Below are 57,671 nucleotides of genomic sequence, written 5' to 3'. Positions count from 1 at the left end.
GACCGTGTTCTGGAACGGCCCGATGGGCGTCTTCGAGTTCGAGGCGTTCTCCGGCGGAACCCGCGCGGTCGCCGAGGCGTTGATCGGCTCGGAGGCCTTCACGGTCGTCGGCGGGGGAGACTCGGCCGCCGCCGTGCGCAGACTCGGCCTGCCCGAGGACGGGTTCTCGCACATCTCCACCGGTGGCGGGGCCAGCCTGGAATACCTGGAGGGCAAGACCCTCCCCGGACTTGTGGCGCTGGAGAGGTAGAGGTCAAATGAGCACCGCTCGCAAGCCGCTCATAGCCGGCAACTGGAAGATGAACCTCAACCACCTTGAGGCCATCGCCCACACCCAGAAGCTCGCCTTCGCGCTGGGCGACAAGGACTTCGACCGGGCCGACGTGGCCGTGCTGCCGCCCTTCACCGATCTGCGCAGCGTGCAGACCCTGGTGGACGGCGACAAGTTGCGGATCCTCTACGGTGCCCAGGACCTGTCGCAGCACGACGGCGGCGCCTACACCGGTGAGATCTCCGGGGCCATGCTCGCCAAGCTCGGCTGCACCTTCGCCACGATCGGGCACTCCGAGCGCCGCCAGTACCACCACGAGGACGACGACGTCGTCAACGCCAAGGTGCAGGCGGCCTACCGGCACTCGCTCACCCCCATCCTGTGTGTGGGGGAGGGGCTGCCGGTGCGCCAGGCGGGCGGCCAGGTGGCCTACAGCCTCGCGCAGCTCGAAGGGGCGCTTCGCAAGGTCACCGCCGAGCAGGTCGCCTCAATCGTGCTCGCCTACGAGCCCGTTTGGGCGATCGGCACCGGCGAGGTGGCCACCCCCGACGACGCGCAGGAGGTCTGCGGGGCCCTCCGGGAGCGACTCGCCGAGCTGTACGACACCGATGTGGCCGCGGGTGTCCGTATCCTTTACGGTGGGTCGGTCAAGTCTGACAACATCGCGGGCATCATGGCACAGCCCGATGTCGACGGTGCCCTGGTCGGTGGCGCGAGCCTCGACGCCGGGGAATTCGTCAAAATTTGCCGTCTTGGCGAATTGTCGAGTTGACTGGTCCATTTGGGGGGTGTGATTTGACAGCACGTCATACCCTCTTAGAGCAGGTTTGAATCGTCACGCCTCTGGCGTACACAAGGGTCGTGCCCGGACGCGGGACACGCGCACATAGGGAACAGGTCAACGGTGACAATCGGAATCTCCATCGCCCTCATCCTGTCGAGCTTGCTGATGATGCTGCTCGTCCTGCTCCACAAGGGCAAGGGCGGTGGTCTCTCGGATCTGTTCGGTGGCGGTTTCTCGTCGTCGTTCGGAGGCTCCTCCGTGGTGGAGCGCAACCTTGACAGGCTCACCGTCATCACCGGTGTGGTCTGGTTCGTCTGCATCATCGCGCTGGGCCTGCTCCTGAGGCCCTGACCCGGCTTCGACAGGCGTGACAGTGGTTCAGTCCCCGCATCCCCAAGCGGCGGGGCCATCGAGCAAGGAGTTCATCCGTGGGTAGTGGCAACGCGATCCGTGGCAGCCGTGTCGGTGCCGGCCCGATGGGGGAGGCGGAGCGTGGCGAGGCGGCCCCCCGTGTGCGGGTCCCTTTCTGGTGCGCGAACATGCATGAGACGCGCCCCAGTTTCGCCAGCGACGCGGCCGTTCCCGAGTTCTGGGACTGCCCCCGGTGTGGTCTCCCCGCAGGTCAGGACGAGGCCAACCCGCCCGCGCCGCCGCGTAACGAGCCTTACAAGACGCACCTCGCGTATGTGAAGGAACGTCGCAGCGACAAGGACGGCGCACAGATCCTGGCCGAGGCCCTGGAGCGGCTGCGCTCCTCCTCGCGCCCGATCTACTAGCCGGACCCCTTGCACGTGGTCTGCTGGTAAGTACGCCCTGGAGACCCCCGTGGGATCACCCACGGGGGTCTTTCGCGTCTCACGGGCTCGGGTGCCGCGACCGGGTGAGGGGGTGATGCCCGACGCCGACGGTGATCTCCTCGTGTACCACTATTACGCCGACGACGGCTCCGCCCGTCTCGGCGTCAACCTGCTCGGCTGGGACGCCGCCGGCTGGCCGCACGTCTACTGAAGCTCGTCAGCGGACTCGAAGAACAGGGCGACCGCGACGGCTCCGGGGTCGGGTGCTCCCAGGGCGGCCTCGCCGACATAGCTGGCCCGGCCCCGGCGGGCGGTGATCGAGGAGGTGGAGTCGGCTCCGGCACGGGCCGCCTCCGCCGCCGACCGCAGTGCCTCCACCGCGGGGACGTCGTTCCCCGCGGCCTCGGCCAGGGAGTCCGCCGCCGGGGCCATGGCGTCGACCATCGTCCTGTCGCCCACGGAGGCGGAGCCCAGCCTGCGGACCGTGGCCACCCCGTTCCTGGCGGCGTCGGCGAGCAGGGCCGCGGTGAAGGCCGGACTGCCCTGTCCGGCCAGTGCGAACTCGCGGAACCACATGCCGAACAGCGGCCCGCTGGTGCCGCCGGAGTGTTCGAGGAAGGCCGTCGAGAGGCTGGAGAACGGCGCCCCGGCGTCGGCGGGGGCGGGGGAGAGCTTCGCCTTGGCCCTGGTGAGCGCGGTGACCATGTTGGTGCCGAAGTCGCCGTCCCCGCTGCGGCGGTCCAGCTCGGTCAACTCCTGAACCCGGTCGTCGATCCGGATGATGAACCGCTCGATCCACGACAGTACGGCCTGGGGTTCGAGGTCGTTCATGGGTTTCTCCTTCGAGTACCGGGACGGGACGCGAGGCCGGTCGATTCGCTCTAACAGGGTGGCTGACCTGCGACGATGCTCCTTATGCGGAGAACCGGGCCGGGGCGGGGCCGGTCAGGTGACCGTCGCCGACCGCCGGAGCCGTGGGCGGGTCACCAGGTGAGGGCCGCGGTGCGCACCGGGTCGTCCCACAGGCCGACGAGCTCCTCGTCCGCGCGGATCAGGGTGACCGAGCAGCCCGCCATGTCCAGAGCGGTGACGTAGGAGCCCACGAGCTGCCGGGCGATGGTGACACCTCGTGCGTCGAGGAGCCGGGTCACCTGCCGGTAGGCGGTCAGGAGCTCCAGCTGGTGGGTGGCGCCGAGGCCGTTGACGATCACGAAGACCGCGTCGCCCCTGCTCAGCCCGAGGTCGTCGGCGACCGGCTCGGCCAGCGCGGCCACCAGCTCGTCGGCGGGGGCAACGGGGATCTTCCGGACCCCCCGCTCGCCGTGGATGCCGACGCCGAACTCGACCTGGCCCACTTCCAGGTCGAACGAGGGTACGGACTGACCGGGGTGGGTGCAGGCCCGCAGGGCCAGGGACATGGTCCGGGCGTTGCCCGCGACGCGACGGCCGAGCGCGGCCACCGTGGACAGGTCGGCGCCCCGCTCGGCGGCGGCGCCGCAGATCTTCTCGACGGCGACGACGGCGGCGGTGCCCCGCCGCCCCGGGCCGCCCTCGACGGAGGTGTCGGTGGCCAGGTCGTCGTCGACGAGCACGGTCTCGGTCCGGATGCCGCCGGAGACCTCGGCGGCGATGGTGAAGTTCAGCACGTCACCGGTGTAGTTCTTGACCACGTGGACGACGCCCCGGCCGTCGTCGACCGCCTCGGTGGCCGCCTGGATCTGGATCGCGGTGGGGCTGGCGAAGACGGCTCCCGGCACCGCGGCGTCCAGCATCCCGTACCCCACGAAACCGGTGTGCAGGGGCTCGTGCCCGGAGCCGCCGCCGGACAGCACGCCCACCTTGTACGGCCGCCGGTCATCGGCCCTGATGACGAAGCTGGGGTCGCGGTTCCAGCGCAGCCGCCCCCGCTGGCTGAGCTCCAGCCCTTCGAGCGCCTCGCCGACGAGCTCCTGCGGGTCGTTGACCAGCTGATGTGCGGCCACCTGGCCCCTCCTTGCGTCGCGAACGCTCTGTTCCTACCCGGTTTCAGACCCCTGACGTCCCCGGAGATCAGTCTCTGCTGTCCGCCTTGTCCAGCCTGGTGCGTACCCGAGCCCCGAAGCATGTGATCGGCCAGGTATGTTTTGTCGGTGGGTTTCGGTACCTTCGCCAGCATGTTCCGGCAAAACTATGAGGTGTACCCACGCCACGTGCTCTGCGTGCTCGGCTCGGGTCTGGATTTCGACGTGGTGGAGAAGGTCGTCGCAGAGGTCGGGGGGCCCGGCTTCAGCGTCGACCTGGAGCGCTTTCAGCAGGCTCACGATCCGCGGATGCCCCGGTCGTTTGACGCCTCCCTGGCGAACGTCTCCTTCACCGAATCCGACTGGGGGGCGGTGGAGACACACGATTCGGTGGTGTACGTGCTGTCGCCGCCGATGAGGCAGAACAACGCGTTCGATCTCCACCGAAGAGTGATGGTCGGTCATGGTGACGGGGTTTTCGAGGAGGTGTGGGACAGAACGTTCGACGTCTCGCGGCGGATGCTGGCGGTGACGGCCGCGCTGTTGCGCTCCGGCGCCACGGCCGCGAAGGGCGAGAGCAGCGGTCTCGCGCACGGCCGGGAGCGGTGGCTCACCCTGGCCGATCGGGCGGCCGAGGCTAGGGATCGGGAAATGCTGGCCGTGATCCTCTTCCACGCCTGGGTCAAACGGCCGCTTCTGGATGGCAGCCTGTTGAAGAGCTGCGGTATGCATCTGCTGGGCGCACCCGATGTGCAGATCGACATCGGGTCGCCCGCGGGGAAACCGCTGCCCGCGACGCTGGTCGGCGAAGTCGTGGATCTGATCGACGAGGTGGCGCTCTACCTGCTGACCGAGCGGCGGGCGCGGGAGATGAGCGACGGCGAGGGTTACCGGTCCACCCCCGACGGCCCGCGATGGATCATGGAAAGACACCCGTGCCTTGGCTACGAGGAAGACAGCTTCTTCTTCAACCCGTACGGATACTGGCGCTTCACCCCCGATGAGCCCTCCACGTCGACCCCCGCCGAACCGTGAGCCGTCTTCGGCGCGACGTCTGTACCCGGCCCCTTTTAGAGCGCTCCTGGCGGTCTCTGCCGGTCGCCGGGCTCACCGGGGCCCGTGAACGGTCGAGGATCGCCTCGTAGGGGCGATGGAGACCCAAGGTAAACGCACATGTCGGTGGCCTGGTTGCCGAGGGAATCCGGTGCTGTTTTGCAGTGGACCTCCGGTAGTGCGGGAAACCTGGGAGGTCTGCTGCAAAATCGGGGTGAAGACCATGATGCCGCGGGTTATCCGGGATGTCCTGGGTAAGGGCTGGGAGATGCCTCCTTGCACAGGTATGGGCAGGTGGGGAGATCGATATTGCCCCGGAGGTGGTCTCATGAAGGAGCAGCCGGGAACGCATGACCATCCGAAGAGCGCGCTGAACCTGCGGCTCGCTCTGGCGATCTTCGGGCTGGTGGTCTGTACGGCTCTGGCGGTCTTCGCGACACAGGCAGGGATCACCGCGCTCGCCGTGGCCCTGGCCGTGCTGGCGGCCATCGCCGTCGTGGACATCGTGGTGGTCGGGATCCGGATCGTACGGAGACGTCGGCGCGGTGAGCGGCACACCCTCTTCGAGTAGGTCATCCGTCCTGGCCGCGCTCGGCCGTGTCAGCGGGGTCCGTGAGTTGGAGACGGACTGAACGGCGGCCCAGGCGCAACGGCGGCGGGCAGGTCAGGCGGATGCCCGAAAGGGGCGGCAGGGCGAAGGCGATGGCCTTGGCCGGTACTTCGGTGGCGAAGGTCGTCGTGGCGTAGGCGCGGCAGTGCCCCCGGGAGAGTTCGCGGACCAGGACCAGCTCAGCCGGGTCAGCGCCGCCGATGCCTATCTGAGGTTGGGTGAGCTGGAGCAGGCCATCGACTCGGCGCGGACGGCCATCCCGATGGCCAGATCACTGACCTCGCCTCGGTTGGTCGGGCGCATCCGGAAGTTCTCCGACCGGCTGGAGCCGTACAGCACGACCATCCAGGTCCGGGAGTTTCGCGCCTGCCTGGCGCCGGATCGAAGATGACGGAAGCCCGGTCGGGGCCGGGCTCATCTGGATACGGCATCGCCACCGCTGTCCCCGGCCAGGCTGGGCCGCTGTCGCGGTGAGGTCGTTTCCCTGGCGGGACTCGGGTAGATGTCGCTGCTTTGGACTGTGCACCCCCGCCGCCCCTCGTGGAGGCGGTCAGAACGGGGGCGGCTTGAAGGCGGAGGTCCCGTACAGCATCGGCGGGGCGGTCCTTCGCCGCCGCACCGATGCCACATCCACCTATGGCCTGTTGGGGAAGTCCGGCCGGTTGGGCATGTCCGGCCTGTTGGGCATGTCTGTCCTGTGTGGCATGTCTCCTCGGTGGGACATGTCTCCCTTGTGTCCCATGCCGGGCATTCTCTTGGAGCCCACCGCCACCGCTCCCAGCCCGAGCAGGAAGATGATGACGCCGGTGACGACGTTGTTCCAGATGTTCGCCGTCGTCGCCGAGCCGGTGACCCAGGGAGAGATGATGGTCCAGATTCCGATGATCGGCACGACCCAGCTGATCCCGTACGTCCGGCCGTAGGCGGACGCGAGCCCCAGGGCCAGGGCGGCGACCACGAGGCCGGTGACGAGGTTGCTGACGGTGAGCCTGGACAGGCCGTTGAAACCGACCACCCATGGAGAGATCGCCAGGTACAGCCCGGCCAGGAGGCCCAGTCCGTCGATGACCTGCGCCACCGAACTGGAGCCCGCCCGTTCGTACCTCGCCCGCATCTCCATGAGATCGGGGTGTTGCTCCAGGCTTGCGGGTCTCATCATGACCCATGCCCCCTTCCGGTTTTCATGCGAAATTCGATTTCATGCGAAAGCGAATTTCTACCGGTATACCCGACATAAGCTCCAAACAGCCCAAAGAATGACAAATCTAACTAATGAAATCCTTTGGACAGAGGCGATCCAGTGGCCGCCCCCGTCCAGCGCACCCCGCCGCCACCGAGACACGGCGCCCCAGGGCGTTCATCATGCTCTACAACCCGGTCACCGCCAGGCTGAGCGACTACCGCAGTCCGCCTACCGCCCAGAACGGGCACAGCGCGCTCATCCGCACGTCGTGCTCAACCCCTGGTCACCACGCCGGGGATAGCCACTTGGTGGCTTGATATCCAGGTGGCGGAGGTGGAGGTCAGGTGCCAGAGGCGGCGATCACCTCGGAGACCAGGCGCGGCGAGGTGATCAGGCGGCTGTACTCGGGCTGGCGCAGTTCCCCGCCCATGAACGGGTGGGGGTTGCGGTGGACGGCGGGGCTGGGCGCGTCGACCAGGGCGGCGAAGTGGATCTCGGTGGCTCCCGTCGCCTCGACCACGCGGTGCACGTTGCGGGGCGTGATGCCGCCACCGGGCATGACGATCAGGCTGTCGCCTGCCCGCTCGACCAGGGACGCGATCAGCGGCGCGCCCTCCAGGGCGGTGACGTCCTGGCCGGAGGTGAGAACCCGGTCGACGCCCAGGGAGGCGAGGGTGTCCAGGGCGGCGAACGGGTCGGCGGTCATGTCGAAGGCCCGGTGGAAGGTGATCGAGAGGCCCCCGGCCGCATCGATGAGGCGCTTGGCCACCTCGACGTTCACCTCGCCTGACGGCGTCAGCACCCCGATCACCACGCCCTGCGCGCCCGCGTCCCTGACCGTGGCCACGTCGCGCTCCATGGCCGCGACCTCGTACTCGTCGTAGATGAAGTCGCCGCCCCGGGGGCGGATGATCACGTGGACCCGGATCGTCGAGACCGCCGCGAGGGTCGCCTCGACGGTGCCGAGGGTCGGGGTCAGGCCCCCTTCGAAGAGGGCCGAGCACAGCTCGACGCGGTGCGCCCCGGCCTGCTCGGCCGCGAGCGCGCCGGCGGTGCTGTCAATGCAGATTTCATAGGTAAGACTCATTTTTCCTCCAAAGCATGGATTTCGCCGACTGGTAGACCCCCGCCCAGCACCGGAACACTCGCGAAGCCGGCCGCCGGTGCGACGTCCCCGCCGGCCGCCCTGAGCGCGGCCAGCGCGATCGCGCTCGTGGCCCGCGGGCTCCCGTCGATGACCTTGACGGCCGCCGCGTGCCCGGTGGCGAGCGCGACGACGAGAACCCCCTCGGCCCCGCCCTTGGCCACCGCCCCCGGCAGCGCCCGCATCAGCGAGGTGTTCACGTGCCCGGTCCCGCCGACGTACTCGGGGTGCTCGCGCATCGCGTCGGCGACCGCCCGCGGCGCGGTCCCCGGCTCGGCGACGACCAGGGCCCGTACGGCCCGGGCCAGCCCGGTCAGCGACAGCCCGAACAGCGGGGCGCCGCACCCGTCGACGGCGACATGGGCCGCCTTCTCCTCCGACAGCTCCTCGGTCACGGCACGCACCTGCCGCTGCAAGGGGTGGTCGGCGTCCAGGTAGGAGGCGGTCTCCCAGCCGGAGGCGGCGGACGCGGCGAGCATCGCGGCGTGCTTGCCCGAGCAGTTCATCCGCTCGCGCGAGGCCGTCAGGCCCGCCCGGATCAGCATGTGCCGGGTGGCCTCGTCCTCCGGCCAGTCCACGGGGCAGCCGAGGGCCTCGAAGCCGAGCCCGGCCCCGGCGAGTATCTCGGCGACCAGTCGCACGTGGAAGTCCTGACCGGTGTGGCTGCCCGCGGCGATGGCCAGGCCGGGGCCGTGCAGGTCCGCCCCGGACAGCAGGCAGGCCAGCGCCTGGAACGGCTTGGCCGAGGAGCGCGGCAGCACCGGCGCGCCGACCGCTCCCCTGGCGACGGCCACGGTGCCGTCGGGCGCGAGGGCGACGGCGCTACCGAAGTGCACGCTCTCCACGAATCCGGAGCGCACCACCTCCGCGAGCGGGACGAGTTCAGGCACGGGCGGGTCTCCTTCTGAGCCGGCGGGCCCCCGGGGTGTCACGGGCGTCGAGGGTACGGGCGAGCTTGGACAGCGACGCGTTGACCACCAGGTAGATCAGCGCGACGACGATGTAGGTCTGGATGAGCAGGCCGTTGTAGGTCGCCAGGACCTTGCCGCTGTAGAGCAGTTCGGCGTAGCTGACCACGAAGCCCAGCGAGGTGTCCTTCAGCAGGCCGACCGATTGGCTGACGATCGAGGGCAGCACCCGCCGGGCCGCCTGCGGCAGCACGATCAGGCGCATGGTCTGGCCCTGGGTGAGCCCGACCGCGAGCCCGGCCTCGCCCTGGCCGCGCTCCACGGACAGCACCCCGGCGCGGAAGATCTCCGCGAACGCCGCGGCGTTCGAGACCGCCAGCGGCACCACGAGTTTCCAGAACAGCGGCAGGTCCAGCCCGTAGCGGGGCAGCGCGAACAGCACGACGTATACCAGCAGCAGCGCCGGGATGGTCCGCACGACCTCCACGTACGCCGCGGCGGGCACGCGTACCCACCTGCGCCGCGACAGCCGCCCGAGGGCCAGTGCCAGTCCGGCGGCCATCGCCAGCGCGGCCGAGACGACGGCGGCGAGCGCGGTGGCCCACAGCCCGTTCAGCAGATAGCGCCACATCGGCCAGGTCGCGTACGGCGACCAGCGGTCGGCGTCGAGCTGGCCGTTGGCGGCGAACTGGCGTACCGCCAGCGCCAGCAGAGCCAGCACCGCGACCGCCCCCACCGCGGTCGCGATCCGTATCCTGCGGCGGGCGCGCGGCCCCGGCTGGTCGAAGAGCAGGTTGCTCACCGGACCACCGCCGGTTCGCCCGAGCCCGCGGCCTGAACGGCGACCGGCCCGCCAGGGGCCCGGACACTCACCGCTCCGTCGGGAGACAGTACGCTCACCGGACCACCACCAGCCGTCGTTCGAGCCGTCCGGTGACGAACCCGGCGCAGGCGGCGATCAGCGCGTAGGCCAGGCCGGCCCCGACGAAGATCGGGATGGGCTGTGCCTCCGTGAGGTTCACCCGGTTGGCCGCGGCGGTCAGGTCGACCACGCCGACCGCGGCGGCGAGCGAGGTGTTCATCGTCAGCGCGATGAAGATGTTGCCGACCGGCTGGATCACCGTGCGCAGCGCCTGCGGCAGGACCACGTGGCGCAGGGACTGGCCGAAGGTCAGCCCGAGCGCGCGGGCCGCCTCGCCCTGCCCCGCGGAGACCGCGTTGACGCCGGAGCGCAGGGCCTCGGCGATGTAGGCGGCCTCGTAGAGCGCGATGACGATCATGGCCGTCACCAGCAGGTCGGCCTTGAGGCCGATCTCGGGCAGGCCGAAGACGGCGAGCACCAGCAGCACCAGCAGTGGCAGGTTCTGGAAGGTCTCCACGTAGGCCGTGCCGATCCCGCGCAGGACGCCGACCGGGCTGACCCGCATGGCGGTGATCACGAGCCCCACGACCGCGGCGCCGACGAAGGACGCCGCGGTCAGCTGGAGGGTCACGACCAGCCCCTGCCAGAACTCGGGCAGGTGATCCAGGAGGGCGGACATCAGGACCCCGGCACCGATCCGATCTGCGGCGGGGTGGGAGCCTCGCCCTGCACGACCGTGCCGAGAGACTGCTTCCAGGTCTTCTGCCAGAGGCCGTCGGCCTGGATCTTCTTCAGCCAGTCGTTGACGAACTTCTTGAACTGGTCGTCACCGTGCTTGAGGCCGATGCCGTACGGGTCGGTGGTGAACGGGCTGCCGACGACCTGGACCGAGGGGTCCTTCTGCGCGTTGGCGACCAGGAGCGTCTCATCCTGGACGTAGGCGTCGCCGCGTTCCTGCTTGAGGGCCTGCATGCACTCGGGGTCGCTGCCGAACGTCACGATCTTGGCCTGCGGGGCGAGCTTCTTGATCGCCGGGATGGCCGGGGTGTTGGCTCCGGCGATGACGGTCTTGCCGTTCAGGTCCTCGGGCTTGGTGATGCCCGTGGTGCCCTTCCTGACCGCGAGGCTCAGCCCGGAGGAGTAGTACGGTCCGGCGAAGGAGACCTGCTCGGCCCGCTCCGGGGTGATCGTGTAGGTCTGGAAGACGACGTCCACGGTGCCGTTGCCGAGCAGCGCCTCGCGAGTCTCCGAGGCGGAGTTGACGATCTTCACCTTGGGCTCGCCGATGATGTACTTGGCGAGCGCCTTGCCCATGTCCGCGTCGAACCCCTCGACCTCGCCGGTCGTCGGGTTCTGCTGCGACAGCAGCGGCGCGTCGAGCGACCCGCCGACGATCAGCTCGCCGCGCTGCTTGATCTTCTCCATCGTGGAGCCGGGCAGGATGTCCGCGGCGGCCGCGACCGGCGCCGAGGCGATCAGGTCGCCGCCCTTGGCCTCACCTGGTACGGCCGGGCTTCCCGAGTCCGTGCCGGCACAGGCCGAGAGGCCGAGCATGGACACAGCGGCGACAGCGGCCAGCCGCTTCATGGACACCATCGGGCCCACCATCCTTTTCGATCGTTTTCGATCAGTGAGTGAGAACTTTGGCCAGGAAGTCCCTGGCCCTGTCTGTCTGAGGAGCCTCGAAGAAGGCGCCGGGCTCGCCCGTCTCGACGATCTGGCCGGCGTCCATGAAGACCACGCGGTCGGCGGCCCTGCGGGCGAAGCCCATCTCGTGGGTGACGACGACCATGGTCATGCCGTCGGCGGCGAGCTGGACCATCACGTCCAGTACCTCACCGACCATCTCCGGGTCGAGTGCGGAGGTGGGCTCGTCGAAGAGCATCACCTTGGGCCGCATGGCCAGCGCGCGGGCGATGGCGGCCCGCTGCTGCTGCCCACCGGACAGCCGCGCGGGCAGCTTTCCCGCCTGCTCGGCGATGCCGACGCGCGCCAGCAGATCCCGCGCCGACGCCTCGGCCTCGGCGCGGGAGTCGCCCCGGACCTTCATCGGCGCGAGCACGATGTTCTCCAGCACGGTCTTGTGCTGGAAGAGGTTGAACGACTGGAACACCATGCCGACGTCGGCCCGGAGCCTGGCCAGTTCCCGGCCCTCCACGGGGGCGGGTACGCCGTCGACGAGGATGTCTCCGGACCCGGCGGGCTCCAGCCGGTTGAGGCAACGGCACAGCGTGGACTTGCCCGACCCCGAGGGGCCGACCACCACGACGACCTCGCCTCGCGCCACATCAAGGTCGATGTCGCGCAGCACGTGATGATCGCCGAACCACTTGTTCAACCCTTTGACCTGAATCATTGCCATCTTCCTTCGAAATCGAAGACAAAGCGGAAGGTAATAGATGATTCTTACGGAAGTCAACACGTTGCCGTAGTAAGTACAGACGTGGTATTCCTCTAGTCCATGTCAGGCAAAGAGCGGCTGCTGGTGCGGGGAGCGCAGGGCGACCTTCTGCGTCTTGTCGCCACCGGCCACGCCGAGTCGCGCGCCCAGCTGGCCCGCATCTCCGGCCTGGCGGCGTCGAGCGTCTCCCTGCGCGTCGAGGAGCTGATCGACACCGGGCTCCTCGTCGAGGAGGGCTCGGGCACCTCCAGGGGCGGGCGGCGGCCCCGGCGGCTGCGGGTCAGCCCGACCGCCGGCCTGCTCGCGGTGGCCGACCTCGGGGCGCACCACGCCCGCTTCGGCCTACTCGACCTCAGCGGCGCCCCCCTCGTCGTCGAGGAGCGCGCCTGCGACATAGCGCTCGGCCCCGAGGCGACCCTCGACTGGATGGCCGCCTCGTTCGACGAGCTGCTGCTGACCAACGGCCCGCCCGGCGCCCCCCTGCGAGGCGTCGGCACCGGCATACCCGGCCCCGTCGACCCCGCCAGCGGCCGGGTGGTGTCTCCCTCGCGCATGCCCGGCTGGCACAACTTCCCCGTCGCCGAGCATCTCGGCGCGCACTACGACCTGCCGGTGCTCGTCGAGAACGACGCCAACCTCCTGGCCGTCGGCGAGGCCCGCTCATGGCCCGGGTGCGACAACCTCATGGTGCTGAAGGCCGGCAGCGGCATAGGGTGCGGCGTGATCGTCGACGGCCGCCTGCACCGGGGCAGGGGTGCGGCCGGCGACATCAGCCACGTCCGGGTCAGGACCGACTCCTCCACCATGTGCTCGTGCGGCCACCCCGACTGCCTGGAGGCCTACGCGAGCGGCGCCGCGCTCATGGGCGCCCTGTCCGAGCTCGGCATCGCGACGCGACGCCCGGGCGACGTCGTCGCCCTGGTCGAGGACGGCGTGCCCGAGGCCACCGCCCTGGTCAGGAACGCGGGCCGCCTCATCGGCGAGGTGCTCACCGTCCTGGTCAACTTCCTCAATCCCGACGCCATCGTCGTCGGCGGCAGTCTCTCCACCGCCGAGCCGCTGATCTCCTCCATCCGCGCCGCCGTCTACGAGCGCTGCCTCCCGCTGGCCACCCGCGACCTGGAGATCGCCGTCACCCGTGGCGGCCCCGATGCCGCCCTCCTCGGCGCGGGTTCCCTCCTGCTGGACGCCGTCCTCAGCTGAGGGGTGGGACGGACGAGGTGCGGGCGTACGACCAGCCCTCTTAACCCAATGGGGTGGGGCGCCCGCACAGCACACACGTCGGCGATGCCTTACCAAGCAACGCCAACGTGTAGGCGCCGACGCACTGGAGCGGATGGGCGGTCAGTATCAGTCGTGACTGCTCGTTGTCGTTTTCGTTCACGCGGTGACCTGGTTTGCTCACGATCCCGGCCGGTTCGCTCACGCGGAGATCCAACCGAAGCCGGCCGCATTGGCCTGTCCCAGGCCCCAGCTCCAGATCGCCTGGAGTGTCTCCGGTGGCCCGGTCAGCTCGACCTCGATCGGCGCTCCCGGCTTCGCGCCCTGGCTTACCGCGAAGGAACGCTTCGACCCCACCCAGGAGATCTCCGTCAGCGACACCTCAGGATCCAGCCCCAAGGTCTCGGCCTTGCGCCGCAGGTTCCGCTGGAAGAACACCGGAAACTCCGGGTCCGTCGGCAGCAGCCAGGCCTGCCGGGTGATCCGCTGCCCCGATTCCGCGCGACCGGTGCCCTTCATCACCACCGGGGTACTCGTCCTGAACCGGCCCCGCCCCGACTCGAACCCTGGAGGTTCGACAGCCGCGACGTTCAGCACCCGGAACGCCGCCCCGCCCCAGTCCAGCAGCTCACGTTGCTTGACCCCCTGGGCCAGCACGGTCACCACCTCGAAGAGCGGGCTGCCCAGCTCCACCCACCCGCGCCCTCCCACGGCGTATGCTCCCCGTCGCCGCTTCGCCTGCGGGAACACCGGCGCCCCGTGACCCAGTGGCACCATCCTGTACGGCCCGACCCCCTCGCTGTGGAACCGCCGTCCGATCTCCGGTGCCTCCCGGGCCAGCAGGTCGTACACCAGGGACCGTCCTGGAGCCAGCACCTTCGCCCACGCGAGCTCGGTGGCCGCCGTGGCCACCTCGATCCGCAACCTCATCGCTTCCTCCCGCCTGTTTCGGCTCTCACCTACTACAGATGGACGAAAGCTCGTTTCCATCTGTCTGTGCTGTTCAGGAGGGTGAAGCACATCCGGAGCCGCCGACCTGTGGCCTCGGTTGGGAGATCGGTTAGGCTGCACACATCGGCAAGGCGCCGTCGCGGCCTCAAGATCTTTACGATCATGCTTTTAGCAGCAGACCTCCCGGGTTTTCTGCACTACCGGAGGTTCACTGCAAAACCTTGACTTCGGCCCCCGATATTGCGCCCGTTGACCTGCGTCTTTACCCTGGGGTCCTCATCGCCCCTGAGAGGGGTCGCAACACCTCCAGGAGTACCTCACCAAGGACGGGCTCAACAGTCCTCATCGCCCCTGAGAGGGGTCGCAACACGTGCAGTGGGGGTTCTACCTGCGGGGCGCCCGGTTGTCCTCATCGCCCCTGAGAGGGGTCGCAACTCAAGGGATGGCCGGGGCAGTCTGTCCTCCTCCCCGGGTCCTCATCGCCCCTGAGAGGGGTCGCAACACCTCGCGCGGTAGGCGCAGGGGGTCGTTCAGCACTGGTCCTCATCGCCTCTGAGAGGGGTCGCAACGCGGCGATGTTGCCGAGCTGGACGATGCTGCCGAGTCCTCATCGCCCCTGAGAGGGGTCGCAACACCTGAACCACAAGCCCAGCAAGGACGTGCGTGTCCCCGGTATCAGGGAACTCAAGGCGGTTGAAGAGTCCTGGATGCCGAGGTGGCGTTTCGGCGCGGGCGTCACCGGCCTGGCCTGCCAGGTGCAGAAGCGGAAGGTCGCTGCGGAGTAGCGAGGCAGGGATGACGAGGCGCGGACCACAGGTCCGAGCCCGCTGCTGTTGCCACACTTCCACCACCGGGAAGGAACCCTCATGACCCGCTTCACCTCCGGCGACGTCTTGGCCGCCCTGGAGGAGCTGGCCGCCGCCCACCCCGATCGGGGCGGCGAGCCCCGATACCTCGGCACGGATCCCCACCCGGCGAGCTGCCTCGCGGCTCGCGCCCTTTCGCTGTTGTTTCCCTGCCAGACCGAGACCAGCTGAGTATGATTCCGAGTATGAGCGGAGAGAAGAAGGCTCGAATCACAATCACCGTGGATCCTGACGTCGTCGACTACGCCGAGCACCTGGTCGCCAGCGGCAAAGCAACCAGCGTGGCCGCCGTCTTTAACGACGCCATCGCCGCCAAGCGCATGGCCGACCAGCAGGCGTTGACCCTACTGCGGGAACGCGCCCGCAGAGCCGACCCGGACCGAGTGGCCCGCATGATGCGGCACGTGAACCGCCAGCTCACCGAGCAGGGCTTCCCGGCGGCCTCAAGTGAGTGACTTCACTCCCACGCCGCACATCCTCGACTCCAGCATCCTCGCCGACGTGGCCCGCGGTGACGTCGACCTGATCGGCTTCCTGCAGGACTTCGACCGGGCAGGTCAATCCCTGGTCATCCCGTCGCTCGCCGCCGCTGGGGCACTGCTCGACAGCCAGGGCCTTCCGGACGCGCAGGCACTGCTCACCGGCCTGGCCGCGTTCGATCGCGCCACCGTCGCCTCGCTCGACGGCATCTATCAGGCCGCCAAGCTCGCCGACATGATGTCCGTCACCGGGCTAGACCAGTGGGACGCGCACGTTGCCGCTATCGCTGACGTGGCAGTCTGCCCGATTCTCACGCTCGACGCCGCCAAGTGGGTGCAGCCGTCCCGCGCCCTGGACAACCCGCTGCACATCATCGAGATCGCTGATCCTGATCAATAAGAACCGTGTCAGGTGACCGACCGCGCTGTATCCATCTTCTTCGCTCCCGAAGGGGATGAGAGACATCTCGCAGGCGCCATGGCATCATGGCGATCACCCCGTTTTGCAGCAGACCTCCGGGGTTTTCTGCATTACCGGAGGTTCACTGCAAAACAGCGCTGGATCACCTCGGTAAACAGGTCACTGACCTGTGCCTTTACCTTGGTCCTCATCGTCCCTACGAGGGGTCGCAACTTGCGCACCTCACACTCGTCCTGGTCACATTCGCAGTCCTCATTGCCCCTACGAGGGGTCGCAACAGCATGTGGTCTTGCACGTGGAGACGGAGCATGGCGGATCCTCATCGCCTCTACGAGGGGTCGCAACGCCCCGAACAGATCGCAGGCGTGGGTCAAGTCCGTGTCCTCATCGCCCCTGTGAGGGGTCGCAACAGGATCGGTGGCCACCATGCATGGTTCAAGGTCTCGTCCTCATCACCCCTACGAGGGGTCGCAACAGCCCTAGAGTTCTGGTCAGGGCGTTCACGTCGCCCCGTCTTCATCGCCCCTACGAGGGGTCGCAACGCCATCGCGGCGAGTTGGGCGGCCAATTCCCGTGAGTCCTCATCGCCCCTACGAGGGGTCGCAACCTGAACCAGATCACTTCAGCGATGTAGACGGCGTCCTCATCACCCCTACGAGGGGTCACAACATATCGAACCCGTCTTCGTAATCCGTGATCTCTAGGTCCTCATCGCCCCTGCGAGGGTCGCAACGGCCGCTCCAAGGGGCTGTTCCACTCCCGGGCCAGTCCTCATCGTCCCTACGAGGGGTCGCAACCGTGCAGGCACAGCGGGTTCAGGCAGAAGTTCAGGGTCCTCATCGTCCCTACGAGGGGTCGCAACATGTACGGCGCTCCCGCCTTGCCTTCTGCCCGGCGCGTCCTCATCGCCCCTACGAGGGGTCGCAACGCCAGGATCATGGCCGAGCCCATCTCGGACCCGTCTGCGTCCTCATGTCCCTACGAGGGGTCGCAACCTCGCAAGCGGTGTAGGGTCAACTCGCCATTGCCGGTCCTCATCGCCCCTATGAGGGGTCGCAACGACGCGATGATCGCGCCTAGCGGTGTTTGGAGTGCCGGTCCTCATCGCCCCTGAGAGGGGTCGCAACCGTCTGGCGGCGGCGTAACACATCAGCACCGCCTCGTCCTCATCGCCCCTATGAGGGGTCGCAACCGCAGCGAGTCAGGGTAGGCCTGCACGATGTGCGCGTCCTCATCGCCTCTAGGAGGGGTCGCAACACGGCCGGGGTGGCGTCGTAGCCGAGGCTGGTGGTCCTCATCGCCTCTAGGAGGGGTCGCAACCGGAACCCGACCAGCACAGGCGCCTGTGAGGGCTCGCAACGGGCCGCCGCGCACGGTCGGGGCGGTTGGGGCGGGAGTCCTCATCGCCCCTGTGAGGGGTCGCAACACCTTTTCGACCTGCTTCATCTCACGCACTGCGGTGTCCTCATCGCTCCTATGAGGGGTCGCAACAGCAGGTCAGGCGGGAACTCGTAGTCGGCCATGGTGGTCCTCATCGCCCCTATGAGGGGTCGCAACTTGTATCCACCCGCGCCTCCGCAGTTGGAGCAGGTCCTCATCGCCCCTGCGAGAGGTCGCAACCCCGACATGATCCGGGCGCGCAGCTCATCAGCGATGCGTTCTCACCGCTCCTACGAGAGGTCGCAACGATATTGGTGGCCTCCCCGAGGTCGTATGCTTGGGAATCCTCATCGCCCCTCTGAGGGGGCGCAACATCTTCACCCGCAGGCCCTCGGCGGCGAAGTAGCCGGTCCTCATTTCCCCTACGAGGGGTCGCAACGCGATCCGCTGGAATTCGGCGGCCTGCTCCTTGGCGAGTCCTCATCGCCCCTGTGAGGGGTCGCAACCACTGGGCCACGCCGGTGGACAGGCGCTTCAGGTGGTGTCCTCATCGCCCCTACGAGGGGTCGCAACGCCAGGGTGGCGGCCAGCTCGTCGAGGTCGAGCGGGTCCTCATTTCCCCTACGAGGGGTCGCAACATCCACGCCTGTACCTGCTGGCGGGTGAGGATCATCGCGTCCTCATCGCCCCTACAAGGGGTCGCAACGTGGGTTGCATGGTCTCTCCTTGCGTGGAGTGTCCTCATTGCCCCTATGAGGGGTCGCAACTCGCTACGGTTCTTCATGGTTCGGGCTCCAGTGGTCCTCATCGCCTCTACGAGGGGTCGCAACGGCATGACGGCCTTGATCCACTTGGTCAGGTCTGACGTCCTCATCGCCCCTAGAGGGGTCGCAACATGAAGTCAGCGAACTCGGCCTGCTTGAGGAGGTGGTCCTCATCGCCCCTAGAGGGGTCGCAACATCTCCACGGCAACGGGAGAGGGTTCGGGGTGTGGAGCGTTCTCATCGCCCCTACGAGGGGTCGCAACTGCATGTTCAGGTCTTCGGGCCCGTGAACGAGTCGTCGCCCCTACGAGGGCCGCTCCGACCACCGGCCCAACCGCTACGCGGCCCCTACGGGGTCCTACCGGATTGCGCCGGCCGCTCCGCTCCGTGATCTTGAAAGGCCCCGCGGGCACCATGTAATCGATCTTGCTCGTCTGCCGACACAAAAACAGGAGGGGCGACCGCTGTTCGATCGCCCCTCCCCGTACTCCATCCGGCACCCCGTCCCTGGGGCAGCGCCATTTGCGATGGGAGATACGGGCGAATCACGTCTTCCCCCGTACCCCACACCACCCATGGGGCTCACAGCTCCGGCGGGCAACGGGGAGATCTCCACGAGCGCCCTCAACACTCAGGAGACCTCCCCGGCCGGGTGCGACGACCATTAGCGCGGGGATGGCGCACCGCCGCACCAGCTCAAAGGGTCAGCAGGCCAGCCGGAACCAGACCGCGCGACCTATCTCCGGGTCATGATCAGAGCCCCAGCCGCTGGACAGGCGATGGACCCAGTCCAGGCCCCGCCCGCTGAGACTGTCCTCACCCGCTGGCCGCATCGCGGGAACATTGACCGACGATCCCTCATCGATCACCTCGATGTGGATCACGTCCCTACCCAGCCCCACAGCGACCGTGACCAGCCCCTCAGGATCAATGCCCGAATCACTGTGCAGGATGCTGTTCGTCACGACCTCGCTGACCAACAGCCTCACCGTCTCCAGGACCTCACCCGAGAAGCAATGCGCACTCAGCAGATCCACCACCCATCGACGAGCCTGCCCCGCCGACCGCACGTCACCGCTGAAATTGCGAGTACCGACGATGCACAACCCGTCCCAGCGCCGAAGCATCGCCTCCACCGCGCTGTAGACGCCTTCCCGGCTCACCGCGCCGCCTCGTGGATACGCTGCGCCGCTCTCTCGTCAAGAGCGTCGATCCACTGACTCCGCCCCCACGAGAAGAGCCATCTCCCGCCGCGCATGAGGGCGAACACCCGCAGGTCCCCCACCGTGCGCGGCATCACCACACGCGGTTCGCCGGTCCGGGGGAGTTCCACCGTCGTCTCCGCGCCAAGCAAGCGGAGATCCCAGGCCAGCCGGACAAGATGGATGTACCGGTCCTCCTGCGGATCTTTCACGACTGGTTGCCGTACGACAGCGGATACTTTGTCCCGCTTCCCTGTCATCGCTTCACTAGAGCGCCCGGCTCTAGGATGATCCATGGATCGCACCTCCAGCGTGCGGTCAAGGGACCCGTACGGCGTGTCAGCGCCTACGGGTCCCGCCTTTTGTGGCCATCTCTCGTCATCACCCGCCAAACTGCACAGATAGGGATGAACGAGGGGAACAGGTAGGATTTCTCTTTGCGTGAACGGCCAAACCCACTCTGCATGTAGCAAGGGCGAGTTGGAAGGCCAGAAAGCGAGCCTGTCAAGAGGCAGATTGAGGGCAGATTCGGGATTTGCCCAACGCGCTTTCCCTGGTCATGCTTGAGGAGTGCGCCGGAGAGGAGGCTGGTCATGACCGAGCCGAACGCCCAGCTACGCCAAGCACGAGAGCGTATAGAGTCCCCGAATGTCGCCGGGGAAGTCCTGTCACGGCAAGAGCTTGCCGATATGGTCAACGCCTGGATTTACGAGCACCTGAACCGCAAGGCATGTCTTAGCGCGAACTACGTCGGCAAGATGGAGCGTGGCGTCCTACGTTGGCCCAACGACGATTACCGTAAAGGACTGCGTGCCGTACTGGGTGTGAAGACAGACGGTGATCTTGGCTTTCGTCGGCCGCATCGCGCGCCAGTGGTTACTACGGTGACAGACGTGGATCGTAAAGAGTTTCTCCGTACGGCTTTCGGGGCCGCCGCCGCAGTGGCCAGCCATTCATTTGTCGAACTGGCAACGCCAAGCGAACCGACCCGAATACCAGCCGTTATCAGTGCTGCCGACATCAAGGCCGTGCGGAACATTGCACAGATATTTTCCACTTGGGACCATACCTATGGTGGTGGACTAGCCCGCGAGGCCGTGAACAGCCAACTTCGCTACTCGGTTGAACTCTTGGGAGTCCGTTGCCCGGCGCGCCTGCAATCCGACCTCTACTCAGCGGTTGGATTTCTAGGGCATGCGTCAGCATTTATGGCATTCGACGCCTACGCCCACGAGGATGCCAAGCGGATGTTTCGCCTGGCTTTGGTATGCGCAGAGAAGTCCGGGGATTGGCATCTACGGGCAAAAGTGCTATCGAGCATGGCCCGGCAAGCGATTTGGTGTGGCGACCCAGACACTGGCCTAACCCTGGTTGAGCTTGCATTGGTCCGTGCCGACCGACTCACCCCCGCAGAGCGGGCGATGTTGCTAGCCGCCCGTGCCCGAGCATTGGCCAAGCTAAGGCGCACGCAAGAAACACTCAGCACAATTGGCATGGCAGACCAAGAGTTCAGCCGACTAAGGGCCGACGAAGAGCCGCCATGGATGCGTTACTACGATACCGCCCAGCACGCCGGAGACACCGGGCATGCGCTGTTTGACCTCGCCATACACGGTCAGTTCGTCAGCGAGGCATCTAATCGGCTCTCCGCCGCCATAGCCGGTCACAGTGACACCTATGTGCGGTCTCGGGCAATCAGCGGAACCAAGCTCGCATCACTGACCATGGCAGTAGGAGACCCCGAACAAGCCACCGTGACCGGCATGCGGGCGCTACGCGACGCGGGCACCGTACGCTCCCGTAGAGCAGCCGATGATTTGCGTGAACTCCACAAGTTCGCCGCCCCCCACGAGCGCATAACCGAAGTGTCAGAACTACGGCACTACATCACTGACCTGGTTTCCGGCTCATGACCCAGGTGAGCACTCCAGGGGATGAGGCACTCAAGGCTCTATACATCGCCTGCCAACAGGTCGGGGTCGACGCATCCAGCGTGAAGCCCATCCGTCTCAGCGAAAACGCCATCTACCGGTTACCACATAGAATCGTCGCGCGGGTCAGCCGGGTCGGCCAAATTCAAGCCGCCGCAAAAGAGGTCCATATAGCCCGTTGGCTGGAAGCTTCCGGGATGCCTGCCGTACAGGTCATTCCTAGTCTGGATCAGCCCGTTGAGGCGGACGGCAGGGCCGTGACGTTCTGGCGGGAGTTACCAGCACACGAGTACGGCACCTCTTTGAATGTCGCCACCACGCTACGGGCGTTGCACCGTCTGACTCCTCCGGTACATTTCGAGCTTCCCCCGCTGGCTCCGTTTGTGCGGCTCGCGGAGCGAATCGATCATGCCCACATGTTCACGCCCGAAGACCGTAAGTGGCTGCGCAAGCACTTGTCAGACCTTAAGAGCAGGTATGCCGAGCTGCCGCCAGGGTTACATAGCTGCGTGGTGCACGGAGACGCCTGGGTCGGCAACGTATTACTCGCCAGCAACGGTCTCGTAATCCTAGCTGACTTTGAGCGCACCGCCTTAGGGCCGCCGGAATGGGATCTGGTATCCACTGCAATCAAATACGGCACCCTTGGCGGGATCTCCAAAGACGAGTACACCGCGTTTGCCGAAACCTATGGCCATGATGTTATGAGTTGGGCAGGCTTTCCGATCCTGCGTGATATCCGCGAACTTCGCATGGTCACCATGGCGGCCCAGATCGGCATGGAAGATGCAACGATACGCAGTGAGGCAATTGCTCGACTAGCCGCGATTCGCGGTGAAAGTGGCCCTCGCCCTTGGAAACACTGGCGACCTCTGAACTGACTGGACAAGCGCCTCCGGCGGGGGCGCTCAGCTCCGGGATGATCGCCAGCGCGGAAGCTGTGGGGGGTGGAGTGGCTGAGGTAGGGGCCTGACGCTCCTATGTGCAAGGGTGTTGCTCCAAGTTGTCGTTACGAGCTGTCGTTGTTAGAGGACAACGCCTGCTGGGCGGTGCCAGCCGAGTGAAGGTGAGGTGCCCAGCAGATTCCGGACAGTCAGCTACATAAGCTGACAGAAGTCTGGAAGAGGTAGGTACGTGACGAGGCGTTGCAGGCAGTTCTCGCCCGAGTTCAAGGAAGAAGCCGTCCGCATGGTCTTGGACGGCGAGCGGACGGTCGCGTCGGTGGCGCGCGAGTTCGGAATCAACGCCGGCACCCTGGGCAGTTGGGTGAACCGGCATCGGATCGTGCACGGCCAGGACGCGCAGCCGGTCTCTGGGCCGGAGCGGGCCCGGATCCGGGAGCTGGAACGGGAGAACGCCGAGCTGCGCGAGAAGCTGGCGTTCTTGAAAAAAGCAGCGGCCTTCTTCGCGGCCGAGAATCGATGACACTCGCCAAGTACGAGCTGATCGACGCGGAGAAGGCCCACCATGCGATCGTCAAGATGTGTGCCTGGCTGGGCGTGTCCCGCTCGGGCTACTACGAATGGCATGAGCGGCCGGCCTCGGCCACCGCGCAACGCCGGGCACTGCTCACCGAGCTGGTCGCCGAGGTCTTCGCCGACTCGCACGAGACCTACGGCTACCGGCGGGTCCACGCCGCCCTGCTGCGCCGGGGCGAGCACTGCTCGGCCGAACTGGTCCGCGCGTTAATGCGTGAGCAGGGCCTGGTCCCGGCCCAGGTGCGGGCGTTTCGGCCCACCACCACCGTGCAGGGCGACTATGGCGGCATCCCCGACCTGCTCGGCCGCGACTTCACCGCCGAGCGGCCGGGCACCAAGCTGGTGGGCGATATCACCTCATGGGAGAGCCACAGAGGATCGGGCAGGGTGCAGGTCGAGCTGTCGGCGGGTGACCACTCAGATATCACCGACTTTGTTTGAAGTCTTCATGTAGACGGTGGCCCCGCCGGCTGCTGGGTCTGCAGCCAGCTGGTGAGGTGTCGCGCCGCGAGCGCTATCCATGAGGGTGCTGCGCAGGCCCTGTGCTCGAACATCGGTCACATCACTCGAGGAGGGCCTGTTGCGCATCACCTGCGGGATCGACTGGTCGGAGCGACACCATGACATCGCGTTGATCAACGCCGACGCTGCGATCGTGACCAGAGCCAGGATCGGTGACGACCTGGCCGGCTTTCGGCGGCTGACCGAACTACTCGCCGAGCACGCTGGGCCCGACGGGCCCACCTCCATCGAGATCGCCATCGAAACAGACAAGGGTCTGCTGGTCGCGGCCCTGGTGGCGGCCGGGTTCACCCTGTTTGCGATCAACCCCAGGGCGGTGGCCCGGTATCGGGAACGGCACGGGCAGGCCGGCGGTAAGTCCGACCCTGGCGACGCCGCGGTCCTGGCCGACATCTTGCGCACCGACCGTCATCGGCATCGGCCGTTGCCCGCCGACACTAATCTCGCCCGAGGGGTGAAGGCGGTCGCTCGCCAGCATCAGGAAGCCATCTGGGCGCGGCAGCAGACGGTGAATCGGTTGCGCTCGCTGCTGCGCGAGTTCTACCCGGCCGCGCTGGCGGCGTTTCCGATCCTGACCCAGCGTGCGGCGTTGACGGTGCTGCGGGCCGCGCCCACGCCGCAAGCCGCGGCGAGGTTAACACCCAGCCGGATGGAGACGCTTTTGCGCAAGGCCGGGCGGCGTATCGATCCAGCACTGCCGGAGCGTCTGTCGACTCAACTGCGCCAAGAGCAGCTGCGCCAGCCCGCCGAAGTGGAGCAGGCCTTCGGGGTTGCCGCCGCCGGCCTCATCGACGTCATCGTCGCCATGACCGGCGCCATTGACACGCTGCAAGAGCAGCTCACCGGCCTGTTCACCCGCCACGACCAGGCGCAGATCGTCACCAGCATGCCAGGCCTGGGCACTGTGCTCGGTGCGCGAGTCCTGGGCGAACTCGGTGATGACCGCAGCCGCTTCACCGACATCGCCGGACTGCGCGGCTTCGCGGGCACCGCTCCCATCACCCGCGCATCAGGCAAGATGAAGATCGTCTCAGCCCGGTATATCCGCAACAAGCGCCTGGCCGACGCCTGCCACTGGTGGGCCTTCGCCGCGATCACTAAATCGGCCGGCGCCCGAGTTCACTACGACCAGCGGCGAGCCGCCGGAGACACCCACAACGGCGCCCTGCGCAACCTGGCCAACAAGCTGCTGGCCAAGCTCTGGCACTGCCTGCACAACGGCGTGCTCTACGACGAAGCCACCGCCTGGCCCACCCCTAAGGAAAAGATTGAATCAGCCGCCGCTTGACACCTCACCCACGTGAGGTGTCTACATCCCCACCTGGGAAGGCTTTCTCTACTTGGCAACTGTCATCGACTGCCACAGCAAGGCGGTCCTCGGCTGGGCGATGGCCGACCATTACCGCACCGAACTCATCAAGGACGCGATCCGGATGGCGGCCGGCACCGGCCTGCTCCAGCCGGGCGCCGTCTTCCACTCCGACCGCGGCTCGAACTACACCTCAGATGAGTTCGGCCGCTTCCTGGCCAACCAGCGCATCCGCCGCTCGGTCGGACGCACCGGGGTCTGCTACGACAACGCGATGGCCGAGTCGTTCTTCAGCGCGATCAAGAACGAATGGCTCCACCGCTTTGTCTTCGCCACCCGAGCCAAGGCGAAACGGCAGGTCATCCGCTATATTGAAGGGTTCTACAACCGGCAGCGTCTGCACTCGGCGCTCGGCTACCGGCCGCCGCTGGAAGTGCTCAACGAGTCCCTTTCGTCCCAAGCAGCCGCATAGGCTACACACCCATAAGGCGGCTGTCCGGAATCACCGTGGCCCCTCAGACCCCTCGTAGGGGCGATGAGGATCTGGAACAGGACTACAACAGCGGGTACGGCTGTATGTTGCGACCCCTCGTAGGGGCGATGAAGACGCGAACAGGCCGACTACAACAGCCACCTCTACGAGTTGCGACCCCTCGTTGGGGTGGTGAGGATACCCGTCGTCTCGATGAGCGCTACCACCGGCACGCGTTGCGACCCCTCGTAGGGGCGATGAGTGAGGACGCCTGGACCACACCTCCCTTGGAATGCTGGACACCATGTTGCGACCCCTCATAGGGGCGATGAGGACCTACCGGCTCACCCCGGAAGGCCGCACGTATGCGCTGTTGCGACCCCTCATAAGGGCGATGAGGACCCGCGATCCCCGCAGGCGCCGAACTAGAGCCGCTCATGTTGCGACTCCTCGTAGGGGCAATGAAGACTCAAGTACGGGCCGCTCCCTGCCTGCCGGTAAGCCGTTGCGACCCCTCGTAGGGGCAACGAGGACGAGGGCTCCAGCCTGGCGATGTCGTCGTCTCAACGGACATGTTGCGACCCCTCGTAGGGACGATGAGGACGTCCGACACAGACCCTGACATCGCCGCCGCCTGGATGTTGTGACCCCTCCTAGGGGCGATGAGAACGTGAGACGAAGCAGGTCGAAAAGGTCGAGATAGTGTTGCGACCCCTCGTAGGGGCGATGAGGACACGATGACGGCAGCGTCTCCCCCGGCGATGTCTGCAAGTTGCGACCCCTCGTAGGGGCGATGAGGACCACGTTCACCCCGTACTACGTCCCCGGACAGTTGTTGCGACCCCTTGTAGGGGCGATGAGGACCAGCCACCACGCAAGAGACCGACTTCCGACCACGGGTTGCGACCCCTCGTAAGGGCGATGAGGGCCTGACTGAGCGCTGCATGTACGTCCGGGTGGTCTGGTTGCGACCCCTCCTAGGGGCGATGAGGACACGGAGGAAGACATGACCCTCGACAACATGCCTAGTGAGTTGCGACCCCTCCTAGGGGCGATGAGGACCCCAAGGTAAAGTCGCAGCTCAACGAGCCTGTAGCCGCGACTGTTTCCGGGGAAATTGCAGTGAACCTCCGGTTGTGCAGGATACCCCGGAGGTTCGCTGCAAATCCATGATCGTGGCAAATGGGTTGGCGGCAGTGCGTTGATGGTCGGCGGGTGCGTTCGGTGCGGCGGCCGGGCGGTGCGGCGGGCGGCGGGGTCCGGCCGTTCGCGCCGGGCGGGCGCGGGACGGGACCGGCCCCCAGGCCGCATGCCCGGCCTCGATGTCCGCGCGGCGGGGGCGGGCACGCCCGTGGCGCCTCATCGCCCCTATGGGGGTTGTCGCTGGTTCAGTTGGAACTGTCTGAGATCTGAGTCCGACAGGGTGTTCGGATTCGTTCTCCCAGGTGGGCGGAGTATTCAGCCGCCGGATCCCCGCCGATTCCACGGTTTTCCTCTCCGGACACTTCCATTCGGTCGCAAATCAGTGGGCTGATCGACAACTTGCGGTTGGGAGTGGTTGAGCGGGGTCGGTCTCAGGGGCTCTACCTGGGGTTTTCTCTTCGTCCATCTGTAGATGGGTGAAGAGGAAATCACGGTGGAGGGGAGGGCGAATGCGGCTTTCTCGGGGTGGGAGCGGTAGGGCGGTGTGGGAGGGGGCGTCGGGGTGGTCGGTGGCGGCGCTGGCGGGTGCGGCGGCGGCGGTGGCCGCGGGGACCGTGCCAGATGTGATCAAGGGGTGGCTGGGGGACCAGAAGTGGTTCCTGACGGTGCTCTGCGTGGCTGCGGCGGCGGTGTTCACCGGTATCAACCTGTGGCAGCAGCGCAGCAGAGGCGTGGGCATCGTGATCGCGCTGCCGAGGGAGAACTGGCGGGGGCCGTGGAGTGCCCAGTGGGTCAGTGCTGCCGTCAATCACGCCCGGCGTAGTCATGATTCCTGCTTCGTTGTACGGCGGGAGATCGAGGTGGCGGCGCCCGGTGCCGATCTGGCCACCAGGGTCGCCGCGCGGGAGGCCCGCGAGGACGCTCTTGAGCTGGCCTACGAGTTGGTGACCGCGCGGCTGACGGAGCTGTCGGAGTCGGACCCGTCCACGCCGGTGTCGCTCTACGTCAACGCCGCCCTGCCCGATGCCTTCGACCTGGGTGCGAAGTTCAAGTTCAACGTGCAGCGGGAGCTGAGGGGGATTAGCCCCAACCTCGGGTTGAGTCACCCCGTACCAGAGGCAGACGCACCCGGTAGGAACGAAGGTGAGGCCGAGTCCGGTGCGGGGGTGGACGGGTTCGGAGAGGTCATCGCGCCGGTGCTGCCGCAAAGGTCGGAGCGGGCGCAGTCGGACTTCTTTCCCTCGGTCAGGATCAGCAGCCGGTTGAAGGAGCCGCTGACTCCGGCGGAGGCGGTACGGGCGGCGAAGCTGGCCAGGGTGGTCGAGGAGCCGGAGTTCGAAGGGGACGCCGAGGGGCGGGCGGTCGCCCTGGTGGTGCATCTGGCGGACAACCCGATGATGGTCGCCCAGGCGTTGCGGGCTGCGGCCGGCGGTTGCGCGGACATCGGCGGGCGTTGGGAGCGGTGCCGCGCGGCCCTGGTCGTCGACGGAGGGTCAGCCAACCTGCCGGAGACGGCTGTCGACTTCGAACTGGTCGTCCGGTATGTCTACGCCGCCTGGCGGGCCTGGATCGCGGCCCACCCGCAGTACGCCGCGCTGGACACCCGGTTGTTCATCGCCGCTCCGGCCAGTGTCGTCTTCGCGCTGGGCTGGCTGGTCGGCCACGCGGTACGGGTGGTTCCGCACCCGTACGAGACGCGCCGTGACGAGACGCGCTCCTAAGAGACGCACCCCTAAGAGATTCGTTCATACGAGACAGGAGAGTCATGTACGTCGTCGTGATCAATACGGCGGGTAATCAGCGCTACATCTTCTCCTCCAACAAGCGGCAGGAGATCGTCGGCGCGTCCGACCTGATCACCCGGGTGGACGGAGCCTGGGCCGACGAGGCGCTGAAGGATGCGTTTCCCGGTTTCGAACGGAAGACCTGGCGGCTCGACACCCATGGCGCGGAGCTGGTGGTCGCGGGGGCGGGAGGGATCACCGTGCTGGTCAAGGAGAGGGATGCCGGGCGGCGGCTGGTGACCGCGCTGACCACCCTCGCGCTGCTTCACGCGCCGGGTCTGGATGTCTGCGGCGTGGTGGTCGAGTACGCCCCGGGCTCGCTGGCCAAGGAAATGGGAAGGGTGCGGACGGAGCTGGCCGCCGTACGGGAGTCACGGCCGGGGCCGCAGGCGAGGTTTCTGCGGCTGCCGCCGGTCGAGGACTGCGGGTCGAGCGGGTTGCCGGCGGCGGTGATTCACCGTGAGGGCAACGAGGAGCCGCGGCCGAGGTCGGCGGCGGCCAAGGCGAAGCTGGACGCCTATTCGGGCGCGCTCGACAGGATGGCCGAGATCGCCTGGCCCAATCGGCGGGCGATGGGGGAGGTCGTCGATCGACGGGCAATGAAGAAGATCGTTGATCGGCTGGGCCTGGAGGCTTCCTGGGTCGCGGTGGTACATGCCGATGGCAACGGGTTTGGTGCGATCTTCAAGGGCCTGGACGAGCTGGTGGCGGACGGGGACGACCGGGGCTATGTGGAGACGCTGAGAAGCGTCTCCCAGGCCGTCGACGAGTGCGCGAAGAAGGCGTTCCGGGTGGCGCTGTGCCGCACCGCCAATGAGAGCGCTGACGGGGCCGCCAATGGGATCCCCGGTGGGAGCAGCGGCGGGATCAAGGACGGGGGCGTTGGTGGAGTCACTGAGAAGGCCATCAAGAGGACCGTCAGGGACACGGCCGATGGTGAAAACGCTGCGGAAGACGGACGGGCCGCCGGCGGACCTCTGGCGGTTCTGCCGCTGGTGATCGGTGGTGACGATCTGACCGTGGTGTGCGAGGGCGAGGTGGCACTGCTCTTCACCCGGCACTACCTGGAGGCGTTCGAGGAGGAGACGGCCAGGGATCCGAGGCTCGCGCCGGTGCTGGGCAAGCTGGGCCGCGAGAGCCTGGGCGCGGGTGCCGGGGTGGCGATCGTCAAGCGGAACTACCCGTTCCACTTCGCCTACGACCTGGCCGAGGAGCTGATCGATACCGAGGCCAAACGGGTCAAGGAGTGGGGCGCGGCACTGGCGTTCGCCGTACTGCTGGAGAGCTCCGCCCCCGACCTGAAGCGGATCCGGCAGGCGGGCGGTGCCGGCGGGTCGGCCTCGCCGTACCTGGTGGGGGCGGGAAGCCGTGACGACAGGGCGCGGGGACGGCGCTGGGAGGACCTGGTGCGGCGGGTCGGCGCGCTGAGGCGACATGATCCCGCCTCGGGGGAGCTACTGATTCCCCGTGGCGCCGCTCACGACCTACGCGAGGGGCTGCACCTGGGCGCGGAGGTCGCGGCGTCCAGGTGGGAACTGCTGCGCCGCCGGTTCGAGGGGGACCGGGAGCGTACGGCGGCGCTGATGGAGCTGACGGAGGAGCCGGGCGGGCTGCTCTGGATCGACAGGGAGACGACTGTGACGGGGTTGCCGGACGCGATGGTCGCGCTGCAGTTCCTCAAGGTCCGGGAGCAGCGGGTGCTCGCGATTGGAAGTGAGGCGGAATGAAGGACGGTGAGGTGAGGGAGACGCGCGAGATCGGTGGATTCGATGTCTCGCTGTTCATGGTCAGTGACTGGCAGGTGGGCACCGGGACGGGCATCCAGGGATACACCGACCGCCTCATACAGCGGGACGCGGACCGTCCCGTCCACCGAGGCGCGAAGGACGTGGGCAACCCCGTTCGACGAGGTGCGGAGAACACGGGGCGTCCCGCCGTAACAGGCGTGCGGGCTCTCGCCGCGCCGATCGTTCCGGCCAAGACGCTGGTCGGGGTCTGGCGGGACTCCTGCGAGCTGGCGGCGCATGCCCTGGACGGCGGCCCCGCCGGGGTGTGGCACGACTGGCTGGGGTTCCTGTTCGGCGGGCAGTACGCCACGGACACGAACGCGCTGTGGCCCGCCGCGCTGGTCGTCGAGGGGCCGCTCCGGTTCCCCGAAAGGCTGGCCGAGCTGCTGCGGGAGAAGCCCCTGGTCTCCTGGGCGACGACGTTTCGTAAGCCGGGGGTGGCGATCGACGCCCGTACCGGCACCGCCAAGGCGGACATGCTGCGGTTTGACGAGATGGCCCGCGCCGGGGTCACGCTGAAGGGCCGGGGACGGATCGACGGGTTCGCGGAGCTGAGCCAGGCGCAGCGGGAGGTCGCCGTCGCGCTGCTGGACGCGGGGGCGCGGCTGCTGGAGAGCATCGGCGGCAAGCGGCGCCGGGGGGCGGGGCGGTGCAGGCTGACCGTCGAAGGGGCGGCGTTCACTCCCGACTGGACGATGCCGGACGAGCTGGTGCCGCCACCTTCGGTCTCGCCGTACGCGGTCGCCGACCGGCCCGCGCCCGCGCCCCGGACGGTGCGGGCGGGCTGGGAGCGCGCGGAGCTGGTCATCACGGTAAAGGAGGCCGTGCTCGTCGCGGCCACCGTGATGGGCAACGTGGTGCAGGGCACGACCCACATTCCCGGCTGGTGCCTGATGCCGGAGGTGACCCGGCGGCTCGGCGGGGCCGCGCACGCCCTGGTCCGTACCGGGGATCTGCTGGTCACAGCCGCTACCCCGGAATCGGAGGAGGGCGTGCGGACCCTGCCGGTGCCCAGGGTCCTCGTCCACGAGAAGGGCAGGACCGTGGTCGCCGGTAACCGGATGGCCGATGCTGAGATATCCGGCAAGCCATACCGGGACGGGTACGTCATCCCGGAAGGGGAGGAGTCTCCCGAGGTGGTGAACCCGCCGCTCACGGTGCGCATGCACAACAGCGTCGATGACAAGGTGCAGCGGCCCATCAGGGAGATCGGCGGTGTCTACGTCTACCGGGCGCTGGCCGCCGGGACCGTGCTCCGCGCCGAGGTACGGGTCCGGGCGGGCCTGCTGGAGAACGGCTGGGAGCAGCGGCTGGGCGGACGATGGCGGGTCGGCCGGTCCTCCAAGGACGACTATGGGCAGGTAAAGGTCGAGGCACGCCTCGTCGCGGACCGGCGGCGACCCGGAGGGGAGGGCGGGCTGCTCCGAGTGTGGCTGTTGTCGGAGCTGCTGGTCCGTGATGTGCGGTTGCGGCCCAGCACGGAGGTCGTCGATGTCGGGCGGGCACTGGAGCAGGCCCTGGCCAGGGCGGGGGCCACCGGGGTGCGTCTGGTTCCGGTGACCGAGCCGAGGGACGGACGGGTGAGCGTCGCGCTCGGCGCCCACCGGACGGAGAGCTGGCACCGGGGCTGGGGGCTGCCCCGCTCCACCCTGTACGGTCTGGCTGCCGGGAGCTGCCTGACCTTCGAGGTGACCGGCGGGCCTATCGATCCGGTGGTGCTCGCGGAGGTACGGGCCGCAGGGGTGGGAGAGCGCAGGGCCGAGGGGTTCGGGCAGGTGGAGTTCGACCATGACCTGCTGCTGCGGTCCGTCGCGGTCCTCGATCCGGCCGATATCGGATCCGCCGCCACCGTTCGAGAGACCGGTTCTCTCGCCACAGAGACTCGCTCTTCTGTCGTGTCCGTGGCTGAGTCTTCTGCTCCGCACGTTGAGGCCGGAGGGCCTGAGCTCATCGCGCTGGGCGAGAAGGGGTACGAGGACGCGCGGATCTTCGAGCGGGCGGCCTGGCGGACGGAGATCCACCGGGCCTGCGAACGGATCAGGGGGGATCGGGAGAGGCGGCTGCGGATCATCCCCGACAGGGTTTCCAACACCCAGCTCAACGCGCTGCGGGAGATCGTCCGTGACCTGTCCTCTGGGCGGGCCGGGAGCCGTCTGGAATGGCTCACCAGGTCCAAGGCGGGCAGGTCCGACTGGCCCAAGGAAGCCGTGAAGCGACTGCACGCACTGTTCGTCGACGCCGACCCGATCTGGACGCTGCTCGACCTTCCGGAGGGGGAGCTGGTGGTGACAGCGGACGGCGCCGCGACGCTGCGCGTCGAACTCCGCGACGAGGCGGTACAGGTGCTGGTCACAGCGTGCCTGGCCGCGCACAGCCGCGATGAGGCCGCAGGCAGCGGTGACCAGACAGGACAGAACGGTCATGAGACCGGAGGTGGCGGCGCCGCACCCGGGCCGGTTGGGACGGGACGCGGCCGTGACGGGATTGCTTCGGTCATGAGGAGCACGAGATGAGCACCAGGGTGGGACGGCACGTGACCAGCAGGGTCAGGGCGCGCGGCTGGCTGCGTACCGAGTCGCCGCTGCATGTCGGGGGCCTTGGCCACGACCCCTCAGAGCCGTTGCCGATCGCCGTGGACGGCCTGGGCCGCCTCTACGTTCCCGGCACCACGCTGGCAGGGGTGCTGCGAAACTGGTCGCGAGGTGCCGATCCGGAGTCTGTGGATCTCGATTCGCTCTGGGGCTTCATATCCAAGAACAACGATGAAGGCCGGGTCAGCCGGGTGATCGTCGCGGATGCCCTGATCACCTCCGAGGCCCGGCTGGACGATCGTGGTCTGCCCGCCACACCACTCGACCCTGCACACCTGGAGTTTCGGCAGTCGGTCGGTATCGACAGGGCGACCGGTACGGCGGCGCAGGAGTTCCTGTACGGCAGGGCCGTCGTGCCCGCCGGGTGCCACCTCAGGCTGGAGATCGACATCGAGTCCGACGAGGACGGTCCCGCCGACGAGGCCCGGATGGGTGCCCTGCTCGAAGCCCTGTGTGCCGGGGAGGTTCGAATCGGCGCGGCGACAGGCAGGGGCCTAGGGGCGGTGCGGCTGCTTGACGACCCGTTCGAGCTGGTCGTGGACCGGTTCGACTCGCCGGCGGGCCTGCTGGCCGTACTCCGGAATGATCCGGATCGCGTCCGGTCGGTGGCGTCATTGCGATCCGTCGACGCGCGACTCCCACCCCGGCGCGAACTGCTCGACGTGCGCGTCGCGTGGAGTCCGAGGGCGCCGGTGATGGTCCGGGCGAGTTCGGCAGGTCTGGTCGTCGATACCCTGCCGCTCACCACGCGCATCGATCGCCGTCACCTCACGCTGGTGCTGCCGGGCGGATCGGTCAAGGGAGCGTTGCGCAGCCACTCCGAGCTGGCGGAGCGCACCGCGCGCGGGATCGACGCGCCGTCGGCCGGTCCTGGCGCCCCGGCGGGGGAGTACAGCGCGGCGTTCCGGGCGCAGCTCGACCAGTTGCCCGCCGTACGGGCGCTGTTCGGTTCTGCCCGCGACGACAGTGCGGACCGGCGGGCGGGTGCGCTGCGTGCTGAGGAGTGCATCGCGCAGACGATCGTTTCCGACACGCTATGGGACGTGGTCACCGGGGCCGAGATCCCGCAAGAGGGGGCCGCCGTACCGGACGGGCGGCCCGAGCTGGCCGAGTCCGTACACGACCGGCTGGAGGACCTGGGCATGGCGCAGGCCGACCACGTGGCTCTGGACCGTTGGACCGGCGGAGCCGCCGACGGCCGCCTGTTCAGCGTGCTGGAACCACACGCGGTGAAGTGGGAGCCGATCCGGCTCTCCGTTGACCTCACCCGTCTCGGTGCCGAGCGGGACAGCGCGTTGGCCCTGCTGCTCCTCACCCTCAGAGACCTCGCCGACGGGCGGATCCCGCTCGGTGCCCTGACCAACCGAGGATTCGGCGACATCGACGTCACCGAGATCACTCTGACCGGCGGCCCGTGGCCGGAGCCGGTCACGCTCTCCCGGGCACTGGGCTCCCCGGAGATCTCGTCCATAGCCCAGGCCTGGACCGACTACCTGGCGCAAGAACTCGTGGAGACCTCCGCGCCGAAAGGACTTTGATGACCACCCTGTACGGCGGCGCCGCCACCGGCGTCACGTTGCCGCAGGCACTTCAGGCGGCCGGGGTCGCTGGAGGATGCGCCCTGCTCACCGCGCCCTCGGCCTACCACGTCACCCGGGTTCAGGGGGACGGCTGCGTCACCCCGGCCGGACCCGTCGACCTTTCCACGGTCTACGAGGCGCGAGCCTTCACCCCAAAGGTTGAGCTGCGCTGGGTGGAAACCGGATACGCGGTCCTGCTGACCGAGGATCGGAGCCTGCTGCCCGCGTTCTTCGGCGAACCGCTGGAGGAGCTGTCCACGGTGGCGACCGCGGAGGCCCACTATCTGGTCTGGGGCGAGGCCGGCGCGTCCGCGTCGGGCGGCAGGCCGGTTTCCGGGGGCGCGGAGGACTCCGCGCCGGGCTGGGTCACGCTCCGCACCGCCCGGATCGGCACCCTGACGGTGCCCATGGCGCCTTCCTCCGCGCAGAAGCGGGTACGGCTGGCCGCCCGTGAGTACATCGTCGCGGACAGGGTGCACGGCAACGCCTATGTCGCAGAGGAACGCCTGATCGGGTTCGAACCCTACGCGCCGGAGGAGAACGCGCGATGAGCGATGACATGAAATTTCTCAATCCCTACACGTTCGTTCCGGCGTTTCCCCGAGACGGCTTGCCGGAGCCACTCGGTGACGGGTCGCCGCTCGGTGGGGATCCCGGGAAGCCGGGCCACGGGGCTGGTAGGGATCGGCTGCACCCGGAGCGCTGGACCGGCCGGATCGGGGTCAGGCTCACCGTCGAGACGCCGCTTCTGCTCCTGGACACCGCGCGGGGGACGGCGCCGTCCGAGGGTGCGGACACCCACCGGGTTTATCCCGTCCAGGTGCGCGGGGGCCGCCCCCACCTGGCCGCGACCTCACTCAAAGGCATGCTGCGCTCCGCCTACGAGACCATCACCAACTCCCGATTCGGCGTCTTCGACGGGCATGACATCCGGCTGGGCTTCCGTCGTGGCGCAGACTACGCACTGGGCATGGTGCCTGTGCTCGTGGGGGCCAACAAAGTGGTGTACGGGTTCCAGCAGGCGGTGCTCAAGATGTACGACCAGGAATCCGGCGAGAGCATCTACCCCTGTGACGGCCAGGAAGCCCCTCAGCATCTGGAGCAACTCCGGGCCGTGATCCGGAACGAACGAGGAACGACCAGTGTGGTGCGGTTCGTCCGTACGAGGGGCGACGAAGAGTTGACCGTGGCGGACGGGGACCGGGTGGTGAAAGGAATCGCCTTCGTTACCGGTCCCAACATCGAGGGAAAGACCTCCGAGCGCCTGTTCTACCTGGAGGAGGGACAGGAGCAGTGGAAGATTCCGCTGGCCAGGCCGTGGAGCGAGATTGAAGAGCAGTGGAACGACCTGATAACCGACTACGGGAAGGCACACAAATTCGCGGAGCTGTATGACCGCGAGCGGTCCGACGGGAGTATGGCCGAACCGGGAGAGCGGATCGGCGACGGTCCCGGCCAGCTCGCCTGGAGCCCTCACCTGTACGACGAGAGCAGGAAGGACTTCAAGGGCGTCAGGCTCTGCTACGCCCGTCTCGTGTGCGATGACCGCGTTAAGCGGCGCTGTGATGGCCGCCTCGAATGCGATGGTGGTGACAAGGACTGCGCCAGCCGCCTCAAGAAAGAAGGCCGCGTCGACCGGCTCTACCCGGTCCTGATCCCGAGGGACCTCTATCTGGTTCCCCCGTCGGAGCTGCTGGACGAGTCGCTGCTCCCGGCCGCCCACATCGGCGAGCTCTCCCCGGCCGACCGGGTGTTCGGCTGGGTCGCCCCGCGAGGAAAGGGCGCACGGCCCTCGGCCTATCGCGGGCGGCTGCGCATCGGTCCGGTCATCTGTGAGCAGGACGCCGATGAGGCCGTGGAGCGGTTTGGCGGCGACGGGCTCCCGCTGGCGATCCTGGGGCAGCCCAAGCCCCAGCAGGGACGCTTCTATCTCGCTGAGTCCAGGGAGAGTCCCGATCGGCCGATCAAGGACGGGACGCCGAAGGAGAAGCTGTATCAGCCAGGCCAGGGGCTGCGCGGCCGGAAGGTGTACTGGCACCATGCCGGGCTGGACCGGCGGCAGCACTGGAGCGAGGGGCAGGGAAAGCTCGATCCCACCCAGGTCCGGATCAACGGTTACTACCGCGAATACCGGCGCTCCCGCACCCCGTACGACGACAAGGGCAGCCCGACCCCTGACGGGAGGCGCTACCGGACGAAGGACACCGAGCAGCGTGACACGCAGAACCGGTCGATCAAGGGTTGGGTGCGGCCCGGCACGACCTTCCGGTTCGTTGTCGAGGTCCGTGATCTCGACGACCACGAGCTGGGGGCACTCGCCTGGCTGCTCACCCTGCCGCCGGGGCACTTCCACCGGCTCGGCCTCGGCCGGCCGCTCGGGTTCGGCAGCGTACGACTCGAGGTCGAGGCCGAGAACACCGAACTGCACTCCGGCGCGGAGTACGCGGCCCACTACCGGAGCCTTTCCGGGACCCTACCCGACACCGACGGTGTCAAGAGGCTGATCCGGGCGGGGGAGACGTTCACCCGGATGGTGGAGGGCGTGGAGTCCCTGACCAAGGTCCGTGATGCGATGCTCGCCGTCTCGCGTGGTAACCCGGGGCTTCCGGTGCACTATCCCCGTACGCAACCGGACTGGTCACGGGGAGAGGTCCCCGTACCGCCGGATCCGCGCGGCAGAAACTACGAGTGGTTCACCGAGAACGAGAGGCCGGAGGGCAAACGGATCGCCCCGGGCCGGGGACGATCGCTGCCCACTCCGGAAGAGGACGCAAAGCCGTTGACCGTCTACCCGGTTAAGAAGGAGGACGACGCGACGAAAAAGGGGAACCGGCCCGGCCGAGGTTCATATCCCTCCAACAAGGGAGGAAAAGGGCAGGGAAATGGCGGCAGGAGACGTTAATGAAGACGGACGTTACCCGAGGTCAGACCCCTGGCCTGCGAGGGGCCGGGCAGGTTCCCGATTCAACCTGTTCCGCTCGCGCGACGAGTCCGGCTACATCAGCAGGTCACACCTGGTCAACGGTCCCGAACCGGGATGTGAACCTCGGTGCGAAACGAGAGGAACCCCCAACCTGCCGGGGTCCTGTCAAACCTGCGGAGTGAGAAATCCCGTGGACAACCCCCGCTCCCGATCACCGGTGGTTTCGCTGTTTCATCACGAGGCCCGTCAGAGATGACTTACCGTTAGCCCGGTTGGTTTCGTTTCGCCTGCTACGCAGGGGGATGTCGTGGTGGGTAAGGCCGAGGGCACGCTGCTCGTGCACGCGATCGGCGGCGGGGATCTGGGGTTCGCGGGTGAGCGGAACCTTGCCGGGGTCACCCCCGATTTCGAGGGCGACCCCGGCGCGACGGGCAAGGACCGCCGTCCGCTGCGGAAGATCTTCGAAGGTCTGGCGGACCTACCGGTCTCCCAGGTCGCCCTGCTGGGCACGACCAATCCCCACGGCCCCGGAGAGCGGACGTTCGCCGATTGGGCCGACGAGGTCCGGGCGCGGCTCGTCTCGCAGATGGGACTGTGCGGTGCGCGCTTCGACCCTACGGCGGTCTCCGTCGTACGGGTCGAGGCTCCCCGGCTCAGGGAGACCTCGAAGGCGCTGAGCCGATGGCTTGCGGGACGTAACCCCGACGACATCCTGGTCACCTGTGGTTCGGGGGCGTTCGCACTCAGCACGGGAGCCCTCTGCGCCGCCCTGGAGACGCGCCGTCCGGCACGGATCGTGCACATCGATCACCCACATCAGCCGTACTCGCTGGACTGGCCACGAGACATGGACGCGCACCTGGAGTCCTGGCTGCTCCGCTACCGGTTCTGGGACGCGCTGGCCGAGGTGGATCCGGGTAATCGGGCGCTCTGGGAACTGCTCGCGGCCCGGCAGGCCGGGGACACCGAACCCGCCAGAAAACTGAGGGAACGATCCAGGATCCCCGAGGTGCCGGGTCTCACCCTGGGGAAGCTCGATGATTTCGCCCAGCCCTGGCCCACCGTGCGGGCGGCGCTCTTCGAACGGCTCGGCCGCAGAGAGGCCGCCGACTACGGTCTGTTCCGCGCCTGGTTCGCCGAGCATCTCCGGAGGCTGTTCAGAGACGAGCAAGAGAGAAGGGGCCTGCCAGCGCGCACCGAGCAAGAGATCGGAGACCTCATCGCCGACCTGGGCGATCGGGCCGGGGGAAAGGGTGGGCTGGCCGAGCGGATCGCGACGACGGCCCGTGCTGTCATGAGCGACATCACCAGCGCCTGCGTCAGAATGATCAAAGACGCCGAGCTGACCTCGCTTTACAGGGCGGCATCCAGTCACCAGGCGCATCTGAAACCTGAACGTCCGGACGCCGGGCCACTGCCGCCGACCCTGCTGGAGGCCGCTGCCCAGTGGGAGCGGAGCGACTCCGGGTTCAAGCTCGTCACCGGGACAGGCAGGGTCGGCTGGCCCGTGCTGGGCAGCGGCGACGTCCTCGGCCTGCTGGCCGTCGGGCTGGAGTGGCAGGGCAGGGAGAGCGAGGACCGGCTGGCGGTGACGACGGTCCTCACCGAGTTGCACGCCCGGCGGGAGTCATTGCTGCATCGGGGCACCTTGCGGCTGCGTCTGCTGGCCAGCGCCGAGACCCTGGAGCGGGCCCGTCGGCTCGCCGTGACCTTCGGTGGGGCGGCGGACGTGGATGTACGGGTGATCGAGAGTGTCCCGGGGGACCTCGGCTCGATCCGGGACGCCCTGGTCACCGCCTTGGAGTCCGAGGCGGCCCCCACCGGGCGGCCCGGTTCGGGCAGTCTGCGCGACGTCGACGAGGTGGTGCTGGTGCTCAACCCCGGACCGCCGCTGACGAACTACGGCATGATCGCGGCGGCGGTGGAATGGTCGCTGACCGCCGCGTGCCCGCTCTGGGTGACGGAGCTGGTCCGGAGTCCGGACGGGCCGTCGGAGCTGCGCAGCGGCCAGCCGGTGGTGGCGCGGCTCGGTGCGGACCGGGTGCTGGCCGGCCTGGCGGCGAGCGCCGTCAGACGGCTGGACCTGCGGACGGCTCATCGTCTGATCGAGCGCGGGTCGGACGCGCTGCGCGAGGTGCTGCCCGCGCTGGCGAAACTGGAGAACGACCTGTTCGGCCCCGGGCTGGACGGCTGGACCAGGAAGGAGCGGCTGGCCGTCGCCCGGCGGCGACTGCTGCTGGTCGCCGGAGTGTGGCGTGACCGCCCGGCGCTGGCCGCATACCTCGCGGTGGCGGCCCTGCGGCCCGCACTCTTCTGGTGGAAGGCGTGGGAACGCCTGTGCAAGGAGTATCCCGCCCTGGACGCCCTCGGGAAGCGGGCCAATGGGGCACTGCAGGGACATGCGCTGGATCAGCGCGAGCGCGCAGGGCGTCGGGTCGCAGGGCATGACCACGCGGACGTGCGGGACGCGTTACGGCAGGCGGTACGGGAGTTGGGCGGGCCGGTCGAAAACGACGATGCACTCATTGTTCAGTATGAATCGGTCATGAATGCGCTTGATGCTATGTATCGGGAAACCGCTTGACCCTGATCGCACCTCCTGCCAGCCTGATTCATGTTCAACGGCGGTGCCGGCGAGCTTGAGCGGTTCATGACCGCTCCTTCTGAGGGCCTCGGGTTTCGAGGCCGATGTACGAAGACCGCGTCCTGTGGCGCGTTCTCCCGTCATGCCTCGGAAGGACGTCATGATGAACCTCGCCGCCGTTGCCTCCCCCCACGAGGCGATCGCGTTCCCCGCCTATTTCTCGCTGGTCGCTCCTGCCCTGCGTGACCTCGCGCGCGGACCGCTGCGCCGGGCCCGCCATGACGGCAGGCCCTGCGTCGGAGTCGACGGAACGCGTTGGTGCGACGAGTGCGAAGAGACGATCGACGAGCTCCTCCTCGGCGTGTACGCCAGGCTGAGTGAGGCCCTGGCCGGGAAGCCGCCCCGGACCCGGGCCGGTGAGCCGGTACGTGAGATGGAGCTGATCGTCCAGTGGCTGACCTCGCCTGAGGCGATCACCGAAGAGCTCGGCCTCATGGCTCGTCGGCTCCGCGGGCGGCCCGGTGCCGGAGAGCCGGCCGGGCTCCGCGCGGCCCGTGCCCAGCTCGTTCACCATCCGCTGAAGAACTTTGAGGCACGGGTACGACGTGAGAGCGCGATGAGCCGTGGCGCCTCCGCCAAGCCGGAACGGGATCTTCGGACGTCGAAGTGGGCGGCGCCGTTGCGTACGGACGAGGTCGCCTTCGAGCTGCTGGTCGACGCCCTCACCCGGCTGCGAAACGGTGCCTGTGACCCCTGTGAGATTCCCGCCGACCGCCACGGACTCGACCCGCTCATCGCGGTGAGCTCGCTCCGCTCCGCGCTGGATCGGCTCCGCGCGCTGCGGCCCGATTTCTACCGGGCCAACGTGACCGTCCACCTGGAGCGGGGAGAGTTCTTCCCCGAGTTGTTTCCCGCGCTGAGCCGGAACCCCGAGGACCTGCTCATCCATGACGAGGAAGCCGAGCTGGCCCGCCGTACGCTGTCCATACTGCTTGCCGGGGAGCGTACGACGGACCGGTGCGTTCACCACCGGCTGCTGCTGACCGGCATCTGCGCGGTCGTCCCGATGTGCGGCACCGACCTGATCGCCTACGCCACCCAGAACCTCGGGCTCGGTTCCACTGCCGCGGAGAGGTTCGTGCGGCGGCTCATCCGGCTCGCTTCTCTGGCAGGACTGGACTGGGTCGCCGAGCGGGTGGAGGCGTCGAAAAGTAACGACGGCGCTGGTGAGGCGGATGTGCTCGGGGGGCTGGGCGACGGAGGGGGAGGAGACGGCGAAGTCGAGGCTGTGGTGCTTGCCGGGTGCGAAGACGTCCAGTCCCGCCTGGTCGGCCGTTATCCCGTGGGAGATGATCTGCCGGGTGCGGATGGCGGCGTGCGACTTGCCGATGGCGGGGGCGGTCCGCAGGTCGCTGAGCGACAGGATGCCCGGTTGCCCGGTGGCCTCCCCATCGGTTGGCCTCTCGCTGACCTGCCCCGGATCAGGCATCTTGTCGGGCCTGTGAGACATGTTCTCGTCGGAGGTAGCCAGATGGGGAAGGGCGTGAAAAACGAACTACAGGTACCTGGCGGTCGTCATATCAGGAACATCTGGACTTCAGCGGTAGGGGAGGAAGCATGCTCGTCGATCGTCACCTTGACTGGGACGGCTGTTACAACGTCCGGGACCTCGGCGGGTTCCGGGCCGGAGAGGGGGGGTGACCCACCGGGGCGCCGTCGTCCGTTCGGACAACCCTGACCGGCTCACCCCGGCGGGCTGGCCGGCGCTCGCCGCGTACGGCATCCGCACGGTCGTCGATCTGCGTAACGACGAGGAACGCCAGACGGCCACCGAGGCTCGCCCGATCGGAGTCGACGTCCGTACGTGCCCCGCTGAACGACCTGGCCGACACCGAGTTCTGGGAGGTCTGGGGGCAGGGGCTGCACGGTACGCCGCTCTACTACCGGCCCTTCCTCGGCCGGTTTCCGGAGCGGTGCGCCGCGGCCGTTGCCGCCGTCGCCCATGCCAGGCCCGGCGAGGTTCTCATCCACTGCGCCGCGGGCCGTGACCGCACCGGGCTGATCACCCTGCTGCTACTCGCCCTGGCCGGCGTCGCGCACGAGGAGATCGCCTCCGACTACGAGCTGAGCGCCGACCGCCTGGGGCCGCTTTTCGCGACGCTGGGCATGACCGACCAGGGACCGGTCGTCCGGGCACTCCTGCTGCGGGAGAACACCTCCGTCCGCGCGGCCGTGCTCGCCACACTGGAGTAGCTGGACGCCGACGCCTACCTGCGCGCGGCGGGTCTGGGCGCCGATGATCTCGCGGCCGTCCGGGCCAGGCTTCTCACCTCGTAGGAGCGGGGATCCAACAGTACGCCCGGCGATGATCGGCACCGCGCTGTTGCCAGTCGGGATCGCAGGTGTCGTCGAATCCCGTAGGGATCATGGCCGCCTGGAACTCGTCGTTGAGTTCGGCGTCCACGGAGTCCTTCAGGGCTGAGAAGCCGACTCAGGAGCTTCGGACCGGACGGGGAGACGGGTCATCGGCGGCCGATCCCGGCCAGCAGGTTCCTGACGAGGGCCTCGGCGAACTCGTCGGTGAGGGGCTGGTCGGGGATGAGGAGGCGGTGGTAGCAGGCGCCCCAGAGCTGGTCGACGACCACCTCGGGGTCGACGTCCTCGCGTAGCTGCCCGCGCTGCTTGGCGCGCTCCAGTGCCTCGACGGCGAGTGCTCTGCGCGGTGCCGAGTAGCGCTCGCGAAGGAGCGCCGACAGCTCGGGGTCGGTCTGGGCGTGGCCGACGAGCTCCGGCATCACGCGCCCGGCCCGGGTGTCGCGCATCAGGTGGACGAAGGCCCGCAGCTGCGCGGTGAGGTCGGCGGCGATGTCGCCGGTGTCGGGGAAGGCCAGGGTGGGGCCGACGGCGTCGAAGTAGCCGTCGAGCGCCAGCGCCCCCTTGGAGGGCCACCACTTGTAGAGCGTCACCCTGCTCGCCCCCGCCAGCGCCGCGACCTTCTCGATGGTGAAGGCGGCCATCCCCTCGGTGAGCAGGAGTTCGCCGGCCGCACGCAGGATCTCACGTCGCACCTCGGCGGCCGGCCGGCGTCCGCGTCCGCGCCGGACGGGTTCGGGGGACTGCGTCACCGACTACCTCCAGGAAATATATGGACATTGTGTCTATAGCCATGTATGTACATAGTGTACATAAATTCCTGGAGGAGTGAACGATCATGAGCAGCACGGCAGCCCGCGTCGCCATCGTCACCGGAGGCTCACGCGGCATCGGACGCCAGGTCGTGGACCGGCTTGCCGCCGACGGATACGCCGTCGTGGTCAACTACGCGAGCAACGACGCCGAGGGGCAGGCCGCGGTCCAGGAGGTCGTCGGCAAGGGCGGTCAGGCACTCGCCGTCCGCGCCGACGTCGGCGACACCGAGGCGGTCGCCGCGCTCTTCGACGCCGCAGAACGGACCTTCGGCGGCGTCGACGTGGTGGTCCACGCCGCCGGGATCATGAACCCGCCCACCCCGCTCGCCGAGCTCGACCTGGACGTGCTGGACCGCATATTGCGCGTCAACGTACGCGGCACCTTCGCCGTCGCCCAGCAGGCCGCACGGCGGCTGCGCCGAGGGGGTGCCCTGATCACCTTCTCCACCTCGGTCATCGGGCTGGCCCTTCCCGGGTACGGCGCCTACGTCGCGTCCAAGGGGGCCGTCGAGGGCCTGACCCTCATCCTGGCCCGCGAACTGCGTGGCAGGGACATCACCGTCAACACCGTCGCCCCCGGGCCCACCGCCACCGACCTCTTCCTGAAGGGAAAGGACGAGGAGACCGTCGCCAGGATGGCCGCCCAGCCGCCACTGGAGCGGCTGGGCCGGCCCGCCGACATCGCCGAGGCCGTGGCCTTCCTGGCGGGCCCCGCCCGCTGGGTCAACGGCCAGGTGCTCCGGGTCAACGGCGGAATCATCTGAACTCGACATTCGGACAGACGGCGGCGCCGAGGTGGTCAACGCCGTCGGTGACCGGGTTCGCGCCGAGTTCTACCGCGGGATCGGCCTGAAGGACCTGCTCGGCCCCCGCTGGTGCGAGGGCGGAATCCCCTCACCGGTCCGAGGTCCTCGCTGCGGAGCCCTGCTGCCGGGCCCGGTGAACGTGAGCCGGTGGGAGAGACGGGGCGGGGCGCCCGGAACAGGTCAGCGGATCTGCCGCCTGCCGTACATCTTCACCGCGGTCACCACGCCGCCGGCGGCCACCGCGACCTGGAGGCCTAGTTCGATCCAGTCGATTCCCCGGGTGTCGGCCACCCCCAGCACCGTGGCGATGGCGGTGCCGATGAACGCGGCGACGATGCCGATCACGATGGTCAGCCAGATCGGGATGGACTGGCGTCCCGGGACCACCAGACGACCGAGTGCTCCGATCACGATGCCGACGATGAGGGCGGAGATGATGCCGGTCACTGCCATGTCGAACTCCCAAGGGGGACCGCCGGCCGTATCGGCCGAAGACGATGAGTCGATCACCTCGTCCAACGACCCCGCTCCTCCCGTGGTTCCCCTGGCCCGTGACGCGGAGTGGGACTCCAAGGGTTCGGTCTCCGGATCCATCTGCGTCACCGAGACCTGGGGGAACGGCCGGGGGTCAAGGTTCGGCTGCAGGGGCACAGGGCCGGCACCTACGGGGACAACGGCAACGCGGTGGTTCGCCGATTCTCACCGACGAACATCGGGAATCAGCGAACGGCTGACAGCTCAAACCGGCGGCGGTCAGGTCAGGCGGGGGCCCGCGCGGGTGGGCGGGACCTCGTCATGGGGGCACGCAGGTGAGGCCGGTGACATTCTCATGCCTGGCCCCCCGCTCGAAGGCCGCGGTATAGGCGCGCGTACCGAGTGCATGCCGTACCAGGCGGTCGGCCTCGGCGTGGGCGTCGTGAAACGGTCGAAGCCCGATGAGCGCCACCCCGGTCGTGCGCCGCAACCGGTGCGCGGCGCCGAGCAGTTCGGCGGCGTGGTCGTGCCGGCCGGCGGCGGCGATGGTCCAGGCGAGCGTCTCAAGGCCCCACACGGGCCCCCAGCGGTCGTCGATGTCGTGCTGGCGGCGCAGCGAGTCGCGGAAAAGCGCGGCGGCCCGTACCAGGTCGCCGTGCCGCAACTCCGCGAGACCGAGGCCCCACAGCCCCCAGGAGTGGGCCCAGGCCCCGCCGTGTGCCTCGGCGTCGGCCAGGTAGGCGTCACCGGCGGCGACGGCGGTATCCCGGTCCCCGAGGAAGGCGCAGGCCATGGCCCAGAGCATCGTCGCCATGTGGGCGTCACCGGTCGCGCCGTCCGCCAGGAACCGGTCCCTCGCCTCCGCCAGCAGCGGGATGGACCGCGGATCGCCGTGGATGAGCAGCGCGTGGGCGCCCTCGACGTAGGTGACGGTGGCGGGGGCGTCACCATCGGGGAACCGCGAGGTCAGGCGGCGACAGCGGGTCAGGAACTCCTCGGCGCCCCGCTTGTCGCCCTGGCAGAGGGCGATCCAGGCGGCCAGGGCCACCGCGCCGATCTGGAGCGGGTCCGGCGGGCGCGGAGAGAGCGCGAGCCCGCGCTCCAGCCAGTGGCGGCCCTCGCCGATGGTGCTGCTGAAGAACCAGAACCGGGTCCGGGTGAGGTTGGCGGTGATCTCCAGCCCGCTCCGGGCCTCGCCGGGCTCGGTGACGCAGAAGTCCAGTGCCGTCCGGAGGTTCGGCAGTTCCTGCCGCAGCCGCGACAGCCACTCGACCTCGCGGGGGCCGCACCAGTCGGCCGCGGCCCGTGCGACGGTGCTCCGGTAGTGGTCACGGTGGCGTCGCCGCACCGCGCTCTCCTGACCGAGGCCGACCAGACGCTGCCTGCCGTACTGGCGGATGGTCTCCAGCAGGCTGTAACGCGTCCTGCCGCCCCGGGTGCTCACGACCAGGATCGACTTGTGCGCCAGGGCCGCCAGAACGTCGATGACGTCGTGGCGGTCGATGCCCGCACCGGAGCACACCACCTCGGCCGCCTCCAGGTCGAACCCGCCGGAGAAGACCGACAGCCGTGCCCAGAGCAGCCGCTCGTGCTCGGTGCACAGGTCGTGGCTCCAGCCGACGACGCCTCCCAGAGTCCGGTGATGGCGGGGCACGTTCCCGGCGTCGTTGTCGGCCAGCAGCCGGAACCGGTCGTCGAGCCGGTCGAGGATCTCCTCTGCCGAGAGCGTCCCCAGCCGGACCGCCGCCAGCTCGATGGCCAGCGGGACACCGTCCAGCCGCCCGCACAGCTGCGCGACGACACCGCGGTTGTGTCGCGTGATCCGGAAGTCCGGGGCCGAGGCCGCGGCGCGGTCGGCCAGCAGCGTCACCGCCTCGTAGCGGGTCAGCGGCGGCTCGACGTCCTCACTCACCGGCGTCATGGGCGGTACGGCGAGGGGTGGTACCGGCAGGACGTGCTCGCCCTGGACGCCGAGCCGCTGCCGGCTGGTGGCCAGCACCCGCAGACCGGGCACCGCGCGCAGGAGCGCGGTCACCAACGTCGCCGCCGCCTTCACCATGTGCTCGCAGTTGTCCAGCACCAGCAACGTCCTGCTGTCACGCAGATGCTCGGTCAGGATGTCCACGCAGGGGCGCGCGGACTGGTCGCGGATTCCGAGAGCCTGCGCCACCGTCCGGTCGAGTAGTTCGGGCTCGGTCAGCGGGGCGAGGTCGGCGATCCACACCCCGTCAGGGAAGGCGGGCGACACCTGTGCGGCCAGCCGCAGCGCCAGCCGGGTCTTGCCCACCCCGCCCACCCCGGTCAGCGTGACCAGGCGGCTGGTCTCCAGTAGCCGCCCGGCGTCGGTGAGCTGCCGTTCCCTGCCCACGAAGGTCGTCATCTCGCTGGGGAGATTGCCGGAGGGGCCCTTGGCGGTGAGTGCGGGATCGTTGTTGAGAATCCGCTGGTGCAACTCCCGCAGTTCCATGCCGGGATCGACGCCGAGTTCCTCGGCGAGGATCTCCCTGACGGAGTGGTGGCAGCGCAGGGCCTCGGCCTGGCGTCCCGACCGGTACAGCGCCAGCATCCGCTGTGCCCAGAACCGCTCCCGGAGCGGATGTGCGGTGGTCAGCCTCCGCAGCTCGGGGAGCACCTCCTCGTGGCGGTCCAGCGCCAGGTCGGCCTCGATGCGGGACTGGAGCGCGTCCAGCCTGCGCTCGGCCAGCACGGGCGCGACCTCCCGTCGCAGCGTCTCCGACGGGATGTCCTGCAGCGGTTCCCCGCGCCACGATCGCAGTGCCTCTCCCAGCAGCGCCGACGCCGCCGCCATGGAGCCGGCCGCGGCCGCGGCCCTGGCGCGGCTGGTCAGGGTGTCGAAGCGGTGCAGGTCGAGCCGGTCGCCGTCCACCCTGAGCAGGTAGCCGCGCGGGCAGGTCAGCAGGGGACCGTCATCCCCGGCGCACCCCAGCAGGTGCCGGCAGCGCAGCACGTAGTTCTGCAGGGTGTTCCTGGCACCGCCGGGCGGGGCCTCTCCCCACAGGTGGTCCATCAGCGTCTCGACGGGGACCGTCTTGTTGGCGTCGAGCAGCAGTGACACGAGCAACGTCCGCAGCTTGGCCGCCCGGATCGGCACGGGAACACCGTCCCGCAGCACCTCGAACGGCCCCAGAACCCTGAACTCGAAACCCGAGCCTGCCGTTTTCATCACCCAATGTAATCACAATATTTCTCTCAGTGATCAGGCGTGCACGTCAAGTGCGCCCCGGATACGTGACGAGCGCCTGGTGTGACAGGTCCTGGGGGGTGACCGTCAGGTGAGCGGCGAGTGAGTGGCTCGCGGCACGGTGTGCGGTGACGGCGGGGCGTACGTGCCCGGCTGATCCTCACATCACAGGAAGGGCACTTCATGTTCAAACGTGTAACCGGGATCGTGGCGGCGGTGATCGCGGCGGCGGTGATGCTCACCGCCGCCCCCGCTACCGCCGACGCGGCCTCGTTCTCTCGGGAGCTCACCGCCGTGGCACAGGCCGCGGGCGTCTCGGAGGAGACCGTCTACTCCATGGCGGTGTCGCTGGTGAGCAGCGACCCGGAGGACGAGTACCGCTTCCCCGACGAGGAGTTCCAGGACGCCCCCCGCTCCTGGAGCGCGGTCCTGGCATTCGTCAAGAGGTTCTGGCGTCAGATCGTCGACGCGGCCAAGGCCGCCGGTGAGTGGGCGTGGTGGAAGGCGGGCAGGTGCGCCACCGGCGCCGTGGCCGAGGTCTGGAACAAGTTCGGCGGAGACCTGACCGATCCGGAGGCGGTGCTGGCCGTGGCCGTCTACGGCTGCCTGAAGGGCCTGCGCGGCTGATCGTCCCGCCTGGCGGGCGGCACTCCCGATCACCGGGTCGGAGGTGCCGCCCGCAGGTCTGAGCTCGGGGTGGCGGACGGCCTCGGGATATCAGGGGTGAGGGTGATCTGGAGCCGGCGGGCGCGGATGGTCCGGGTGTTCTGGCTGGAACCGTCCCCGCCGTTGATCCGTCTGACACCAAGTGAAGCCCCAGCCTGGTGTGAGACGGTTCATTCTGGCTCTGTCGCTGATTCTTGCCGGGGCGGGGACCGCCTGCACGTCACAACAACCACCGGAATGGTCCGCAGGGCTTCCCGAGGAGCCGTCGGCACCTGCCGGCGGCGTGTGGCCGGAAGCGCTCATCACGGTGCCCGGAAAGCTCAAGAACGGCCGCTCGGTGGTTCCCCTGGCGATGCTCGGCAAGGACACGGCTCTCCTGACGACGTCTGAGCATCGTCCGGCACTCCTGAGCTTCAACGTCCGAACAGGACGGCAGACCGTCCTCGCCACGGCGCCGGAGTGGGCAGCCTGCGAGGAGTGTTTTGAAATCAAACGCTCGGCTGTCAACGCGGAACAGGTGGCCTTACTGGTTCAGGGCGAGAAGAAACCTGACCCGCGGTACGACGGAGAACGCCACATGGAACTGTGGGTCATGCCCCGAGCGGGCGGCCCCATGAAGATGGTGACCCGACTGCCTGCCAACGGGCAGGACTACTCCAGAGGCTTTCAGATCACTGACGATCTCGCACTCTGGTGGGGGTTCGACGGCGTATGGCATGTCCCCCTTACCGGAGGTGAGCCCAAGCAGGTGCTCCCCGGGCGGGCTCTCCGCGTCACCTCCTGGCCCTGGGCCTACGACATGCAGCGGCAGAGCATCGTCAATCTGGTCACCCACCAGGAGAACAAGGCGCGGCGCCTGGACGACGTCGAGGGGCCGTACTGCGGATCCATATGGTGTGTCGGACGAGCCGACGCTCCGCCCCGTGAACTCACGAGGACTGTCATACAGCGAGTGGACGGCTCCGGGCGTACGATCGTCCCGGGATTCGCTCTGGGCCTGCTGCCCCCGATCCGAGACCGATTCGTTCTCTTCGGTCTTCCCTCGGCCACCGGAGACAACAAGTTCGGCCCCCCGTTCCAGCTGTACGACCGCTGCACCCGGCGGAAAGCACTCCTCGGCCCCCCTGGCCGTGCCGAGACCGAGGCCGTCCGGGACAAGATCAGGTACGGCGCTGCGACACCCGAAATGTCACTCCTGATCTGGGAGGCCTCTGCCACGCGCTACACCGTCCTGGATCTCTCCCGCATCAGCGATGCACCCTGTGCCAACTGAGGTCGAACAGGAAGGCGGGCCGCACGCGGTCCCAGGCGCGCCACCGGGTCCCGGATCTCGACGTGTGGTGTTCGAGCCGCCGAGATCTAGCTCGATATATGTCGAAATTGTGGTGATCAAGACAGGGTGCCCATCCATAGACATTTCGTACTTCCTGCCCATAACATCAAGCCTTCTTGGGACAGCCTTTACTGTCCCTTGAACTTTGGTTGGGGCCTTTTCCCGCCCCGCACTGATTGTTCGGGAAGGTTTGTCGATGTCTATAACACGCCTGGTGACGGGTCTTGGGGCACCAACCGCCCTCCGTAGCCCGGGGGCGGCACGCCGCGGCGCCGCGGCGCTGGGTCTCGCCGCCACCATGACCTTCGCCGGGGTCGCGGCGACCTCGGCCCCCGTCAGCGCGGCCGCCGACCCCTCCGTCGGACCGGTCTTCACGGACGGCATGGCCCAGCCGGTGTTCTCGACGAACCGCAACGACTGGATCCGCGAGGAGGTGTGGGTCGAGACCCCGATCGACAGTGACGGCGACGGACGCAACGACCGGGTGCACGCCGAGGTCACCCGGCTCCGGGAGACGGAGACGGCCGGTTTGAAGTCGCCCGTCGTGTACGAGGTCAGCCCCTACTACGCCGGCGGCAACCCGGTCACGAACCACAACGTCGATCACGAGCTCCACGAGGCACTCCGTCCGGGCAAGGGCTGGATGAACCGCGGTGGTTCGGTGAAGGATCCGGCGACCGACGAGCGGCTGGCCGCCGCCGGCGTGGCAGGCGTGGCCGACGGTGACGAGGCCGTCACGGGCACCGGCCCGCAGCCCGCCATCAGCACCAGTCACGAGTCCAACTGGCTGCCTCGCGGTTTCGCGGTGGTCCATGCCGAGTCGCTGGGCAGTGGTAAGTCCGACGGCTGTCCGACCACCGGTGGGCGCAACGAGACCATCGGCGCGAAAGCGGTCGTCGACTGGTTGAACGGGCGCGCGAAGGCCTACGACGCCACCGGCAGGGAGGTCAATGCCACGTGGACGACCGGCAAGGTCGGCATGATCGGCACGTCGTACAACGGCACCCTGCCCAACGCGGTCGCGAGCACCGGTGTCGAGGGCCTTGAGGCCATCGTGCCGATCTCGGCGATCTCGAGCTGGTACGACTACTACCGCGCGAACGGCGCCGTCGTCGCCCCGGGCGGCTACCAGGGCGAGGACGCCGACGTGCTCGCGGAGTACGTCCACACCCGCGCGAACAAGCAGATCTGCCGAAGCGTCATCGAGGAGCTCGCCAAGGCGCAGGACCGGGTCACCGGCGACTACAGCGCCTTCTGGGACGAGCGTAACTACATGAACGACGTCGACAAGGTCCGCGCCGCGACGCTGGTCGCGCACGGGCTCAACGACTGGAACGTCAAGACCAAGCACGCCGCGCAGTGGTACGAGGCGCTCAAGGCGCGCGGGGTGCCGCACAAGATCTATCTGCACCAGGGCGGGCATGGCGGTTCCCCGAGCGTCAACGTGCTCAACCGCTGGTTCACCCGCTACCTGTGGGGCCAGGAGAACGGCGTGGAGAACGACCAGCGGGCGCTGATCCAGCGCGAGGACAGGACGCTGGTGGAATACCCCGAGTGGCCCGAACCGGCCGCGGCCGCCACCGAGCTCAACCTGGCGCCCAGCACGGACGGCACCGCCGGTGTCCTCACCGGCGACAAGACCCGCCTGGGCAAGCCGGTGACCGAGACGATCGTCGACGACGCGTCGAAGCGGGCGCTGACCCTCGCCGACGCCGTGACGTCTCCCAACCGCCTGGCCTACAAGTCGGGGACGCTGACCGGTGCGGTCCGGCTCAGCGGCACGCCGCAGGTATCACTGCGGATGTCCTTCGGGCAGCCGGCCGCGAACGTCACGGCGCTGCTCGTCGACTACGACCAGAACGGCAAGGCGAAGATCATCACCCGGGGCTGGGTGGATCCGCAGAACCGTAAGTCGATCTCGAAGACCGAACCGGTCAAGCCGGGCAGCCCGTACCGCCTCGACTTCGACATGCAGCCGCATGACTACGTGTTCGCGGCGGGACACCGCATCGGCATCGTGCTGCTGTCGAGCGACTACGAGTACACCATCCGGCCCACCCCCGGCGCGACGCTGCACCTCGACACGACGAAGAGCACGGTCATGCTGCCGCTCGTCGGCGGGGCGGCCGCGTTCACCGCGGCGAACAGCTGACCCCGGGCACCCACCGGCTGAGCGGCCCGCTCAGCCGGTGGGTGCCGGAAACTCGGCCTACGCTCATGGATCAGCCCGCCGAGGCGACCACACCGAATGACCTTTCACCGCCGGATGCTCCGGCCTCATGAGGTGGTGGGCGCGGAGTGCTCGGGGGCGGGGCGGCGGATGGGGGTGAAGAGCGCGATCGTCGCGATCAGCAGGCAGGCGGTGCCGGCCAGGAGGCAGATCACGGTGACGCCGTAGCCGCCCGCACCCCAGGTCAGGACGGCCGCGCCCACCGGGCCGAGGGAGAAGTGGATCGTCCAGAACGCCGAGGTGACGCGGCCGAGCAGATGGTCCGGGGTCACCTGCTGGCGCAGGGACATCGAGCAGATCCCGGCCACGCTGACGCCGCAGAGGTAGACGGCCATCAGGGCGGCGATCACCGGGACGCGGCCGGAGAGGCCGACGCACGCCATGGCGAGCCCGCTGGTCGCGAGGGCGCCGATCCAGGTGACGCCGAAACCGAGCCTGCGGCGGACGGGCGCCACGAGCACGGCTCCGGCGATCGTGCCGGCCGCGGCGACCGCGAGGACCGTGCCGACGGTGCCGTCGGAGTGGCCCAGATCGTGCTTGAGGTGGTAGATCAGGACGTCGGTCATGCCGAGCGTGAAGAAGATGAAGAAGGAGAGCAGGATCGTCAGGGAGCGCAGCACCGGGTGCCGCCAGAGGAACCGGGCACCGGCCAGCAACTCCTGCCAGGGCCGCTGGCGCGGCGGCGCGGGCGCGCCGGCCTCGGGTCGCTTGAACCGGACGAAGTACAGGCCCGCCGCCGACAGCGCGAAGCTCGCCGCGTTGATGGCGATCGCCGCGGTCGGGCCGAACTGTCCGGAGACCACCCCGGCGAGCAGTGGGCCGCCGACACCGGCCGCCGCGGCGGTCGCGTAGAGCCGGCCGTTGGCCTCGGTGATGCGGTCTCCCTCCACCAGGTTGCGCACCGCGGTCACGTAGGTGACCTGGAAGACCATCCCGATCGCCTCGCTGAGCGGCAGCACCACGTAGAGCAGCCAGACCTGCGGGCCGAACGCCCAGACGATCGGGACGAGCCCGTACAGCACCAGGCGGGCGAGGTCGCAGCAGATCAGCAGGGTCCGCCGGTCGAGCCGGTCGGCCAGGATCCCGGCGAAGATCCCGGCACCGACCGACGCGGCACCGGCCACGCCCGTCAGCAGGCCCATCTGCGCGACCGACCCGGTCACGTTCAGCACCAGCAGCGGGATGGCGATGTAGGCGAACGAGTCCCCGGCGACGGAGAGCGTCTGGGAGACCCAGAAGACGTTGAAGTTCCGGTCCCGCCACAGCGGGCGCACGTTCTCTGCTTCCTCTGATCCCGGCACCAGGGGACTATCCCTCACCTTGGCGATCTTTTCCAGCGGTTAATCGTCCAGGACGAAGGAGAGATAGCGGTCGGCGGAGCGGCGGACGGCCTCGGCGCCGTCGGTGTGCACGATCCGCTTCCACCAGCCGCCGTAGACGCGGTCGAAGGCGTACGGCTCCAGGAGCGACAGGGCGCGGCGGATCGTGGCGGGGCGTTCGGGGATCAGGTTGGGGTAGCTGTACATGAAGCTGACCCAGCGGCGGTCGGCCACCACCTGGAGGATGTCGCCGGAGAACAGCGCACCCCGGCCGTCCTCGGCGTCGCGCCAGTGCATGACCTGGCCGCCGTCGAAGTGCACGCCCGCGTTGACCAGCGTCACTCCTTCGAGGATCTCGTGGGTGTCGCCCTCCCAGAAGAGCACCGACTCGTCGGGGCGGGCCACCCAGGCGCGGTCGGCCGCGTGCAGGTGGATCGGCGCGTCGAAGGCGTGCGCCCATTCGACCATCGAGCCGTAGAAGTGCGGGTGGCTGATCGCGATGGCGTCGATCCCGCCGAACTCGCCGACCTGCCTGATCAGCTCGTCGTCGAGGTGGCTGACCATGTCCCAGAGCACGTTGCCGGCGGGGGTGCGGACCAGCAGGGCGCGTTGCCCGATGGCGGTGGCGGGGTCGGTGCCGATGCCGACGACCCCGGTGCCCTCCTCGGCGAGGTGCGGCCTGTGTCCGCTCTCGCGTAGCTCGTTGAGGGAGGTCCAGCGCTGGCCCTCCCAGCCGACGTACTGCCGCTCGTCCTCGCAGATCGGGCAGTCATCCCGCGCCGCGGCGTACTGGACCCCGCAGGTGACGCAGATGGGCAGATCGTTCACTTCGGAACTCCTTCGACCGGGTCAGCGCCGGTAGACCTGCTCGCCGCCGACGAAGGTCATCGCGACCCTCGTCCGCCAGATCTCGGTCTGCGGCTCGGTGAACGGGTCGCGGTCCAGGACGACCAGGTCGGCGCGGTTGCCGGGGACGACGGTCCCCGCGTCGTCGTCGTGGTTGATCCGGGCCGAGCCGGCGGTGTAGGCGGTCAGCGCGGTGGCCAGATCCAGGCGCTGGCCGGGCAGGAACGGAGTCTGTGCCGTCGGGTAGTCCGCGTGCACCGAGCTGGGCGGCTCGGTGCGGTTGACGGCCACGTGCAGGCCCTGGATCGGGTCGGGGTTGGAGACCGGCCAGTCGCTGCCCGCACAGAAGCGGGTGCCCGAGCGCAGCAGGTCGGCGAACGGGTACTGCCAGCCGGAGCGCTTCTCGCCCAGGAACGGCAGGGTCAGCTCGTCCATCTGGGCGTGGTGGGTGGCCCAGAGCGGCTGCAGGTTGGCGGTCACGCCGAGCTCGGCGAAGCGCGGCACGTCGGAGGGCTCGACGATCTGCAGGTGCGCGATGTGGTGCCGGTTGGCCGGGTCGGTCCCCTCGAAGCTGTCCAGCGCCTCGCGGACCGCCCGCTCACCGATGGCGTGGAAGTGGACCTGGAAGCCGTGCCGGTCCAGCTCGGCGACGCACTCCTTCAGCAGCGCCGGCTCCACGTACGACAGGCCGGTGCCGCCGCAGCGGCAGTAGGGCTCGATCACCGCGGCGGTGAAGTTCTCGGCGATGCCGTCCTGCATGATCTTCACCGAGGTGGCGCGGAACCGCTCCAGGCCCGTGGCCGACTCGCGCCGCTCCAGCAGCTCGGGGATCTGCTCGGCGCCGCGCGTCCGGTCCCACCACAGCGCGCCCACGACGCGGGCCCGCAGCGCGCCGGAGGCCGCCGCCGAGACGTACGTGGACAGCTGGTCGTCGTAGCCCGCGTAGGAGCCGACGATGGCGTCCTGCCAGCCGGTGACGCCGAGGGAGAACAGATGGTCCTGGGCCGCCAGCAGCGCCTCGTGCATGTCCCGGGCGCTGGGACGGGGGGTGAGCAGGCCGACCAGGTCCATCGCGCCCTCGTGCAGTACACCGCTCGGCGTGCCGTCGGCGTCGCGCTCGATCCTGCCGTCGGCCGGGTCGGGGGTGTCGCGGGTGATCCCGGCCAGCTCCAGCGCCCGGCTGTTGACCCAGGCGGCGTGGTGGTCGCGCTGGATCAGATAGACCGGGCGGTCGACGACGTCGAGCTGGGAGCGGTGCGGGAGGCCGCCGGGAAAGGCCGACATGTCCCAGCCGCCGCCGTCGATCCACTCGTGGCCGGGGTGGGAGTCCGCGTAGGCGACGATCTTCTCCACGTACTCCGGCAGGCCGTAGACCTCGGACAGGTCGCACCTGGCCCGCTCCAGGCCGGCCTGCACCGGGTGGATGTGCGCGTCGGTGAACCCGGGGGTCAGCAGGCGGCCGTCCAGGTCGACGACCTCGTGGCCGGGGGCGGCCAGCCGTACGACGTCGGACTCCGTGCCTACGGCGGCGATCCGGCCGTCACGGACCAGCACCGCCTCGGCGAAGGCGTCGGTGGCGAGGAAGACCCGGCCGCCCAGGAAGAGCAGGTCGCTCACTGTTGCACCATCCTTCTGTCGGTGGCCCGGAGGTCGCTGACGCCCCCGGGATGCCGCTTGATCACCTACACTGCACGCTCGACCGGCCGAGGTCCAGGGTGAGTTTCTCCGGGCGCCCGCCGCCGTCCGGCGTCCGGGGCCGTCTTCCCCGGCGCTCAGCGTCCGGTGATGGAGTCGGCGACGCGGGCCAGCACCGAGGTGCGGCCGAGCCCCGCCTTCTCCCTGGCGTCGGCCCGCCGGTAGAGGTCGTACATGGTGTGCACGCCGATCCACCGCAGCGGTTCCACCTCCCAGCCCCGCACCTTGCGGTCCACCCAGGGCAGGGAGGCGAGCTCGGTGTCCTCGCGCAGGATCAGGTCGCGTAGGGTACGGCCGGCGAGGTTGGTCGTGGTCACCCCGTGGCCGGTGTAGCCGCCCGCCCAGCCGATGCCGGTGGCGTGGTCGACGTGCACGGTGGCGCACCAGTCGCGCGGCACGCCGAGCACCCCGGACCAGGCGTGCGCCACCTTCGAGGCCCTGACCGCGGGGAACATCCTGGTCAGCAACTCCCAGAGCGCCTCGATCGTCCACTCGTGGGTGCGGCCCCGCTCGTCCACCCGGGAGCCGTAGAGGTAGGGCTTGCCGCGCCCGCCGAACGCGATCCGGCCGTCGGCGGTGCGCTGGGCGTACATGTAGTAGTGCGCCATGTCGCCGAGCAGCTCGTGGCCCTCCCAGCCGATCTCGTCCCACAGCCCGCCCAGCGGCTCGGTGACGATCATCGAGCTGTTCATCGGCAGCCAGGCGCGGTGGTACTGCTTCAGCTCGGCGGTGAAACCCTCGGTGGCGCGGATGACGTAGTCGGCGCGGACCGTGCCGTGCGGCGTGCGGGCCTCGCGCGGGGCGATCTCGGTGACCGGGGTGCGCTCGAAGATCTTCACCCCGAGGTCCCGCACGGTCTGGGCCAGGCCGCGGGCCAGCTTGGCGGGCTGGATCCTGGCGCAGTGCGGGCTCCAGATCGCGCTGACCGCGCCGGCCACCCGCAGGCGCTCCTCCCGCTCCGCCGGATCGAGCAGCCGCACGTCATCCTCGGTCCAGCCCCAGTGGCGCTCGTGGGCGAGCAACCGGTGCAGCCGCCGGTCCTGGGCGGCGTTGGTGGCGACCGTGGTGACGCCGCCCTTGACGATGTCCGCGTCGATGTTCTCGTCCTCGGCGATCGTGATGACCTCGTCGATCGCCTCGAACATCACTCGCTGCAGCCGCTTGGCCGCGTCCGCGCCGTGCGTCCTGGCGTAGCGCTCGGGGGTGCCCGCCAGCTCGCCGACCAGCCAGCCGCCGTTGCGCCCTGAGGCGCCGTAGCCGGCGAACTCCTTCTCCAGCACCACGACCCGCAGGGTGGGGCTGGCCTTCTTCAGGTAGTAGGCGGTCCACAGGCCGGTGTAGCCGGCGCCGACGATGGCCACGTCGGCGTCGAGGTCGCCGCCGAGGGGAGTGCCGGCCGTGGGGATGCCGAGGGAGCGGTACCAGAAGGAGACGTCTCCGTTGACGAAATCCCCAGCCAGGGGAACACGCGTGCTCATGGCCTCATATCCTGCTATATCCGTCTATTGTGATGCGCCTGTCAACGGAAACCGTTGCAGAAAAGCAGTCCTGCCACGTAATGAGTGATCCGCTAGATGTAACGGCAGGCTCACTCATGTGTAGCAGTCCCGTAACAGGGTCAGGTAAGGCTATCTCCCGACAGAGGGAGCATTCTGATGGGGTTTCTGAGGATTCGTACTACCGTTGACGAACGGCCGGGGCGTCTCGCCTCGCTGGCCGCCGCGCTCGCCGCCAAGGGCGGCAACATCCTGGGTCTGAGCGTCCAGACCGACGCGGACGGCACGGTCGACGAGTTCGTCACGGACATCCCCGCCGGTGCCGAGGCGGTGCGCGAGGCCCTGGAGGCGGCCGGTGGACGCGAGGTCCTGGTCGTCCCCGCCACCGCGCACGAGTTGACGGACGAGCCCACCCGCGTGCTCCTGCTCGCCTCCCGGCTGCGTACGACACCCTGGCGCCTGCCCGAGCTGCTTGGGGAACTGCTGCGCGCCGACGACTCCCGCTGGGTCTACGGTGCCGAGATGAGCGATCTCCCGGACCCCACGCTGCTCACCGTGCCCGTGGCCCCGCGCCGCGCGATCAGGGTGCGCCGGGCCGAGCTGCCCTTCACCCTGACCGAGGCCGCCCGCGCGGCCTCCTTCGTGCGGCTGGCGCAGCCCCCCGTCGAGCAGTCCGGCACCGACCGCGACATCACGCTCTCCGACGGCGTCGAGGTCCAGGTCCGCCCGCTCACCCGGCTCTACCGCGAGGCCGTACGCGACCTGCACGACCGCTGCTCGCCCGAGGCCCGCAGGTTCCGCTACTTCACCGCGATGCCCCTGCTGCCGCCGAAGGTCTTCGACCGGCTCTGCGACCGCACGAAGGGTCACTCCATCGTCGCCGGGCACGACGGCCAGGTCGTCGGCCTCGCCAACCTGATGTTCACCCCCGACCCCGGCATCGCCGAGATGGCCTTCCTGGTCGAGGACCGCTGGCAGGGCAGGGGACTGGGCGCGTCCCTGGCCCAGATGCTCG

The 57,671-nt window shown here is 68.6% G+C and carries 51 protein-coding genes, 1 pseudogene and 1 CRISPR repeat array (2 of these 53 cut by a window edge); of the genes and pseudogenes, 33 read left to right on the top strand and 19 right to left on the bottom strand.

Translation table 11 applies throughout. The features are described 5' to 3' along the window. From ACWD3H_RS08520 to ACWD3H_RS08505, 4 genes are all read left to right on the top strand, one after another. Positions 1-250, top strand: the 3' end of a protein-coding gene (locus tag ACWD3H_RS08520; protein ID WP_451954523.1) for a phosphoglycerate kinase. It extends 938 nt beyond the left edge of the window; the window shows 250 of its 1,188 coding nt (coding positions 939-1,188); its start codon lies beyond the left edge, outside the window; it ends in the stop codon at positions 248-250. A 7-nt stretch (positions 251-257) separates the two neighbouring features. Next, on the top strand, positions 258-1,043 hold the full coding sequence (gene tpiA, locus ACWD3H_RS08515) for a triose-phosphate isomerase (RefSeq protein ID WP_350918780.1): 786 nt from the start codon (positions 258-260) through the stop codon (positions 1,041-1,043). A gap of 132 nt (positions 1,044-1,175) precedes the next feature. Next, positions 1,176-1,406 (top strand): preprotein translocase subunit SecG, encoded by a 231-nt coding sequence (gene secG / locus ACWD3H_RS08510; protein ID WP_030905020.1) that lies wholly within the window; start codon positions 1,176-1,178, stop codon positions 1,404-1,406. 77 nt (positions 1,407-1,483) lie between these two features. After that, positions 1,484-1,831, top strand: a complete 348-nt coding sequence (locus ACWD3H_RS08505) for an RNA polymerase-binding protein RbpA (RefSeq protein WP_012892502.1) — start codon at positions 1,484-1,486, stop codon at positions 1,829-1,831. A gap of 225 nt (positions 1,832-2,056) precedes the next feature. Here ACWD3H_RS08505 and dhaL read toward each other — a convergent pair whose 3' ends face one another. Both dhaL and ACWD3H_RS08495 read right to left on the bottom strand, forming a co-directional pair. Beyond that, on the bottom strand, positions 2,057-2,683 hold the full coding sequence (dhaL, locus tag ACWD3H_RS08500) for a dihydroxyacetone kinase subunit DhaL (RefSeq protein ID WP_355625545.1): 627 nt from the start codon (positions 2,681-2,683) through the stop codon (positions 2,057-2,059). A gap of 152 nt (positions 2,684-2,835) precedes the next feature. Then, positions 2,836-3,834, bottom strand: coding sequence for a dihydroxyacetone kinase subunit DhaK (locus tag ACWD3H_RS08495; RefSeq protein ID WP_451954522.1), 999 nt, complete (start codon positions 3,832-3,834; stop codon positions 2,836-2,838). Between the two features lie 171 nt (positions 3,835-4,005). On the opposite strand from ACWD3H_RS08495, the gene ACWD3H_RS08490 reads away from it, so the two are divergent. From ACWD3H_RS08490 to ACWD3H_RS08480, 3 genes are all read left to right on the top strand, one after another. Continuing rightward, on the top strand, positions 4,006-4,887 hold the full coding sequence (locus ACWD3H_RS08490) for a hypothetical protein (protein WP_451954521.1): 882 nt from the start codon (positions 4,006-4,008) through the stop codon (positions 4,885-4,887). A 346-nt stretch (positions 4,888-5,233) separates the two neighbouring features. Beyond that, entirely contained in the window at positions 5,234-5,476 is a 243-nt protein-coding gene (locus ACWD3H_RS08485) for a DUF6343 family protein (protein ID WP_350918791.1), read from the top strand. A 184-nt stretch (positions 5,477-5,660) separates the two neighbouring features. Continuing rightward, positions 5,661-5,906 carry a hypothetical protein gene (locus ACWD3H_RS08480; RefSeq protein WP_451954520.1) on the top strand — a complete coding sequence of 82 codons (246 nt, stop codon included), beginning with the start codon at positions 5,661-5,663 and terminating at the stop codon, positions 5,904-5,906. Between the two features lie 243 nt (positions 5,907-6,149). On the opposite strand, the gene ACWD3H_RS08475 is transcribed toward ACWD3H_RS08480, so the two are convergent. The 7 genes from ACWD3H_RS08475 to ACWD3H_RS08445 all read right to left on the bottom strand — a co-directional run bounded on the left by ACWD3H_RS08475 (position 6,150) and on the right by ACWD3H_RS08445 (position 11,968). Next, positions 6,150-6,674, bottom strand: coding sequence for an SPW repeat protein (locus ACWD3H_RS08475; RefSeq protein ID WP_355554980.1), 525 nt, complete (start codon positions 6,672-6,674; stop codon positions 6,150-6,152). Between the two features lie 364 nt (positions 6,675-7,038). Further along, positions 7,039-7,785 (bottom strand): copper homeostasis protein CutC, encoded by a 747-nt coding sequence (locus ACWD3H_RS08470; RefSeq protein WP_451954519.1) that lies wholly within the window; start codon positions 7,783-7,785, stop codon positions 7,039-7,041. Then, positions 7,782-8,732 carry an asparaginase gene (locus ACWD3H_RS08465; protein ID WP_451954518.1) on the bottom strand — a complete coding sequence of 317 codons (951 nt, stop codon included), beginning with the start codon at positions 8,730-8,732 and terminating at the stop codon, positions 7,782-7,784. Before ACWD3H_RS08465 ends, ACWD3H_RS08470 begins: the two co-directional genes overlap by 4 nt. Beyond that, entirely contained in the window at positions 8,725-9,552 is an 828-nt protein-coding gene (locus ACWD3H_RS08460) for an amino acid ABC transporter permease (protein WP_355554987.1), read from the bottom strand. The genes ACWD3H_RS08465 and ACWD3H_RS08460 overlap by 8 nt, the downstream gene beginning before the upstream one ends. A 94-nt stretch (positions 9,553-9,646) precedes the next feature. Beyond that, positions 9,647-10,291: an amino acid ABC transporter permease gene (locus tag ACWD3H_RS08455; RefSeq protein ID WP_350954563.1), complete on the bottom strand. Its 645-nt coding sequence runs from the start codon at positions 10,289-10,291 to the stop codon at positions 9,647-9,649. Then, on the bottom strand, positions 10,291-11,208 hold the full coding sequence (locus tag ACWD3H_RS08450; RefSeq protein WP_451954517.1) for a glutamate ABC transporter substrate-binding protein: 918 nt from the start codon (positions 11,206-11,208) through the stop codon (positions 10,291-10,293). The genes ACWD3H_RS08455 and ACWD3H_RS08450 overlap by 1 nt, the downstream gene beginning before the upstream one ends. A 31-nt stretch (positions 11,209-11,239) precedes the next feature. Next, entirely contained in the window at positions 11,240-11,968 is a 729-nt protein-coding gene (locus ACWD3H_RS08445; RefSeq protein WP_350918818.1) for an amino acid ABC transporter ATP-binding protein, read from the bottom strand. A 105-nt stretch (positions 11,969-12,073) separates the two neighbouring features. Here ACWD3H_RS08445 and ACWD3H_RS08440 point away from each other — a divergent pair, with 105 nt between their 5' ends. Continuing rightward, positions 12,074-13,216: an ROK family protein gene (locus ACWD3H_RS08440; RefSeq protein ID WP_451954516.1), complete on the top strand. Its 1,143-nt coding sequence runs from the start codon at positions 12,074-12,076 to the stop codon at positions 13,214-13,216. Between the two features lie 219 nt (positions 13,217-13,435). On the opposite strand, the gene ACWD3H_RS08435 is transcribed toward ACWD3H_RS08440, so the two are convergent. Continuing rightward, complete coding sequence (locus tag ACWD3H_RS08435) at positions 13,436-14,164, bottom strand: CRISPR-associated endoribonuclease Cas6 (protein WP_451954515.1); 729 nt, start codon at positions 14,162-14,164, stop codon at positions 13,436-13,438. A 293-nt stretch (positions 14,165-14,457) separates the two neighbouring features. Further along, positions 14,458-14,818: direct repeats of the CRISPR family, unit length 30 nt; unit sequence GTCCTCATCGCCCCTGAGAGGGGTCGCAAC. Between the two features lie 26 nt (positions 14,819-14,844). Between ACWD3H_RS08435 and ACWD3H_RS08430 the strand changes: the two genes are divergently transcribed. From ACWD3H_RS08430 to ACWD3H_RS08415, 4 genes are all read left to right on the top strand, one after another. Then, positions 14,845-14,970, top strand: a complete 126-nt coding sequence (locus tag ACWD3H_RS08430) for a hypothetical protein (RefSeq protein WP_451954514.1) — start codon at positions 14,845-14,847, stop codon at positions 14,968-14,970. An 81-nt stretch (positions 14,971-15,051) separates the two neighbouring features. Next, positions 15,052-15,222, top strand: a complete 171-nt coding sequence (locus ACWD3H_RS08425; protein WP_451954513.1) for a hypothetical protein — start codon at positions 15,052-15,054, stop codon at positions 15,220-15,222. Positions 15,223-15,236: 14 nt separating this feature from the next. Further along, positions 15,237-15,506 (top strand): hypothetical protein, encoded by a 270-nt coding sequence (locus tag ACWD3H_RS08420; RefSeq protein WP_451954512.1) that lies wholly within the window; start codon positions 15,237-15,239, stop codon positions 15,504-15,506. Further along, a complete protein-coding gene (locus ACWD3H_RS08415; protein ID WP_451954511.1) occupies positions 15,499-15,930 on the top strand; it encodes a hypothetical protein in 432 nt (143 codons plus the stop codon). Before ACWD3H_RS08420 ends, ACWD3H_RS08415 begins: the two co-directional genes overlap by 8 nt. A gap of 2,869 nt (positions 15,931-18,799) precedes the next feature. Here ACWD3H_RS08415 and ACWD3H_RS08410 read toward each other — a convergent pair. Both ACWD3H_RS08410 and ACWD3H_RS08405 read right to left on the bottom strand, forming a co-directional pair. Further along, positions 18,800-19,258 carry an ATP-binding protein gene (locus ACWD3H_RS08410; protein ID WP_451954510.1) on the bottom strand — a complete coding sequence of 153 codons (459 nt, stop codon included), beginning with the start codon at positions 19,256-19,258 and terminating at the stop codon, positions 18,800-18,802. Next, the gene (locus tag ACWD3H_RS08405) at positions 19,255-19,509 is read right to left on the bottom strand and encodes a hypothetical protein (RefSeq protein ID WP_355568367.1); all 255 of its coding nucleotides are present in this window, start codon (positions 19,507-19,509) and stop codon (positions 19,255-19,257) included. Before ACWD3H_RS08405 ends, ACWD3H_RS08410 begins: the two co-directional genes overlap by 4 nt. 381 nt (positions 19,510-19,890) lie before the next feature. Here ACWD3H_RS08405 and ACWD3H_RS08400 point away from each other — a divergent pair, with 381 nt between their 5' ends. From ACWD3H_RS08400 to ACWD3H_RS08325, 16 genes and pseudogenes are all read left to right on the top strand, one after another. Beyond that, positions 19,891-21,210 (top strand): helix-turn-helix domain-containing protein, encoded by a 1,320-nt coding sequence (locus tag ACWD3H_RS08400; RefSeq protein ID WP_451954509.1) that lies wholly within the window; start codon positions 19,891-19,893, stop codon positions 21,208-21,210. Then, positions 21,207-22,109, top strand: coding sequence for a phosphotransferase family protein (locus tag ACWD3H_RS08395; protein WP_451954508.1), 903 nt, complete (start codon positions 21,207-21,209; stop codon positions 22,107-22,109). Before ACWD3H_RS08400 ends, ACWD3H_RS08395 begins: the two co-directional genes overlap by 4 nt. A gap of 253 nt (positions 22,110-22,362) precedes the next feature. Continuing rightward, positions 22,363-22,653 (top strand): transposase, encoded by a 291-nt coding sequence (locus tag ACWD3H_RS08390; protein WP_451954507.1) that lies wholly within the window; start codon positions 22,363-22,365, stop codon positions 22,651-22,653. Beyond that, positions 22,650-23,147, top strand: a complete 498-nt coding sequence (locus tag ACWD3H_RS08385) for an IS3 family transposase (protein ID WP_451954506.1) — start codon at positions 22,650-22,652, stop codon at positions 23,145-23,147. The genes ACWD3H_RS08390 and ACWD3H_RS08385 overlap by 4 nt, the downstream gene beginning before the upstream one ends. Before the next feature lie 139 nt (positions 23,148-23,286). After that, positions 23,287-24,516 (top strand): IS110 family RNA-guided transposase, encoded by a 1,230-nt coding sequence (locus ACWD3H_RS08380; RefSeq protein WP_355569989.1) that lies wholly within the window; start codon positions 23,287-23,289, stop codon positions 24,514-24,516. Positions 24,517-24,541: 25 nt separating this feature from the next. After that, positions 24,542-25,009, top strand: a complete 468-nt coding sequence (locus ACWD3H_RS08375; protein ID WP_355568291.1) for an IS3 family transposase — start codon at positions 24,542-24,544, stop codon at positions 25,007-25,009. 1,652 nt (positions 25,010-26,661) lie between these two features. Further along, positions 26,662-27,873: a hypothetical protein gene (locus tag ACWD3H_RS08370; protein ID WP_451954505.1), complete on the top strand. Its 1,212-nt coding sequence runs from the start codon at positions 26,662-26,664 to the stop codon at positions 27,871-27,873. A gap of 44 nt (positions 27,874-27,917) precedes the next feature. Then, positions 27,918-29,663 carry a Cas10/Cmr2 second palm domain-containing protein gene (locus ACWD3H_RS08365; RefSeq protein ID WP_451954504.1) on the top strand — a complete coding sequence of 582 codons (1,746 nt, stop codon included), beginning with the start codon at positions 27,918-27,920 and terminating at the stop codon, positions 29,661-29,663. Between the two features lie 11 nt (positions 29,664-29,674). Next, the gene (locus tag ACWD3H_RS08360; RefSeq protein WP_451954503.1) at positions 29,675-32,236 is read left to right on the top strand and encodes an RAMP superfamily CRISPR-associated protein; all 2,562 of its coding nucleotides are present in this window, start codon (positions 29,675-29,677) and stop codon (positions 32,234-32,236) included. Continuing rightward, complete coding sequence (locus ACWD3H_RS08355; RefSeq protein ID WP_451954502.1) at positions 32,233-33,852, top strand: RAMP superfamily CRISPR-associated protein; 1,620 nt, start codon at positions 32,233-32,235, stop codon at positions 33,850-33,852. Before ACWD3H_RS08360 ends, ACWD3H_RS08355 begins: the two co-directional genes overlap by 4 nt. Next, a complete protein-coding gene (gene csx19, locus ACWD3H_RS08350; protein ID WP_451954501.1) occupies positions 33,852-34,445 on the top strand; it encodes a type III-D CRISPR-associated protein Csx19 in 594 nt (197 codons plus the stop codon). The genes ACWD3H_RS08355 and csx19 overlap by 1 nt, the downstream gene beginning before the upstream one ends. Beyond that, entirely contained in the window at positions 34,442-36,796 is a 2,355-nt protein-coding gene (locus tag ACWD3H_RS08345) for a TIGR03986 family type III CRISPR-associated RAMP protein (RefSeq protein WP_451954500.1), read from the top strand. Before csx19 ends, ACWD3H_RS08345 begins: the two co-directional genes overlap by 4 nt. A gap of 331 nt (positions 36,797-37,127) precedes the next feature. Next, positions 37,128-39,401: a hypothetical protein gene (locus ACWD3H_RS08340; RefSeq protein WP_451954499.1), complete on the top strand. Its 2,274-nt coding sequence runs from the start codon at positions 37,128-37,130 to the stop codon at positions 39,399-39,401. Positions 39,402-39,543: 142 nt separating this feature from the next. Then, complete coding sequence (locus ACWD3H_RS08335; RefSeq protein WP_451954498.1) at positions 39,544-41,139, top strand: hypothetical protein; 1,596 nt, start codon at positions 39,544-39,546, stop codon at positions 41,137-41,139. Further along, a pseudogene (locus ACWD3H_RS08330) lies at positions 41,099-41,215 on the top strand (tyrosine-protein phosphatase); the annotation flags it as partial. The gene ACWD3H_RS08335 and the pseudogene ACWD3H_RS08330, both read left to right, overlap by 41 nt. Then, on the top strand, positions 41,199-41,654 hold the full coding sequence (locus ACWD3H_RS08325; RefSeq protein ID WP_451954538.1) for a tyrosine-protein phosphatase: 456 nt from the start codon (positions 41,199-41,201) through the stop codon (positions 41,652-41,654). The pseudogene ACWD3H_RS08330 and the gene ACWD3H_RS08325, both read left to right, overlap by 17 nt. Before the next feature lie 269 nt (positions 41,655-41,923). Here the strand turns inward: ACWD3H_RS08325 and ACWD3H_RS08320 are convergent, their stop codons facing one another. Further along, entirely contained in the window at positions 41,924-42,526 is a 603-nt protein-coding gene (locus ACWD3H_RS08320) for a TetR/AcrR family transcriptional regulator (protein ID WP_451954497.1), read from the bottom strand. A gap of 86 nt (positions 42,527-42,612) precedes the next feature. Between ACWD3H_RS08320 and ACWD3H_RS08315 the strand changes: the two genes are divergently transcribed. Then, on the top strand, positions 42,613-43,353 hold the full coding sequence (locus tag ACWD3H_RS08315; RefSeq protein ID WP_451954496.1) for an SDR family oxidoreductase: 741 nt from the start codon (positions 42,613-42,615) through the stop codon (positions 43,351-43,353). Positions 43,354-43,575: 222 nt separating this feature from the next. Here the strand turns inward: ACWD3H_RS08315 and ACWD3H_RS08310 are convergent, their stop codons facing one another. Beyond that, a complete protein-coding gene (locus ACWD3H_RS08310) occupies positions 43,576-43,848 on the bottom strand; it encodes a GlsB/YeaQ/YmgE family stress response membrane protein (protein WP_350954554.1) in 273 nt (90 codons plus the stop codon). A 340-nt stretch (positions 43,849-44,188) separates the two neighbouring features. Further along, complete coding sequence (locus ACWD3H_RS08305) at positions 44,189-47,053, bottom strand: AfsR/SARP family transcriptional regulator (protein ID WP_451954495.1); 2,865 nt, start codon at positions 47,051-47,053, stop codon at positions 44,189-44,191. Between the two features lie 201 nt (positions 47,054-47,254). Here ACWD3H_RS08305 and ACWD3H_RS08300 point away from each other — a divergent pair, with 201 nt between their 5' ends. The 3 genes from ACWD3H_RS08300 (at position 47,255) to ACWD3H_RS08290 (ending at position 51,222) form a co-directional block, all read left to right on the top strand. After that, entirely contained in the window at positions 47,255-47,698 is a 444-nt protein-coding gene (locus ACWD3H_RS08300) for a hypothetical protein (protein ID WP_451954494.1), read from the top strand. A 391-nt stretch (positions 47,699-48,089) separates the two neighbouring features. Beyond that, positions 48,090-49,010 (top strand): hypothetical protein, encoded by a 921-nt coding sequence (locus tag ACWD3H_RS08295; protein ID WP_451954493.1) that lies wholly within the window; start codon positions 48,090-48,092, stop codon positions 49,008-49,010. Between the two features lie 256 nt (positions 49,011-49,266). After that, positions 49,267-51,222, top strand: a complete 1,956-nt coding sequence (locus tag ACWD3H_RS08290; RefSeq protein WP_451954492.1) for a Xaa-Pro dipeptidyl-peptidase — start codon at positions 49,267-49,269, stop codon at positions 51,220-51,222. 125 nt (positions 51,223-51,347) lie between these two features. Here ACWD3H_RS08290 and ACWD3H_RS08285 read toward each other — a convergent pair whose 3' ends face one another. From ACWD3H_RS08285 to ACWD3H_RS08270, 4 genes are all read right to left on the bottom strand, one after another. Beyond that, a complete protein-coding gene (locus ACWD3H_RS08285) occupies positions 51,348-52,601 on the bottom strand; it encodes an MFS transporter (RefSeq protein WP_451954491.1) in 1,254 nt (417 codons plus the stop codon). A gap of 39 nt (positions 52,602-52,640) precedes the next feature. Next, positions 52,641-53,447, bottom strand: coding sequence for an MBL fold metallo-hydrolase (locus tag ACWD3H_RS08280; protein ID WP_451954490.1), 807 nt, complete (start codon positions 53,445-53,447; stop codon positions 52,641-52,643). A 21-nt stretch (positions 53,448-53,468) separates the two neighbouring features. After that, positions 53,469-55,082, bottom strand: coding sequence for an amidohydrolase (locus ACWD3H_RS08275; RefSeq protein ID WP_451954489.1), 1,614 nt, complete (start codon positions 55,080-55,082; stop codon positions 53,469-53,471). Positions 55,083-55,237: 155 nt separating this feature from the next. Then, positions 55,238-56,638, bottom strand: a complete 1,401-nt coding sequence (locus ACWD3H_RS08270; RefSeq protein ID WP_451954488.1) for an NAD(P)/FAD-dependent oxidoreductase — start codon at positions 56,636-56,638, stop codon at positions 55,238-55,240. 177 nt (positions 56,639-56,815) lie between these two features. Between ACWD3H_RS08270 and ACWD3H_RS08265 the strand changes: the two genes are divergently transcribed. Continuing rightward, positions 56,816-57,671, top strand: partial view of a GNAT family N-acetyltransferase gene (locus ACWD3H_RS08265; RefSeq protein WP_355625370.1) — the 5' portion only. 176 nt of this gene lie beyond the right edge of the window; only the first 856 of its 1,032 coding nucleotides appear in the window; its start codon is at positions 56,816-56,818; its stop codon lies beyond the right edge, outside the window.

Source organism: Streptosporangium sp. NPDC002607, assembly GCF_053592655.1.
The sequence above is the reverse complement of the archived record's forward strand: the minus strand, read 5'-3'. Positions and strand labels throughout refer to the sequence as shown.

What these genes read in the sequence shown, in the direction of transcription:
- ACWD3H_RS08470 (WP_451954519.1), bottom strand. Translation starts at nt 7,785, where the DNA reads ATGAGTCTTACCTATGAAATCTGCATTGACAGCACCGCCGGCGCGCTC.
- ACWD3H_RS08395 (WP_451954508.1), top strand. Translation starts at nt 21,207, where the DNA reads ATGACCCAGGTGAGCACTCCAGGGGATGAGGCACTCAAGGCTCTATAC.
- ACWD3H_RS08370 (WP_451954505.1), top strand. Translation starts at nt 26,662, where the DNA reads ATGCGGCTTTCTCGGGGTGGGAGCGGTAGGGCGGTGTGGGAGGGGGCG.
- ACWD3H_RS08345 (WP_451954500.1), top strand. Translation starts at nt 34,442, where the DNA reads ATGAGCGATGACATGAAATTTCTCAATCCCTACACGTTCGTTCCGGCG.
- ACWD3H_RS08455 (WP_350954563.1), bottom strand. Translation starts at nt 10,291, where the DNA reads ATGTCCGCCCTCCTGGATCACCTGCCCGAGTTCTGGCAGGGGCTGGTC.
- ACWD3H_RS08315 (WP_451954496.1), top strand. Translation starts at nt 42,613, where the DNA reads ATGAGCAGCACGGCAGCCCGCGTCGCCATCGTCACCGGAGGCTCACGC.
- ACWD3H_RS08300 (WP_451954494.1), top strand. Translation starts at nt 47,255, where the DNA reads ATGTTCAAACGTGTAACCGGGATCGTGGCGGCGGTGATCGCGGCGGCG.
- ACWD3H_RS08445 (WP_350918818.1), bottom strand. Translation starts at nt 11,968, where the DNA reads ATGATTCAGGTCAAAGGGTTGAACAAGTGGTTCGGCGATCATCACGTG.
- ACWD3H_RS08365 (WP_451954504.1), top strand. Translation starts at nt 27,918, where the DNA reads ATGTACGTCGTCGTGATCAATACGGCGGGTAATCAGCGCTACATCTTC.
- ACWD3H_RS08295 (WP_451954493.1), top strand. Translation starts at nt 48,090, where the DNA reads ATGCTCGGCAAGGACACGGCTCTCCTGACGACGTCTGAGCATCGTCCG.
- ACWD3H_RS08490 (WP_451954521.1), top strand. Translation starts at nt 4,006, where the DNA reads ATGTTCCGGCAAAACTATGAGGTGTACCCACGCCACGTGCTCTGCGTG.
- ACWD3H_RS08335 (WP_451954498.1), top strand. Translation starts at nt 39,544, where the DNA reads ATGCCTCGGAAGGACGTCATGATGAACCTCGCCGCCGTTGCCTCCCCC.
- ACWD3H_RS08385 (WP_451954506.1), top strand. Translation starts at nt 22,650, where the DNA reads ATGACACTCGCCAAGTACGAGCTGATCGACGCGGAGAAGGCCCACCAT.
- dhaL (WP_355625545.1), bottom strand. Translation starts at nt 2,683, where the DNA reads ATGAACGACCTCGAACCCCAGGCCGTACTGTCGTGGATCGAGCGGTTC.
- ACWD3H_RS08310 (WP_350954554.1), bottom strand. Translation starts at nt 43,848, where the DNA reads ATGGCAGTGACCGGCATCATCTCCGCCCTCATCGTCGGCATCGTGATC.
- ACWD3H_RS08400 (WP_451954509.1), top strand. Translation starts at nt 19,891, where the DNA reads ATGACCGAGCCGAACGCCCAGCTACGCCAAGCACGAGAGCGTATAGAG.
- ACWD3H_RS08450 (WP_451954517.1), bottom strand. Translation starts at nt 11,208, where the DNA reads ATGGTGTCCATGAAGCGGCTGGCCGCTGTCGCCGCTGTGTCCATGCTC.
- ACWD3H_RS08420 (WP_451954512.1), top strand. Translation starts at nt 15,237, where the DNA reads ATGAGCGGAGAGAAGAAGGCTCGAATCACAATCACCGTGGATCCTGAC.
- ACWD3H_RS08270 (WP_451954488.1), bottom strand. Translation starts at nt 56,638, where the DNA reads ATGAGCACGCGTGTTCCCCTGGCTGGGGATTTCGTCAACGGAGACGTC.
- csx19 (WP_451954501.1), top strand. Translation starts at nt 33,852, where the DNA reads ATGACCACCCTGTACGGCGGCGCCGCCACCGGCGTCACGTTGCCGCAG.
- ACWD3H_RS08290 (WP_451954492.1), top strand. Translation starts at nt 49,267, where the DNA reads ATGTCTATAACACGCCTGGTGACGGGTCTTGGGGCACCAACCGCCCTC.
- ACWD3H_RS08425 (WP_451954513.1), top strand. Translation starts at nt 15,052, where the DNA reads ATGACCCGCTTCACCTCCGGCGACGTCTTGGCCGCCCTGGAGGAGCTG.
- ACWD3H_RS08355 (WP_451954502.1), top strand. Translation starts at nt 32,233, where the DNA reads ATGAGCACCAGGGTGGGACGGCACGTGACCAGCAGGGTCAGGGCGCGC.
- ACWD3H_RS08305 (WP_451954495.1), bottom strand. Translation starts at nt 47,053, where the DNA reads ATGAAAACGGCAGGCTCGGGTTTCGAGTTCAGGGTTCTGGGGCCGTTC.
- ACWD3H_RS08435 (WP_451954515.1), bottom strand. Translation starts at nt 14,164, where the DNA reads ATGAGGTTGCGGATCGAGGTGGCCACGGCGGCCACCGAGCTCGCGTGG.
- tpiA (WP_350918780.1), top strand. Translation starts at nt 258, where the DNA reads ATGAGCACCGCTCGCAAGCCGCTCATAGCCGGCAACTGGAAGATGAAC.
- ACWD3H_RS08440 (WP_451954516.1), top strand. Translation starts at nt 12,074, where the DNA reads ATGTCAGGCAAAGAGCGGCTGCTGGTGCGGGGAGCGCAGGGCGACCTT.
- ACWD3H_RS08475 (WP_355554980.1), bottom strand. Translation starts at nt 6,674, where the DNA reads ATGATGAGACCCGCAAGCCTGGAGCAACACCCCGATCTCATGGAGATG.
- ACWD3H_RS08485 (WP_350918791.1), top strand. Translation starts at nt 5,234, where the DNA reads ATGAAGGAGCAGCCGGGAACGCATGACCATCCGAAGAGCGCGCTGAAC.